General features: G+C 61.5%; 50 protein-coding genes and 2 tRNA genes (1 of these 52 only partly in view). 37 read left to right on the forward strand and 15 right to left on the reverse strand.

Annotated features, from left to right (window positions below):
* Positions 1-29 precede the first annotated feature (29 nt).
* Positions 30-698 carry an ABC transporter ATP-binding protein gene (locus tag ACQ4V8_RS13930; RefSeq protein ID WP_010397215.1) on the reverse strand — a complete coding sequence of 223 codons (669 nt, stop codon included), beginning with the start codon at positions 696-698 and terminating at the stop codon, positions 30-32.
* A gap of 330 nt (positions 699-1,028) precedes the next feature.
* Here ACQ4V8_RS13930 and egtD point away from each other — a divergent pair, with 330 nt between their 5' ends.
* Both egtD and egtB read left to right on the forward strand, forming a co-directional pair.
* Positions 1,029-2,021 (forward strand): L-histidine N(alpha)-methyltransferase, encoded by a 993-nt coding sequence (egtD, locus tag ACQ4V8_RS13935; protein ID WP_436571677.1) that lies wholly within the window; start codon positions 1,029-1,031, stop codon positions 2,019-2,021.
* Positions 2,022-2,032: 11 nt separating this feature from the next.
* The gene (gene egtB, locus ACQ4V8_RS13940; RefSeq protein WP_010397219.1) at positions 2,033-3,307 is read left to right on the forward strand and encodes an ergothioneine biosynthesis protein EgtB; all 1,275 of its coding nucleotides are present in this window, start codon (positions 2,033-2,035) and stop codon (positions 3,305-3,307) included.
* On the opposite strand, the gene ACQ4V8_RS13945 is transcribed toward egtB, so the two are convergent.
* Positions 3,295-4,914, reverse strand: coding sequence for a methyl-accepting chemotaxis protein (locus ACQ4V8_RS13945; RefSeq protein ID WP_436571678.1), 1,620 nt, complete (start codon positions 4,912-4,914; stop codon positions 3,295-3,297). The genes egtB and ACQ4V8_RS13945 overlap by 13 nt on opposite strands.
* Before the next feature lie 174 nt (positions 4,915-5,088).
* The gene (leuA, locus tag ACQ4V8_RS13950; protein WP_010397223.1) at positions 5,089-6,795 is read right to left on the reverse strand and encodes a 2-isopropylmalate synthase; all 1,707 of its coding nucleotides are present in this window, start codon (positions 6,793-6,795) and stop codon (positions 5,089-5,091) included.
* Between the two features lie 556 nt (positions 6,796-7,351).
* Here leuA and ACQ4V8_RS13955 point away from each other — a divergent pair.
* The 6 genes from ACQ4V8_RS13955 to ACQ4V8_RS13980 all read left to right on the forward strand — a co-directional run bounded on the left by ACQ4V8_RS13955 (position 7,352) and on the right by ACQ4V8_RS13980 (position 14,605).
* Positions 7,352-8,263: a patatin-like phospholipase family protein gene (locus ACQ4V8_RS13955; RefSeq protein ID WP_010397226.1), complete on the forward strand. Its 912-nt coding sequence runs from the start codon at positions 7,352-7,354 to the stop codon at positions 8,261-8,263.
* Positions 8,264-8,333: 70 nt separating this feature from the next.
* Positions 8,334-8,738 (forward strand): GlcG/HbpS family heme-binding protein, encoded by a 405-nt coding sequence (locus ACQ4V8_RS13960; RefSeq protein ID WP_010397228.1) that lies wholly within the window; start codon positions 8,334-8,336, stop codon positions 8,736-8,738.
* Between the two features lie 376 nt (positions 8,739-9,114).
* Positions 9,115-10,293 carry a glutamine-hydrolyzing carbamoyl-phosphate synthase small subunit gene (gene carA / locus ACQ4V8_RS13965; protein WP_050855896.1) on the forward strand — a complete coding sequence of 393 codons (1,179 nt, stop codon included), beginning with the start codon at positions 9,115-9,117 and terminating at the stop codon, positions 10,291-10,293.
* Positions 10,286-13,516, forward strand: a complete 3,231-nt coding sequence (gene carB / locus ACQ4V8_RS13970) for a carbamoyl-phosphate synthase large subunit (protein ID WP_010397231.1) — start codon at positions 10,286-10,288, stop codon at positions 13,514-13,516. Before carA ends, carB begins: the two co-directional genes overlap by 8 nt.
* A 163-nt stretch (positions 13,517-13,679) precedes the next feature.
* A complete protein-coding gene (gene greA, locus ACQ4V8_RS13975; RefSeq protein WP_010397233.1) occupies positions 13,680-14,156 on the forward strand; it encodes a transcription elongation factor GreA in 477 nt (158 codons plus the stop codon).
* Positions 14,156-14,605, forward strand: coding sequence for a DUF4149 domain-containing protein (locus tag ACQ4V8_RS13980; RefSeq protein ID WP_010397235.1), 450 nt, complete (start codon positions 14,156-14,158; stop codon positions 14,603-14,605). The genes greA and ACQ4V8_RS13980 overlap by 1 nt, the downstream gene beginning before the upstream one ends.
* A gap of 198 nt (positions 14,606-14,803) precedes the next feature.
* Here ACQ4V8_RS13980 and ACQ4V8_RS13985 read toward each other — a convergent pair whose 3' ends face one another.
* Complete coding sequence (locus tag ACQ4V8_RS13985; protein WP_010397237.1) at positions 14,804-15,274, reverse strand: YhbY family RNA-binding protein; 471 nt, start codon at positions 15,272-15,274, stop codon at positions 14,804-14,806.
* Positions 15,275-15,316: 42 nt separating this feature from the next.
* Between ACQ4V8_RS13985 and ACQ4V8_RS13990 the strand changes: the two genes are divergently transcribed.
* From ACQ4V8_RS13990 to ACQ4V8_RS14015, 6 genes are all read left to right on the forward strand, one after another.
* Complete coding sequence (locus ACQ4V8_RS13990; protein ID WP_010397239.1) at positions 15,317-16,000, forward strand: RlmE family RNA methyltransferase; 684 nt, start codon at positions 15,317-15,319, stop codon at positions 15,998-16,000.
* A 200-nt stretch (positions 16,001-16,200) separates the two neighbouring features.
* Positions 16,201-18,081 (forward strand): ATP-dependent zinc metalloprotease FtsH, encoded by a 1,881-nt coding sequence (ftsH, locus tag ACQ4V8_RS13995; RefSeq protein WP_070346944.1) that lies wholly within the window; start codon positions 16,201-16,203, stop codon positions 18,079-18,081.
* Positions 18,082-18,188: 107 nt separating this feature from the next.
* Positions 18,189-19,022, forward strand: coding sequence for a dihydropteroate synthase (folP, locus tag ACQ4V8_RS14000; RefSeq protein ID WP_436571679.1), 834 nt, complete (start codon positions 18,189-18,191; stop codon positions 19,020-19,022).
* A 40-nt stretch (positions 19,023-19,062) separates the two neighbouring features.
* Entirely contained in the window at positions 19,063-20,400 is a 1,338-nt protein-coding gene (gene glmM / locus ACQ4V8_RS14005; RefSeq protein ID WP_010397243.1) for a phosphoglucosamine mutase, read from the forward strand.
* Positions 20,401-20,508: 108 nt separating this feature from the next.
* Positions 20,509-20,585, forward strand: a tRNA-Pro gene (locus ACQ4V8_RS14010).
* Between the two features lie 92 nt (positions 20,586-20,677).
* Positions 20,678-20,752 (forward strand) — tRNA-Arg (locus tag ACQ4V8_RS14015).
* A gap of 80 nt (positions 20,753-20,832) precedes the next feature.
* Here ACQ4V8_RS14015 and ACQ4V8_RS14020 read toward each other — a convergent pair.
* Positions 20,833-21,012: a hypothetical protein gene (locus ACQ4V8_RS14020; protein WP_142303347.1), complete on the reverse strand. Its 180-nt coding sequence runs from the start codon at positions 21,010-21,012 to the stop codon at positions 20,833-20,835.
* A gap of 130 nt (positions 21,013-21,142) precedes the next feature.
* The gene (locus ACQ4V8_RS14025) at positions 21,143-21,721 is read right to left on the reverse strand and encodes a GbsR/MarR family transcriptional regulator (RefSeq protein ID WP_436571680.1); all 579 of its coding nucleotides are present in this window, start codon (positions 21,719-21,721) and stop codon (positions 21,143-21,145) included.
* Between the two features lie 117 nt (positions 21,722-21,838).
* Here ACQ4V8_RS14025 and cydD point away from each other — a divergent pair, with 117 nt between their 5' ends.
* The 5 genes from cydD (at position 21,839) to cydX (ending at position 28,271) form a co-directional block, all read left to right on the forward strand.
* The gene (gene cydD / locus ACQ4V8_RS14030; protein ID WP_050855897.1) at positions 21,839-23,575 is read left to right on the forward strand and encodes a thiol reductant ABC exporter subunit CydD; all 1,737 of its coding nucleotides are present in this window, start codon (positions 21,839-21,841) and stop codon (positions 23,573-23,575) included.
* Positions 23,572-25,257, forward strand: a complete 1,686-nt coding sequence (locus tag ACQ4V8_RS14035) for an amino acid ABC transporter ATP-binding/permease protein (protein WP_436571681.1) — start codon at positions 23,572-23,574, stop codon at positions 25,255-25,257. The genes cydD and ACQ4V8_RS14035 overlap by 4 nt, the downstream gene beginning before the upstream one ends.
* A gap of 120 nt (positions 25,258-25,377) precedes the next feature.
* Positions 25,378-26,955 carry a cytochrome ubiquinol oxidase subunit I gene (locus tag ACQ4V8_RS14040; RefSeq protein WP_010397251.1) on the forward strand — a complete coding sequence of 526 codons (1,578 nt, stop codon included), beginning with the start codon at positions 25,378-25,380 and terminating at the stop codon, positions 26,953-26,955.
* 13 nt (positions 26,956-26,968) lie between these two features.
* The gene (cydB, locus tag ACQ4V8_RS14045; protein WP_436571682.1) at positions 26,969-28,123 is read left to right on the forward strand and encodes a cytochrome d ubiquinol oxidase subunit II; all 1,155 of its coding nucleotides are present in this window, start codon (positions 26,969-26,971) and stop codon (positions 28,121-28,123) included.
* A gap of 22 nt (positions 28,124-28,145) precedes the next feature.
* Positions 28,146-28,271 (forward strand): cytochrome bd-I oxidase subunit CydX, encoded by a 126-nt coding sequence (gene cydX / locus ACQ4V8_RS14050; protein ID WP_010397256.1) that lies wholly within the window; start codon positions 28,146-28,148, stop codon positions 28,269-28,271.
* 64 nt (positions 28,272-28,335) lie between these two features.
* On the opposite strand, the gene ACQ4V8_RS14055 is transcribed toward cydX, so the two are convergent.
* Both ACQ4V8_RS14055 and ACQ4V8_RS14060 read right to left on the reverse strand, forming a co-directional pair.
* Entirely contained in the window at positions 28,336-28,548 is a 213-nt protein-coding gene (locus tag ACQ4V8_RS14055; protein WP_010397258.1) for a hypothetical protein, read from the reverse strand.
* Positions 28,549-28,676: 128 nt separating this feature from the next.
* Positions 28,677-28,856, reverse strand: a complete 180-nt coding sequence (locus ACQ4V8_RS14060) for a hypothetical protein (RefSeq protein WP_128089310.1) — start codon at positions 28,854-28,856, stop codon at positions 28,677-28,679.
* 185 nt (positions 28,857-29,041) lie between these two features.
* On the opposite strand from ACQ4V8_RS14060, the gene ACQ4V8_RS14065 reads away from it, so the two are divergent.
* Entirely contained in the window at positions 29,042-29,761 is a 720-nt protein-coding gene (locus ACQ4V8_RS14065; protein WP_010397264.1) for a hypothetical protein, read from the forward strand.
* 14 nt (positions 29,762-29,775) lie between these two features.
* Here ACQ4V8_RS14065 and ACQ4V8_RS14070 read toward each other — a convergent pair whose 3' ends face one another.
* On the reverse strand, positions 29,776-30,150 hold the full coding sequence (locus tag ACQ4V8_RS14070) for a DUF1294 domain-containing protein (protein ID WP_010397266.1): 375 nt from the start codon (positions 30,148-30,150) through the stop codon (positions 29,776-29,778).
* Positions 30,151-30,344: 194 nt separating this feature from the next.
* Here ACQ4V8_RS14070 and ACQ4V8_RS14075 point away from each other — a divergent pair, with 194 nt between their 5' ends.
* Positions 30,345-31,217 carry a hypothetical protein gene (locus tag ACQ4V8_RS14075; protein WP_436571683.1) on the forward strand — a complete coding sequence of 291 codons (873 nt, stop codon included), beginning with the start codon at positions 30,345-30,347 and terminating at the stop codon, positions 31,215-31,217.
* Positions 31,218-31,220: 3 nt separating this feature from the next.
* Here the strand turns inward: ACQ4V8_RS14075 and ACQ4V8_RS14080 are convergent, their stop codons facing one another.
* Both ACQ4V8_RS14080 and ACQ4V8_RS14085 read right to left on the reverse strand, forming a co-directional pair.
* Positions 31,221-31,619, reverse strand: coding sequence for a bacteriohemerythrin (locus tag ACQ4V8_RS14080; protein ID WP_070346937.1), 399 nt, complete (start codon positions 31,617-31,619; stop codon positions 31,221-31,223).
* Between the two features lie 646 nt (positions 31,620-32,265).
* Positions 32,266-34,809, reverse strand: coding sequence for a PepSY domain-containing protein (locus ACQ4V8_RS14085; RefSeq protein ID WP_436571684.1), 2,544 nt, complete (start codon positions 34,807-34,809; stop codon positions 32,266-32,268).
* Positions 34,810-35,034: 225 nt separating this feature from the next.
* Here ACQ4V8_RS14085 and ACQ4V8_RS14090 point away from each other — a divergent pair, with 225 nt between their 5' ends.
* The 3 genes from ACQ4V8_RS14090 to ACQ4V8_RS14100 all read left to right on the forward strand — a co-directional run bounded on the left by ACQ4V8_RS14090 (position 35,035) and on the right by ACQ4V8_RS14100 (position 38,346).
* A complete protein-coding gene (locus ACQ4V8_RS14090) occupies positions 35,035-36,135 on the forward strand; it encodes a branched-chain amino acid aminotransferase (RefSeq protein ID WP_029496333.1) in 1,101 nt (366 codons plus the stop codon).
* A 70-nt stretch (positions 36,136-36,205) separates the two neighbouring features.
* Positions 36,206-36,922: a ribonuclease T2 family protein gene (locus tag ACQ4V8_RS14095; protein WP_080570618.1), complete on the forward strand. Its 717-nt coding sequence runs from the start codon at positions 36,206-36,208 to the stop codon at positions 36,920-36,922.
* The gene (locus ACQ4V8_RS14100) at positions 36,919-38,346 is read left to right on the forward strand and encodes an MFS transporter (RefSeq protein WP_436571685.1); all 1,428 of its coding nucleotides are present in this window, start codon (positions 36,919-36,921) and stop codon (positions 38,344-38,346) included. Before ACQ4V8_RS14095 ends, ACQ4V8_RS14100 begins: the two co-directional genes overlap by 4 nt.
* A 69-nt stretch (positions 38,347-38,415) precedes the next feature.
* On the opposite strand, the gene ACQ4V8_RS14105 is transcribed toward ACQ4V8_RS14100, so the two are convergent.
* Entirely contained in the window at positions 38,416-40,050 is a 1,635-nt protein-coding gene (locus ACQ4V8_RS14105; RefSeq protein WP_436571686.1) for an acyl-CoA synthetase, read from the reverse strand.
* A gap of 112 nt (positions 40,051-40,162) precedes the next feature.
* Between ACQ4V8_RS14105 and ACQ4V8_RS14110 the strand changes: the two genes are divergently transcribed.
* The 12 genes from ACQ4V8_RS14110 to ACQ4V8_RS14165 all read left to right on the forward strand — a co-directional run bounded on the left by ACQ4V8_RS14110 (position 40,163) and on the right by ACQ4V8_RS14165 (position 51,794).
* Positions 40,163-40,864, forward strand: coding sequence for a Crp/Fnr family transcriptional regulator (locus tag ACQ4V8_RS14110; protein WP_436571687.1), 702 nt, complete (start codon positions 40,163-40,165; stop codon positions 40,862-40,864).
* A 62-nt stretch (positions 40,865-40,926) separates the two neighbouring features.
* Positions 40,927-41,550, forward strand: a complete 624-nt coding sequence (locus ACQ4V8_RS14115; protein WP_010397279.1) for a helix-turn-helix domain-containing protein — start codon at positions 40,927-40,929, stop codon at positions 41,548-41,550.
* A 56-nt stretch (positions 41,551-41,606) separates the two neighbouring features.
* Positions 41,607-41,957, forward strand: coding sequence for a DUF2946 domain-containing protein (locus ACQ4V8_RS14120; protein WP_436571688.1), 351 nt, complete (start codon positions 41,607-41,609; stop codon positions 41,955-41,957).
* Positions 41,958-42,040: 83 nt separating this feature from the next.
* Entirely contained in the window at positions 42,041-42,637 is a 597-nt protein-coding gene (locus ACQ4V8_RS14125; protein WP_029496336.1) for an SCO family protein, read from the forward strand.
* 29 nt (positions 42,638-42,666) lie between these two features.
* Complete coding sequence (locus ACQ4V8_RS14130) at positions 42,667-43,131, forward strand: copper chaperone PCu(A)C (RefSeq protein WP_196856992.1); 465 nt, start codon at positions 42,667-42,669, stop codon at positions 43,129-43,131.
* 53 nt (positions 43,132-43,184) lie between these two features.
* Positions 43,185-43,550: a hypothetical protein gene (locus tag ACQ4V8_RS14135; RefSeq protein ID WP_196856993.1), complete on the forward strand. Its 366-nt coding sequence runs from the start codon at positions 43,185-43,187 to the stop codon at positions 43,548-43,550.
* Positions 43,537-44,883 carry a DUF3422 family protein gene (locus ACQ4V8_RS14140; RefSeq protein WP_029496338.1) on the forward strand — a complete coding sequence of 449 codons (1,347 nt, stop codon included), beginning with the start codon at positions 43,537-43,539 and terminating at the stop codon, positions 44,881-44,883. Before ACQ4V8_RS14135 ends, ACQ4V8_RS14140 begins: the two co-directional genes overlap by 14 nt.
* Before the next feature lie 68 nt (positions 44,884-44,951).
* Entirely contained in the window at positions 44,952-45,344 is a 393-nt protein-coding gene (locus ACQ4V8_RS14145) for a BlaI/MecI/CopY family transcriptional regulator (protein ID WP_010397285.1), read from the forward strand.
* Positions 45,341-47,134 (forward strand): M56 family metallopeptidase, encoded by a 1,794-nt coding sequence (locus tag ACQ4V8_RS14150; protein ID WP_436571689.1) that lies wholly within the window; start codon positions 45,341-45,343, stop codon positions 47,132-47,134. The genes ACQ4V8_RS14145 and ACQ4V8_RS14150 overlap by 4 nt, the downstream gene beginning before the upstream one ends.
* A 115-nt stretch (positions 47,135-47,249) precedes the next feature.
* Positions 47,250-48,176, forward strand: coding sequence for a subclass B3 metallo-beta-lactamase (gene bla, locus ACQ4V8_RS14155; protein ID WP_436571690.1), 927 nt, complete (start codon positions 47,250-47,252; stop codon positions 48,174-48,176).
* 363 nt (positions 48,177-48,539) lie between these two features.
* Positions 48,540-50,627, forward strand: a complete 2,088-nt coding sequence (locus tag ACQ4V8_RS14160; RefSeq protein ID WP_029496339.1) for a TonB-dependent siderophore receptor — start codon at positions 48,540-48,542, stop codon at positions 50,625-50,627.
* Positions 50,628-50,630: 3 nt separating this feature from the next.
* Positions 50,631-51,794: an acetyltransferase domain-containing protein gene (locus ACQ4V8_RS14165; RefSeq protein WP_436571691.1), complete on the forward strand. Its 1,164-nt coding sequence runs from the start codon at positions 50,631-50,633 to the stop codon at positions 51,792-51,794.
* A 6-nt stretch (positions 51,795-51,800) separates the two neighbouring features.
* On the opposite strand, the gene ACQ4V8_RS14170 is transcribed toward ACQ4V8_RS14165, so the two are convergent.
* The 3 genes from ACQ4V8_RS14170 to ACQ4V8_RS14180 all read right to left on the reverse strand — a co-directional run bounded on the left by ACQ4V8_RS14170 (position 51,801) and on the right by ACQ4V8_RS14180 (position 55,271).
* Entirely contained in the window at positions 51,801-53,672 is a 1,872-nt protein-coding gene (locus tag ACQ4V8_RS14170) for a transthyretin-like family protein (RefSeq protein WP_436571692.1), read from the reverse strand.
* A gap of 106 nt (positions 53,673-53,778) precedes the next feature.
* Positions 53,779-54,309: an isochorismatase family protein gene (locus tag ACQ4V8_RS14175; protein WP_196856997.1), complete on the reverse strand. Its 531-nt coding sequence runs from the start codon at positions 54,307-54,309 to the stop codon at positions 53,779-53,781.
* A 44-nt stretch (positions 54,310-54,353) separates the two neighbouring features.
* On the reverse strand, positions 54,354-55,271 hold the full coding sequence (locus ACQ4V8_RS14180; RefSeq protein ID WP_010397301.1) for a LysR family transcriptional regulator: 918 nt from the start codon (positions 55,269-55,271) through the stop codon (positions 54,354-54,356).
* Between the two features lie 119 nt (positions 55,272-55,390).
* Here ACQ4V8_RS14180 and ACQ4V8_RS14185 point away from each other — a divergent pair, with 119 nt between their 5' ends.
* A protein-coding gene (locus ACQ4V8_RS14185) for an ABC transporter substrate-binding protein (protein WP_436571693.1) crosses the window boundary here: on the forward strand, positions 55,391-56,086 show its 5' portion. Its footprint extends 522 nt past the window's final position; the window shows 696 of its 1,218 coding nt (coding positions 1-696); the start codon lies at positions 55,391-55,393; its stop codon lies beyond the right edge, outside the window.

Genomic DNA, 56,086 nt, shown 5'->3' on the forward strand with positions numbered 1-56,086 from the left:
TTAAATTAACTGAGTGTTTGATCAATTTGCTAGGTGATCGTTGCATTCTGTAAGCCGTTTTTGGTCAGAATCATGGTTCTGTCCGCCATTTCGGCGGCGGCCAGCGAATGCGTGACCATGATCGCGCAACTGCCGTTGGCCTTGATTTCGGCGCGCAGCAATAGCAGTATGCTGTGTGCCGTATCCGGGTCGAGGTTGCCGGTGGGCTCATCGGCCAGCACCAGCGCCGGCTTGTGCACGAGCGCGCGGGCAATGGCCACGCGCTGCATTTCGCCGCCCGATAGTTGCTGCGGAAAGTCACCGCCGCGTCCGCCCAGACCGACCGCTTCGAGCATGCTGGCGGCGCGCTCCTGGGGCATGCCGTTGAGCAGCAGCGGCAGTGCCACGTTTTGCAGCAGAGTCAGGTGCGGCAAGACATGGAAGGCCTGGAAGATAAAGCCCATGCGGGCCCGACGCAGCCGGGTGGCGGCGGCGTCATCAAGGCCGGACATGGCTATGCCGTCCACCAGGATAGGCTGCGCTTCGGCACCCGCATCGGGCGTATCGAGGCCGGCGATCAGGTTCAGCAAGGTCGACTTGCCGACGCCCGAATCACCCATGATGGCAATGAATTCCCCAGCCTTGAAGCGGCAGGAAATGTTGGCCAGCACGGGACGGGCATGGGCATAGGACTTCGACAGATGGCGCAATTCAAGCATGGTGTAAATGGCGATCGTAAAGTGAGGCACGCGGGGGAGAGGGGGCCTGGGAGCTGCAAAGGGGCGCGGATTATTTGGCCGGCAACGTGTAGTATACGACAGGATTATCATTTTTGCTGGGCATTAGCAGTTTTGAGTGCGCACTGCCAGTTTGACCTTAAGTTACCTGTCGCACGTCTGTCATATACGCATTGCGCTATGATGAGAAAAATCATCGCAGATGGTGCCCGCCATGCCATGCCATGCTCTGCGCGGTAGCAGGCAGCACGGGCGCATGCCGGCTGCCAGCCCTGCAACCCTTTCGTGAACCTTGAGAAACGACGCCAGCCCATGATCCTGCCACTCGCGCAACAGCAGTCAGATTTGTATCTCGCCAGCAACGTCCAAGTGGCCAGCGCCACTCCTGCCACGATAGTCGAGATCAGCAGCGGTCTGCTGGCGCGCGATGCCTGGACCTCGCCCAAGTACCTGTACGACGCGTTGGGTTCGAAACTGTTCGAAGCCATCTGCGCCTTGCCCGAGTACTATCCGACGCGCACCGAAGCGGCCATCTTCGCCCGCTACGGCGCCGAGATCGCGCATGCCGTGGCGCCCGGCAGCACGCTGATCGACCTGGGTGCCGGCAATTGCGCCAAGGCCGCTGGCCTGTTCCCGCTACTGCAGCCGGTCCAGTATGTGGCCGTGGATATTTCCTATGATTTCCTCAGTGAATCGCTGAGCCGCTTGCAGCAGCGCTTCCCGCACATCGAGATGACGGGCCTGGGCCTGGATTTCTCCAGTCGCCTGGACTTGCCCGACAGCGTGCGCGCGGCGCGGCGCCTGTTCTTCTATCCAGGCTCGTCCATCGGCAACTTTGCTCCTGAGCAAGCGACCGCCTTCCTGCGTCGCCTGCGCGCCAATGCGGACAGCGATGGCGGCTTGCTGATCGGCGTGGACCTGATCAAGGACGACGCCATTCTCGATGCTGCCTATGACGATGCGCTGGGCGTCACGGCCGCCTTCAACCTGAACATGCTGCGCCATGTGAACGGCCTCATCGGCGCGGACTTCGACGTGCGCGCGTGGCAGCATCATGGCTTTTTCAATGCCGACGAGCGCCGTGTCGAGATGCACCTGGAGGCGCGCAGCGAGCAAGTTGTCCACTGGAAAGGTGGCCAGCGGCGCTTCGCGAAAGGTGAACGCATCCATACGGAAGACAGCTACAAATATACGCGCGCCAGCTTCGTCGGCTTGCTCGAGCAGGCCGGCTTTTCCACCGTACAAGTCTGGACCGACCCGCAGCAATGGTTTGCCGTGATTTACGCGCGCGTGATCCGGGATTGAGAAGGAAACAGATGCTGATTGATCATTACAACAAGGTGCGCCAGCACTCGCTGCGGTTGGCCGAACCTCTATCCGACGAGGATTGCGGCGCCCAATCGATGCCGGACGCCAGTCCCGTGAAATGGCATCTGGCGCACACCACCTGGTTCTTCGAAACGTTTATCTTGGAAAGCATGGAAGCGGCGTTCGCGCCGTTTCACCCGGCCTTTCGCGTACTATTCAATTCCTACTACAACGGCGTAGGTGAGAAGCATCCACGCGCGCAGCGGGGCTTGCTGACGCGCCCCGGCATGGCCCAAGTGCGCGCCTACCGGAGCGATGTCGATGCGCGCATCGCCCGCTTGCTGGGGAGCGAACTGGCGCGCGACGCGCGCGAACGGCTGACCATGCTGCTGGCGCTGGGCCTCGAACACGAGCAGCAGCACCAGGAATTGCTGTTGACGGACGTGAAACACCTGCTGGCGCAGAGCGCGCTATTTCCCGCTTACCTGGATTCCGCTTATCTGGATCGCGCCGATTTAAACAGTGCGCCGGACAAGGTCGTGGCGCCAGTGCAAGCACATGCCCAGCCCACGGCCTGGCTCGCCTTCGACGGCGGTTTGGCGCAGATCGGCCATGCGGGCGATGGTTTTTGCTTCGATAATGAATTGCCGCGCCATCGGCAATACGTGGCGCCGTTCGAGCTGGCCAGTGCCTTGGTGACGAATGGCGATTATCTGGCCTTCATCGAGGCCGGCGGCTACCGCACGGCGCATCTGTGGCTGGCCGAAGGCTGGGACTGGGTGCGTAGCGGGCAGCTGGAATGTCCGCTGTACTGGCAGCGCGACGAGGCGGGGCAATGGCAGGAATTTACTTTATCTGGCTTGCGCCGGCTCGACCTGCAGGCGCCAGCCACGCACTTGTCGCTGTTCGAGGCCGATGCCTACGCGCACTGGGCCGGCGCGCGTCTGCCGACGGAAGCGGAGTGGGAGGTGGCGGCGCAACGCATTGCCGTGGAGCTCGGCGAGCTGCAGCCGGCCGCCGCTGCACCGGGGGCAGGACTGCGGCAAATGTTTGGCCACTGCTGGCAGTGGACCAGCAGCAGCTACGCGCCTTATCCCGGCTACCGCACCGCACCGGGCGCGTTAGGCGAATACAACGGCAAGTTTATGCTGAACCAGTATGTGCTGCGCGGCTCGTCGTGCGCCACGCCGGCTGGCCATGCGCGCGCCAGCTACCGCAATTTCTTCCCGGCTGGTGCACGCTGGCAATTTTCCGGCATCCGCCTGGCGCGTCAAGTGGCATAGTTTGCCGACTGCAAGCGTGGAACGCAGCGCGCAGCGAGAGACGGTGCTTTGCTGCAGGTGTTTTGTTCCAGCTTGAACTGGCTGACGAGGGTTTCCAGTTCGCCCGCCTGTACATGCATGGCTGCCGCCGCTGCGGCCGCCTCCTCGACCAGGGCCGCGTTTTGCTGCGTCGTCTGATCCATCTGCATGATGGCGGCATTGATTTGCTCGATGCCTTCGCTCTGCTCGTGGTTGGCGACGCTGATTTCGCCGACGATGGCGCTGACCCGGCCTACGCTGGCTACCACTTCTTCCATCGTGACGCCCGCTTGGCTGACCAGTTGCGCGCCCTGTCCTACGCGGTTGACGGAGTCGGCAATCAGTTCCTTGATTTCCCTGGCCGCTGCTGCCGAGCGCTGCGCCAGGTTGCGCACTTCGGACGCGACGACCGCAAAGCCGCGTCCCTGTTCGCCGGCACGGGCCGCTTCCACGGCCGCGTTCAGGGCCAGGATATTGGTCTGGAAAGCGATGCCGTCGATGACGGCGATGATGTCGACGATCTTGCGCGAGGAGGCATTGATGGCATCCATGGTGCCGATGACGTCCGCCATGGCCGTGCCGCCGCGCTGAGCGATGTCGGATGCCGAGCGCGCCAAGCTGTCGGCCTGGCGCGCATTGTCGCTGTTGCTGCGCACGGTACTCGTCAGTTCGATCATCGACGAGGCGGTCTCTTCCAACGCGCTGGCCTGTGCTTCCGTGCGGGCCGACAGGTCGGCGTTGCCGCTGGCAATCTGGCTCGACGCCACGGCGATCGTACCCGTACCGCTGCGCACTTGGCCCACGAGGGTCGCCAGGTTGGTATTCATGGCGTGCAGCGCCTGCAGCAACTGGCCCGTTTCATCGTTGCCATCGGCCACGATTTTACTGCTCAGATCGCCTGCCGCCACGGCTTGCGCCACGCGCAAGGCATACGCAATCGGCGTGGTGATCGAGCGCGTGACCCACCAGGCGAAGAGCACGCCCAGCAGCAGGGCGGCCGTGCCCAGGCTGGCCATCAGCACATTCGCCGCTGAAATATTTTGCTCGATTTGCTGGCCGCCATGCATGACCACTGCGCGCTGCAGTTCGTTCATCTGGTTCACCGTTTTTTGCAAGCGGTTCAGGGCGGGCAGGGTGTCGTCGCGCACATGCACGGCCGCCTCCGCGCGCTGCCCTGCCAGCAGCAACTTATCGGTCTGGCTGAACGAGGCGACATAGGCTTTGCGCTGCTGCTTCAGGGTGGCCAGCAGTTCCTTGCCTTCAGGCAGTACGATCAGGCGATCGAGGATGGCCAGCGCATCGCTGATGATGGTTTTATTGGCATCGATTTCACCGTGGATGGCGTCGGCGCGGGCCGCATCGGCGTGGATGAACAGTTCCAGCACGAGCGCTGCGTTCGAACGCGTGGCGCTGCGAATGGTGGCGATGGCATCGGCCTTGGCCCAGTCATTTTCGATGATGGACTCGCTGAGCCCGCCGATCTTTTCCAGGCGCAGCATTCCCGTGCCTACCAGCACTGCCATCAGCAGCAGCACCACACCAAAACCGGCACCCAGGCGCGCGCCTATCTTCATATTCGTTAATTTCATACTCATTCCCTCGGTAGCTAATCTTTTAGATCTGTCTCCGCTGGTCTTTTTATGAAACGATTATATGGTCGGTAATACTTGTTTTGCACTACTAATTGCCCAAGAGAAATGAAAAAGCGGCACGGCGATCAAGCCTTGCCGCTTTTTTTCCTATGCTGAAGGTCCGAGTCGGACTCAGGCGGCGCTTGCGGCCACCTCAGCCGTTGTTATTTTTTCGGCTTCCGTCTGCGCGAGGCGCCGGTTCACGGCCGACAGCACGGCCTTGAACGAGGCGGTGACGATATTGCTGTCGATGGCGGCGCCGAACAGGGTCGGACCGTTATCGAGGCGCAATTCCACGTAGCAAGCCGCCTGCGCATTGGCACCCGAGCCTATCGAATGCTCATGGTAATCCATCAATTTGATGTCCAGGCCCAGTGCATTGACGAAGGCATCGATGGGGCCGTTACCGCCGCCTTGCAGGGCCAATGGCGTCTGCCGGTGCGACAGGCTGATATCGATCTGCACCGATTCATCGCTGCTGGTGTCTTCCACCATGCGGTGTGCAGCGTAGGCGTACGGCGTCGTCTGCAGCAGGTACTCGTTCTGGAAGATGGCATGGATATCGTGCGCGGCGATTTCGCGGCCCGTAGCGTCGGCTACGGCTTGCACGGCGCGCGAGAATTCGATCTGCAAGCGGCGCGGCAAGACCAGGCCGTATTCCTGTTCCAGCAAATACGCCATGCCGCCCTTGCCGGACTGGCTGTTGACGCGGATCACGGCGTCGTAGCTGCGACCGAGGTCGGCCGGGTCGATGGGCAAGTACGGCACTTCCCAGATGCTGTCTGCTTGTTGCTTGGCAAAACCCTTCTTGATTGCATCCTGGTGCGAACCGGAGAATGCCGTGAAGACCAAGTCGCCCGCATATGGGTGGCGCGGGTGGACGGGCAACTGGTTGCACTCTTCCACGCACTTGCGCACGCTGTCGATGTCGGAGAAATCGAGGCCCGGGTGCACGCCTTGCGTGTACAAGTTCATCGCCAGGGTCACCAGGTCGACGTTGCCGGTGCGTTCGCCATTGCCGAACAAGCAGCCTTCCACGCGGTCGGCGCCGGCCATGACTGCCAGTTCTGCCGACGCGACTGCCGTGCCGCGATCGTTATGCGGGTGCACGCTGATGATGATGGAATCGCGGCGCGCCAACTTGCGCGACATCCATTCGATCTGGTCCGCATACACATTGGGCGTGCTGCACTCTACGGTCGATGGCAGGTTGATGATCATCTTGTTGGCCGGCGTCGGCTTCCAGATGGCGCTGACGGCGTCGCAGATATGCTTGGAGAAATCGAGTTCCGTGGTGGAGAACGATTCCGGCGTGTATTCAAAGCCCCATTGCGTTTGCGGGTGCTGCGCCACCAGCTGTTTCACGAGGGTGGTGCCGGTGGTGGCGATTTGCGTGATTTCCTCGCGCGACATGCCGAACACTACCTTGCGGAACACGGGCGCCACGGAATTGTACAGGTGGACGATGGCGCGCTTGGCGCCGACGACCGATTCCACCGTGCGGCGTATCAATTCTTCACGCGACTGCGTCAGCACGATGATGGTGACGTCGTCCGGGATGCGGCCTTCATCGACGAGTTTGCGCACGAAGTCGAAATCGGTCTGCGATGCCGATGGAAAACCCACTTCGATTTCCTTCAGGCCGATGGCGATCAACATCTCGAAAAACCGCAGCTTCTTTTCTGCGCTCATCGGTTCGATCAAGGATTGGTTGCCGTCGCGCAAGTCTGTGCTCATCCAGATAGGCGGTTTGCTGATGATCTGGTTCGGCCATTGGCGGTCGGTCAATTTGACGGGTGGAAAGGCGCGGTATTTGGAAGCAGGGTTTTGCAACATCATGATCGGGTACTCCTGAAGATAGGGGGAAATCAATGGTTGTGGCGCAAGCTTGCCGGGCGGCCACGTCATACTAGGCCAGGCAAGCGATCGGTAGTGTTAGCAGGCAAAGCAGGGCAACGGCGCCAGCGGTGGCGCTCGCGGCAGAAGTTACGGGTGTAGCGGGGAGTGGTGCAAACATCATCAAACCTTCCAGGGTTTTTGAAACACGCCGGCGTGTGGCCAGGCGAAGCAATGCGGCAAACTTATGCGCGTGCTAGCAGTAGTCGCGATAGCGACAGCAGGGAAGGGGAGGATTGTTTGAAAGAGGACATGCGCTTAATGTACGGGAAGTCGAACGCGGCTGTCAAGCGTTTCCGCTTTACCTGTGATGCACCTGCGCCAGGCTGGCTGGCATTTGGCGCGCGATGTTGCTATGGCGCAAGCATATCGTCGCAAGGGGCAGTCGATTCATCGTCACCACAAACATTTAAGGCCCGCTTCAGTGCCAGCGGCCCCGCTTGCGCTACAATCGGCCCTCCTTTGTTGTCACTGCCGCGCGCGGTTTTCTTTTGCCACTATGCTCCCTAAACGCCTGACCCTGCTTGCCCTGGCCGCCTTTGTACTGGCCGGCTGTGATACCACCGTGCCGAAACCGATACAAGTATTGACGCCACCGGAACCGATCGTTGTGCCGCCGCGCAAGATCAAGATCGGTCTGGCGCTGGGCGGCGGTGCGGCGCGCGGCTTTGCGCATATCGGCGTGATCAAGGCGCTCGAATCGCAGGGCATCCACGCCGACATCGTCACCGGCACCAGCGCCGGCAGCGTGGTGGGCGCCCTGTACGCGGCGGGCAACTCCGGTTTCGCCTTGCAAAAGATGGCCTTCGACATGGACGAGGCGGCCATTTCCGACTGGGCCTTGCCCTTGTTCGGCAAGTCGTCCGGCGTGCTCAAGGGGGAGGCCCTGCAAAGCTATGTTAACAAGGCTGTCGGTGGCGTGCCGCTGGAAAAACTCAAGATTGCGTTTGGCGTGGTGGCGACTGATTTGAAAAATGGCCAACCGATCCTGTTTCAGCGTGGCAACACCGGCATGGCAGTGCGCGCCTCGTCGGCCGTGCCCGGCGTGTTCCAGCCCGTGACGATCGCCGGCCACACCTACGTCGATGGCGGCCTGGTCGCTCCCGTGCCCGTGCGCTTTGCGCGCGACATGGGCGCTGACTTCATCATCGCCGTGAATATCTCGTCGCAAACGGATGCGCAAAAAGCCATCAGTTCGATGGAAGTGATCATGCAGACGTTTGCCATCATGGGCCAGCGCATCAACCAGTTCGAGCTTAAGGATGCGGATGTGGTGATCCAGCCCAGCCTGGGCAGCATGAAGGGCAACGATTTCAACAGCCGCAATCAGGCGATCCTGGCAGGCGAGCAGGCGACTTTTGCCGTCATGGCGCAGCTTAAGCAAAAGCTGAAGGCCAGGCGCGAGCAGTAAGCGCGAGTGCCGCTGTGCATTTCGTATACAATTTTGCTTCAACTTTGCTACAACATAACAAGGACGCATCATGCAATCGAAACCGATTTTGACCCTGGACGACGTAAAGAAAATCGCTGCCGCCGCCGAAGCGGAAGCGGTCAAGAATAACTGGGCGGTCGCGATCGCCATCGTCGACGACGGCGGCCACTTGCTGTGGCTGCAGCGCATGGATGGTGTGGCGCCGATCTCGTCGCACATTGCTCCATCGAAAGCCAAGACGGCCGCGCTGGGGCGCCGCGAATCGCGCATCTATGAAGAGATGATCAATGGCGGCCGCGTGTCGTTCCTGAGCGCGCCGGAAATCGACGGTTTGCTCGAAGGCGGCGTGCCTATCGTCGTCGATGGACATTACGTGGGTGCCGTCGGCGTCTCGGGCGTCAAGTCGGCGGAAGATGCGCAAATCGCCAAAGCCGGTATCGCCGCATTGGTATAACAGCTGGCCAAACCTGCTGCGCGCCGCGCAGTAGGTTTGGCCATGTGTTGCGACGTCAACGGTGATTTAAGTAATAACCGTAATTGCATCTCCAGAAGAATGAAGCAGCCGCACCGCGCAAGCCGGGCGGCTTTTTCATGGGGTGCCGGTTTTGTGTTGCTGCACAAAAAATGCCGCCCATAGTCTATTTTCTTCCTTGTGGAAAAGCACCCTTTTGGTTATAATTCAAAGGTTTAGCCAATCACACATATACCGTAGCGACTACCCATCCCCTCATTCAAAATGACCGTTGAAACACCCTGAGTGCATCTGGCTCGGGTACTACGGCGGTCGGTCTGACGTGGCGCAGCTACGGTAACTTTATCAGGAGTTGCCCTTGCCGCCATTTTTTTCTGGCCCTGCCGTTCCAGCCATATTAGCGCTTGCTGATGGAACGATCTTTAAAGGTTTTTCGATCGGTGCCGCCGGTCATACCACGGGCGAGGTTGTTTTCAATACCTCCATGACCGGGTATCAGGAAATCCTTACCGACCCCAGCTATTGCCGCCAGATGGTCACCCTGACCTATCCGCATATCGGCAATACGGGCGTCAATCCGGAAGATGTCGAATCTTCCAAGGTACACGCCGCTGGCCTCATCATCCGCGATCTGCCGCTGCTGGCATCCAATTTCCGTTCCACGCTCTCCCTGTCCGATTACCTGAAAGCTGAAAATATCGTCGCCATCGCCGGCATCGATACACGCAAGCTGACGCGCATCCTGCGTGAAAAAGGTGCGCAGGGCGGCGCCATCCTGGTCGGTACGCAAGGCAATGAGCCATCCGCCGCGCAAGCGCTGGAACTGGCCCGTTCCTTCCCCGGCCTGGCCGGCATGGACCTGGCCAAGGTAGTATCGAGCAAGGCAGCCTACGAGTACCGCGAAACAGAGTGGACACTGGGTGCAGGCTACGGCCAACTGGCCGACGCCGACGCGACATACCACGTCGTGGCCTTCGACTACGGCGTCAAGCGCAACATCTTGCGCATGCTGACGGCGCGCGGCTGCAAAGTCACCGTGCTGCCGGCGCAAGCGACGGCGGCCGACGCCCTGGCGTTGAATCCGGACGGCATCTTCCTGTCGAACGGCCCCGGCGACCCTGAACCGTGCGACTACGCCATTGCTGCTACCCGCGAGTTGATCGAGAAGGGTATTCCGACCTTCGGCATCTGCCTCGGCCACCAGATCATGGCGCTCGCTTCCGGCGCGAAGACCCTGAAGATGAAGTTCGGCCACCACGGCGCCAACCACCCGGTACAAGACCTGGAAACCAAGCAAGTCTTGATTACCTCGCAAAACCACGGTTTCGCAGTCGACGCGGCAACCCTGCCCGCGAATTGCCGCGTGACCCATGAATCGCTGTTCGACGGCTCCCTGCAGGGCTTTGCCCGCACGGACAAGCCGGCCTTCTGCTTCCAGGGCCACCCTGAAGCGTCGCCGGGCCCGATGGATGTTGCTTACCTGTTTGACCGCTTCATCAACTTGATGGCTGCGGAGGAGAAAAAGAAAAATGCCTAAACGTTTAGATATTAAAAGTATTCTGATTATTGGCGCTGGCCCGATCGTGATCGGCCAGGCCTGCGAGTTCGATTATTCCGGCGCGCAAGCGTGCAAGGCCCTGCGCGAAGAGGGCTACAAAGTCATCCTGGTCAACAGCAATCCTGCGACCATCATGACGGACCCGGAAATGGCCGACGTCACCTATATCGAGCCGATTACCTGGTCGGTTGTGGAGCGCATCATCGCCAAGGAACGTCCTGACGCTATCTTGCCGACGATGGGCGGCCAGACGGCGCTCAATTGCGCGCTCGACTTGTTCAACAATGGCGTGCTGGCGAAATACAACGTCGAGCTGATCGGCGCGTCGCCGGAAGCCATCGACAAGGCGGAAGACCGTTCCAAGTTCAAGGACGCGATGACCAAGATCGGCCTCGGTTCGGCCCGTTCCGGCGTGGCGCACTCGATGGAAGAAGCGTGGGCCGTGCAGCGCACGCTGGGTTTCCCGACCATCATCCGTCCATCGTTTACCATGGGTGGCTCCGGCGGCGGCATCGCCTACAACGAAGAAGAATTCGAAACCATCTGCAAGCGCGGCCTGGAAGCGTCGCCGACGAAAGAGTTGCTGATCGAAGAGTCGTTGCTGGGCTGGAAAGAGTACGAGATGGAAGTGGTGCGCGACAAGGCGGACAACTGCATCATCATTTGCTCGATCGAAAACCTCGATCCGATGGGCGTGCACACGGGCGACTCCATCACGGTGGCGCCAGCGCAAACGCTGACGGACAAGGAATACCAGATCATGCGCAATGCCAGTCTGGCAGTGCTGCGCGAGATCGGCGTCGACACCGGTGGCTCGAACGTGCAATTTTCGATCAATCCCGTCGATGGCCGCATGATCGTCATCGAAATGAATCCACGCGTATCGCGTTCGTCGGCGCTGGCATCGAAAGCGACCGGTTTCCCGATTGCCAAAATTGCCGCCAAGCTGGCCGTGGGTTTCACCCTGGACGAGCTGCGCAATGAAATCACGGGCGGCGCCACGCCGGCATCGTTCGAGCCATCGATCGATTACGTCGTCACGAAAATCCCCCGTTTTACGTTCGAGAAATTCCCGACCGCCGACCACCACCTGACGACGCAGATGAAATCGGTCGGCGAAGTGATGGCGATAGGCCGTACGTTCCAGGAATCGTTCCAGAAAGCCTTGCGTGGCCTGGAAGTGGGCGTGGACGGCATGAATGAAAAGACCAAGGACCGCGAAAAGATCGAAGAAGAACTGGGCGAGCCTGGTCCTGAGCGTATCTGGTATGTGGGCGATGCGTTCGCCCAGGGCTTTACCCTGGAAGAAGTGCACAATCTGACCAAGATCGACCCATGGTTCCTGATACAGATCAAGGAAATCGTCGACCTGGAACTGTGGCTCGACACGCAGAAGCTGGACAAGCTGGACAAGAACACCCTGTACAAGTTGAAACAAAAAGGCTTCTCGGACCGCCGCCTCGGTTTCCTGTTGCAGACGACCGACACGGCCGTGCGCCAGCAGCGCCATGCGCTAGGCATCCGTCCCGTCTACAAGCGCGTCGACACCTGCGCAGCGGAATTTTCGACCGACACGGCGTATATGTATTCCACTTATGACGAAGAGTGCGAATCGAAGCCGAGCGACAAGAAAAAGATCATGGTGCTGGGCGGTGGCCCGAACCGTATCGGCCAGGGTATCGAGTTTGACTATTGCTGCGTCCATGCCGCTCTCGCCATGCGCGAAGATGGCTACGAGACCATCATGGTCAATTGCAACCCAGAAACGGTTTCGACCGACTACGATACCTCGGACCGTTTGTACTTTGAGTCCTTGACGCTGGAAGACGTGCTGGAAATCGTCGCCATCGAAAAACCGGTGGGCGTGATCGTGCAGTACGGCGGCCAGACGCCATTGAAACTGGCGCTGGACCTGGAAGCGAATGGCGTGCCCATCATTGGTACCTCGCCCGACATGATCGATGCGGCCGAAGACCGCGAGCGTTTCCAGCAACTGTTGCACAAGCTGGAACTGCGCCAGCCGCCTAACCGCACCGCGCGCACCGAAGCCGACGCCCTGGCGCTGGCGCAGGAAATCGGCTACCCGCTGGTCGTGCGTCCATCGTACGTGCTGGGCGGGCGCGCCATGGAAATCGTCCATGAGCAACGCGACCTCGAGCGCTACATGCGCGAAGCGGTCAAGGTGTCGCACGATTCGCCGGTGCTGCTGGACCGCTTCCTGAACGACGCCATCGAGTGCGACGTCGATTGCATCTCCGACGGCGAAACGACGTTCATCGGCGGCGTGATGGAACACATCGAACAGGCCGGCGTGCACTCGGGCGACTCGGCTTGCTCGCTGCCACCGTATTCGCTGTCGCAAGAAACGATTGATGAACTGAAACGCCAGACGGCGCTGATGGCCAAGGGCTTGAACGTGGTCGGCCTGATGAACGTGCAGTTCGCGATCCAGAAGCAGGAAATCGATGGCGCGATGAAAGATGTCGTGTTCGTGCTGGAAGTCAACCCACGCGCTTCGCGTACCGTGCCTTTCGTCTCGAAAGCCACCGGTTTGCAACTGGCGAAGATCGCCGCGCGCTGCATGGTCGGTCAATCCTTGGCCTCGCAAGGCATCACGCAGGAAGTCGTGCCGCCGTATTTCAGCGTCAAGGAAGCCGTGTTCCCGTTCGTCAAGTTCCCGGGCGTAGACACTATCCTCGGCCCTGAAATGAAATCGACGGGCGAAGTTATGGGCGTAGGCCTGACGTTCGGCGAAGCATTCGTGAAGTCGCAATTGGGCGCCGGCGTGAACTTGCCAAAATCGGGCAAGGTCTTCATCAGTGTGAAAGCGTCGGACAAGCCGCGCGCCGTGCAAGTGGCGCGTGACCTGGTCGAGTCTGGCTTCACCGTGGTCGCCACCAAGGGTACCGCCGCCGTGATCGCTGCTGCCGGCATCGCCGTCACGCCAGTCAACAAGGTGATCGAAGGCCGTCCGCATATCGTCGACATGATCAAGAACCATGAAATCGTGCTGGTGATCAACACCGTCGAAGAAAAACGCAGCGCCATCGTCGATTCGCGGGCCATCCGCACTTCGGCCCTGGCCTCGCGCGTGACGACCTACACCACCATCGCCGGCGCGGAAGCGGCGGTCGAAGGCATCCGCCATCTGGATGAGCTGCGTGTGTACGATTTGCAAGGCTTGCACAAGACCTTGAACTAAGTGCGTTTGCAGTGACCGCCGTTAGGCGGTACACTGCATGCTTATCAACCACAGAGTTCCGTGCAGAGCAGCGCGCGGCCTCTGTGGTTTTCACTTGGTGCAGCCGTTAAGCGTGATAAAACACGGGCAACGGCGCCGATAACTAGCAGATAGTAGAGATAACATGACCTCAGTCCCATTGACCAAATACGGCGCAGAACTCTTGAAAGAAGAGCTGCATCATTTGAAGACCAAGGAACGCCGCATCGTCATCGATGCGATCGCCGAAGCGCGCTCGCACGGAGATTTGTCGGAAAATGCCGAGTATGATGCTGCCAAGGAACGCCAGGCCTTCGTCGAAGGGCGTATCGCCGAACTCGAAGGCAAGCTCGGTGCAGCGCAAATCATCGACCCCACCGCGCTCGACGCGGAAGGCCGCGTGGTGTTTGCCTCGACCGTGAATCTGGAAGACCTGGAGTCGGGCCAGAAAGTCACCTACCAGATCGTCGGTCTCGATGAAGCCGACCTGAAAAAGAATAAAGTGTCCGTCACGTCGCCGATCGCCCGCGCGCTGATCGGCAAGTACGCCGGCGACGTGGTGGAAGTGCAGGCGCCGTCTGGCCCGCGCGAATACGAAATTCTGGAAGTACTGTATATCTGATGCTGAGCCGCCTGCGCCTCCTGGTTGCCACCCTGTGGGCTGGCAGTTTGTGGACCATCGGTTTCATCGTGGCGCCCACGCTGTTTGGCACCCTGAGCGACCGTGTGCTGGCGGGTAATATCGCCGGCAGCATGTTCCGCGCCGAAGCCTGGTTGTCCTTCGCCTGCGCCGTAGTGCTGCTGGCCTTGCTGCAATGGGGTGCGGGCGCGCTGGAGCTCAAGCGCCGCCGTCTGCTGGCCGCGCTGGTGCTGTCTATGCTGGTGTGTGCGCTGCTCAGCCATTTCGGCATCACGCCCCTGATGGCCGCGCTCAAGGCGCAAGCGCAGGGTTCATCGGGTATCATGGACGAAGCCATGCGTAGCCGTTTCGGCATGCTGCATGGCGTATCGACCCTGATCTTTGCCGTGCAGAGCTTGCTGGCGGGCGTATTGATCTGGAAACAGCAATAATCGCTGCCGTGCTTGTCGGATTACGCGCTCGGCGCTAATCCGACCTACATGACAATACGTAGGTCGGATTAGCGAGGCCGTAGGCCACGCGTAATCCGACAAATGCCGTAGCGGCAATAAAAAAGCGGAGCAGGGGAAATCCCGTGCTCCGCTTCTTGTTTCAAGCCCGGCAGCCTTGCGGTTGCCGGGTGAACAGGCTTACTTGCTGCCCAGTGCGCTTTTCTTGGCGCTTTTCTGACGTGGCTTGGCACGCTTGATGGAACCGCCTTCGGTAACGCGCTCATTGCCCTTGATCATGACTTTCGTCACGCTAGGGCGCTTGGTGCCGCTGGCGCTGGCCTTGACGATGGTCACTTCGCGCATGCCTTTGCCGGCGCTGACCTTCTCCTTAACCACTTCTTTTTTCGGACGGTAGATTACCAGCAGTTTGCCAATATGTTGTACCGGGGCGGCGCCGAGATTGCCGCAAATCGTATCGTACATTCCGACGCGGGCTTCGCGGTCATCGCCGAACACGCGGACTTTAATCAGACCGTGCGAATCCAGGCCAAGGTCGATCTCTTTGAGCACAGCAGGTGTCAAGCCCGCTTCGCCAATGATGACGATAGGCTTCAGCGCGTGTGCTTCGGCGCGCAGTGCGCTGCGCTCTACGGGTGTAAGTTTTAGCATAATAATATTTAGTAATTCCCTTAAAAGCAGTATTCTACGCGAATGGCAAAGAAGAAATTAAACAAAAACTGGTTGCACGACCACATAAATGATCCTTATGTGAAGTTAGCGCAAAAAGAGGGCTACCGCGCCCGGGCAGCATACAAGCTGAAAGAAATCGATGAAGACGAAAAACTGATCAAACCTGGCCAGGTCATTGTCGACCTTGGGTGTACTCCTGGCAGCTGGGCCCAGTACGCGCGGCGCAAACTGGCCGGCAAGGATGGCGGCGGTGTTAATGGTACCCTGATTGGCCTCGATATGCTGGAAATGGAGCCAATCGCCGATTTTCATTTTATCCAGGGCGACTTCCGCGAGGCGCGCGTATTGCGCCAGCTGGAAGTGGTGTTGCAAGGACGCAAGGTCGACCTGGTTCTGTCGGACATGGCGCCCAACCTGTCGGGTATCGCCACGGCCGATGCGGCGCGCATGGAACACTTGATTGACCTGGCTCTCGAATTTTCGCAATTGCACCTGAAACCATCGGGCGTGCTGTTGGTGAAATGCTTCAAGGACATGGGTTTCAGCCAGATCGTGGAGAAATTCCGCGCTGAATTCAAGGTCGTGGTGCAGAAAAAACCCAAGGCCAGCCGCGATAAATCGTCAGAAATCTTCCTGATGGGGCGAGGAATCAAGAATCCGCTGAAAAATGCTGTGCAAGAAGATGATTCGGCCCTTGATATTTAAGGGGCGATCCGCACATGGGAACGAGAAGTGCAGTAGCGTCTGATGGCTTAAAAGCCTAAATTGTTTATACTGCATTTTTCATGTGTGCGCGTTGTTTCGCGCGCACGAATCGGCGGGCTTTGGCACGGCCCGCTTATTGCGAGTAAAATCGTGTTTCTAGCTATTGGTAAAGAGATGCGCACTGCATCCAAGGAGTCTTCGTGAATAACATGTTTTCCAAATCTGCCATCTGGGTAGTCGTATTGCTGCTGTTGTTTATGCTGTTCAAGCAATTCGACAGTCATGGCGCCACAGGCGGCAGCAAGGCCATCGCTTATTCCGATTTACTGGATGAAGTCAAAGCCAAGCGCGTCAAGGATGTTGTGATCGAAGGTTCGTCGATCACCGCCAAGCTGATGGACGATACCAAGGTGCGTACCACCGCCACCAGCCTCGACAAGGGTTTGATTGGCGACTTGCGCGACAACGGCGTGCATTTCGATGTGCGCCCGCCAGAGGAAGCGTCGTTCCTGCAAACTATTTTTGTATCCTGGTTCCCCATGCTGCTGTTGATCGGCGTCTGGGTGTTTTTCATGCGTCAGATGCAAGGCGGCGGCAAGGGCGGGGCATTCTCGTTCGGCAAGTCGAAGGCACGCATGATGGATGAAGCCAGCAACACCGTGACCTTTGCCGATGTCGCCGGTTGCGACGAAGCGAAAGAAGAAGTCAACGAAGTGGTCGACTTCCTCAAGGACCCGAGCAAGTTCCAGAAACTCGGTGGCCGCATTCCCCGCGGCGTGCTGATGGTCGGTCCGCCGGGCACGGGTAAAACCCTGCTGGCGCGTGCCATCGCCGGCGAAGCCAAGGTGCCGTTCTTCTCGATTTCCGGTTCCGACTTCGTGGAAATGTTCGTCGGCGTGGGCGCCTCGCGCGTGCGTGACATGTTTGAGAACGCGAAAAAGCATTCGCCATGCATCATTTTCATCGATGAGATTGACGCTGTTGGTCGTCACCGCGGTGCCGGCATGGGCGGCGGCAATGATGAGCGCGAACAGACCTTGAACCAGTTGCTGGTCGAGATGGACGGTTTTGAAGCGAACTCCGGTGTGATCGTCGTGGCCGCCACCAACCGCGCCGATGTACTCGACAAAGCCTTGCTGCGTCCCGGCCGTTTCGACCGCCAAGTCTCTGTCGGCTTGCCCGATATCCGCGGCCGCGAGCAGATCTTGAACGTGCACATGCGCAAGGTACCTATCAGTACCGATGTGAAAGCCGATATCCTGGCCCGTGGTACCCCTGGTTTCTCGGGTGCGGACCTGGCCAACCTGGTCAACGAGGCAGCCCTGTTTGCCGCCCGCCGCAGCAAGCGACTGGTGGAAATGGCCGACTTCGAAGACGCGAAAGACAAGATCTATATGGGTCCTGAGCGTAAGTCGATGATCATCCGCGAGGAAGAGCGTCGCAATACGGCTTACCATGAATCCGGTCACGCCGTCGTTGCCAAGTTGTTGCCGAAAGCTGATCCCGTGCACAAAGTGACGATCATGCCGCGCGGCTGGGCTCTGGGTCTGACCTGGCAGTTGCCGGAACACGACAACTTGTCTGCCTACAAGGACAAGATGCTGGAAGAGATTTCCATCCTGTTCGGTGGGCGTATCGCCGAAGAGATTTTCGTGGGACAAATGTCCACCGGTGCCTCGAATGACTTCTCGCGCGCTACCAAGCTGGCCCGCTCCATGGTGACCCGCTTCGGCATGTCCGACAGCATGGGCGTGATGGTCTACGAAGACAGCGAAAACGAAGGTTTCTTCGGTGGTGCTACCAAGACGATCTCGGAAGCGACCCAGCAAAAGGTCGACGCCGAAATCCGCAATATTCTTGACAAGCAATATGCTTTGGCGCGTAACTTGCTGGAAAGTAATCGCGACAAGGTGGAAATGATGACCAAAGCCTTGCTGGAATGGGAAACCATCGATGCACAGCAAATTAATGACATCATGGCCGGCCTCGAGCCGCATCCGCCGAAAGTCATCCCGCCACGCCGTAATGCGGGCGATAGCGACACGGGTGGCATTTCGCCAAACGTGACGGCGCCAGCTTAATAGCGCCAGCCGCTTGAGCGGCGGCGTGTTGTATGAAAGGGTAAGGAGCGATCCTTGCCCTTTTTCGTTGCCGCTGCAAATTTTTCCTGACGACTAAAAAGAGTTACATGCGACACTATTTGCAATTCGGCCGTTTCGGCTTCAACCTGCAGGGCACGCAGGCGCTGGTGATGGGCATCCTGAATATCACACCCGATTCATTTTCCGATGCAGGCCAGTATCAGCACCTGGAATTTGCCCTCTCGCGCGCCGAGCAGATGATGCTCGATGGCGTTGATATCATCGATATCGGCGGCGAATCGAGTCGCCCCGGCGCGCCGCCCTTGCCGCTGCAGGACGAGTTGCAGCGCGTTATGCCGGTGCTGTACGCTTTGCGCGACTGTGGCAAGCCGCTGTCGGTCGATACTTATAAACCGCAAGTGATGCGCGAAGCGATTCTGGCGGGCGCCGACATGATCAATGACATCAATGGTTTCCGCGCGCCTGGCGCCATCGAGGCGGTGCAGGGCAGCGACTGCGCGCTGTGTATCATGCACATGCAAAGCGTGCCACAAACCATGCAGGACCAGCCCCAGTATGACGATGTGGTACGCGAAGTGATTGCCTTCCTGCACGAACGCGTCGAGACGATGACGGCAGCGGGCATCGATCGTGAACGCCTGTGCGTCGATCCCGGCTTCGGCTTTGGCAAGACGGTGGAGCAGAACTACGCCCTGCTGCGCGCCACGCGCCAGTTGCGCAGCGAACTGGGCTTGCCGGTGCTGGCGGGGCTGTCGCGCAAGTCGATGATAGGCGCCGTTACTGGGCGTGCCGTGGAGCAGCGCCTGGCCGGTAGTGTTGCCGGGGCGCTAGCTGCGGTAGCGCAAGGCGCAGAAATTATCCGTGTGCATGATGTGGCTGAAACCGTCGATGCATTGAAGGTCTGGCGCATGTCACATTAATCTTGTAAAATTTATCATAAACAACAAAAAGAGAAATACGATGACGCGTAAATATTTTGGCACCGATGGCATCCGCGGTCTGGTGGGCACGGCTCCGATCACCCCCGATTTCGTCATGCGCCTCGGCTATGCGGCCGGCAAGGTGCTGGCCAAGTCGCAAGGTGGCAAGGTGCGCCCGACAGTGTTGATTGGCAAGGACACACGCATTTCCGGCTACATGCTGGAAGCGGCGCTGGAAGCGGGCCTGTCGGCCGCTGGCGTTGACGTGATGCTGGCCGGCCCCATGCCGACGCCGGCGATCGCTTACCTGACGCGGGCGCTGCGCCTGTCGGCCGGGGTGGTCATTTCCGCCTCGCACAATCCCTACCATGACAATGGCATCAAGTTCTTTTCCGCCCAGGGTAGCAAGCTGCCCGACAGCGTGGAACTGGAAATCGAGGCGACACTCGACGAACCGATGGCCTGCGTGCCATCGGACAAGCTGGGCCGCGCCAAGCGCTTGGACGATGCCCAGGGCCGCTACATCGAATTTTGCAAGAGCACCTTCCCGAACGAGCTGGACTTGCGTGGCATGAAGATCGTCGTCGATTGCGCGCATGGTGCCGCTTATCATATCGCGCCGCACGTGTTTCATGAGTTGGGTGCGGAAGTTATTGCCATCGGCAACAAGCCCGATGGCTTCAATATCAATGCGGGCTTTGGCGCCACGGCAACCAAGGCCATGGCTGCCGCTGTTGTCGAGCATGGCGCTGATCTCGGTATCGCCCTCGATGGCGACGCTGACCGCCTGATCATGTGCGATGCCACGGGGCGTTTGTATAACGGCGACGAGTTATTGTACGTGATGGTCAAGGATCGCCTGGCGACGGGCCCCGTGGCTGGCGCCGTGGGCACCCTGATGACGAATATGGCGCTGGAAGTGCTGTTCAAGCAGCAGGGCATCGGCTTTGCACGCGCCAAGGTAGGTGACCGCTACGTGCTGGAAGTCATGCAGGAAAAGGGCTGGATACTGGGCGGCGAAGGCTCCGGCCATTTGCTGTGCCTGGACCGCCACACGACGGGCGATGGCATCGTCTCCGCGCTGCAAGTATTGTCCGCACTCAAGCGCAGCGGCCAGAACCTGCAGCAGTGCCTGGCTGAGCTGGTGCTGTTCCCGCAAACCCTGATCAACCTGCGCGTAGCGCCCGGTTTCGACTGGCAGAAAAATGCCGCCATGGTGGCCGAGAAAGAAATGGTCGAGGCCGAATTGGGCGACACGGGCCGCGTGCTGATCCGCGCTTCGGGCACCGAACCGTTGATACGCGTCATGGTGGAAGCCAAGCATAAGGACAAGGCCGAGTCGATGGCGCGCCGCATTGCCGATAAAGTCAGCGCTTAAGCAGGAAAGTGCTGGACAGGCCAGGGCAGGGCAGGCGCGATAGTTATTTCCATCTAATTCGTCTATGCCAATTGACGAAATTGCTTGGGGGCGTTATTATCTTGTCTTCGGAGTGTGGCGCAGCCCGGTAGCGCACCTGGTTTGGGACCAGGGGGTCCAAGGTTCGAATCCTTGTACTCCGACCAAAGTCATAAGCGGGCTGTCAGAAATGACAGCCCGTTTTCTATTCTGCGCAGGCATTTCATGGCTGGCGCATGAATTAAAATACTGCACCTTTCCGCCCATCGTTCAACGGATAGGACAACGGTCTTCTAAACCGTGAATGGGGGTTCGATTCCCTCTGGGCGGACCAGTTCATACTGGTCACACAGCATGCGCCATGAGCCGGCCGCACTGCATCTTCCCCTCGTGATTTGCGTTTCGCGTATCAGCTTACGGCTGCGCAAACAGCAGCACGCTCAATAAATACACCAGCGGCGCCGCGCATAGCAGGGCAGACAATACCGACAGCTTTTTCTTGCTCGCCCGACGCGCGAGGCGCAGCCGTTCTCGTGCCGGCAAATGCTCGCGTAGCACGCTACGTGCGCGAGACTGGAATGGGGATTCATGCATGGATGCTCCTTCGCAAGGTTGGCTGTCGTGCCAACGAGCATAGCCAGAGCGGTATAAAGATGGTGTAAATAGTCAGCTGCTGCGCGTATGCGGCGTGTATACGTGGTGGCGCTGCAGGCGCATGCGGGCCTTATTTTTCGTCGTCGTGGGAGCTCTTGCCGAACAGGCGGTCCTTGGCATTGAGCAGCTTTTGCATCTTGGCGCCCATTTTCATCAGTTGCGCCATCGATTCGGGCGACAGGCGCTGCAAGTCGTCGAACCAGGTGTTGGCCAGGTTAACCAGTTCATACATTTCGCGCATGCGCTCTTGCGCGTACTGGTCGCCGGCTTGCGTGGCCGGTGCCAGCAGCGATTCGCGCAGCACCGTCAGGGTCGGTGCCACTTCGCGGCGGCGCCGTTCGGCGGCCACGACGCGGAAGATTTGCCATACATCGCCCAGCGAGGAAAAATACTCGCGTCGGTCGCCCGGAATGCGCGACTGGCGTATCAAGCCCCAGCCCTGCAACTCCTTCAAGCCGATGCTGACGTTCGAGCGGGAAAAACTCAGGTGCTCCGCAATTTCGTCCGCGTGCAAAGGATGCTCTGCGACAAATAACAAGGCATACACTTGCCCCACCGTACGGTTAAAGCCCCAGCGGCTGCCCATCTCGCCGAAATGGCTGACAAAGGTCAGGATCAGCGGCGTCATTTGAATATGTTGAGTTTTCATAATTATCTGGATTTTTTCACGCCATTCGGGTGGGGTCAATTGATATATGTCATGTTTCGCAGTATTATACTAAGAATCGAATTTACAGAAAATTCTGAAAACTCAAGAAGTATAGATATGCCTAACCTGTCACCACTGCCGTCCCCGCCCCTATCCTTGCCCCGCTTTGTTCTTCCCCGTGTCGCCAGCCTGGCGCAAGGTGGCGCCGCCTTGCTGTGGCTGCCGCAAGCGGCCTTGCTGGCCTGGGCCGTACAAGCCATGCAGGGCGGTGCACTCTGGCGCGCGGCCCTGCTGCCGGCCGCTGGCGTGCTGCTGCTGGGCGTGCTGCGCGCCGGCTGCGAAGCGTGGGGTGCGCGGCGCATGTATGCGGCGGCGCGCGAGCACCTGTCTACCTTGCGCGTCCAGGTGGCGCAAGCGCTGGCGCGCCGTTCGCCGCTCGATCGCCAGCGCGCGCAGTCGGGCCAGGCGGCCAGCGTCATCGCCGAGCAGGCCGAAGCCATCGTGCCCTACCTGGTGCGCTACAAGCCGGCGCGCTGGAAAGTGTTGCTCGTGCCGCTAGTGATCCTTGCCGTGGTGACACCGCTGTCGTGGATTGCCGCCTTGATCTTGCTCGTTGCCGCCCCCCTGATTCCCGTCTTCATGGCGCTGGTGGGCATGGGCGCGCAAGCGGCCAGCCGCGCGCAGATGGTGGAAATGGGCAGCATGAACGCCTTCCTGCTGGATCGGCTGCGCGGCCTGGCCACTCTGCGCGCCTTGGGCGCCGTCGACGCCACGGCCGAGCGGCTCGATGCCTCGTCGCAATCGGTGCGTCGGCGCACGATGCTCGTGCTGCGCATCGCCTTCCTGTCGTCCGCCGTGCTGGAACTGTTTTCCGCGCTGGGCGTGGCCATGGCGGCGGCGTTTATTGGCTTCTCCTTGCTCGGCAGCATCAATTTCGGCACCTGGGGCCGGGAACTCAGCCTGGGGCAGGGCTTGTTCATCTTGCTGCTGGCGCCCGCATTCTTCGAGCCGCTGCGCGAGCTGGCCGCCGTCTGGCACGACAAGGCGGCCGGCGAAGCGGGGCTGGCCGGTTTGCATGACCTGGTGGCCGATGGCGTGCCCCTGCCTGGCGCCGGCATGCCAGCAGCTGCCGTCTCCGCCGCCGCCATGGCGCTGGCGCCGCCGCCCGCCGTCGACGTCCGTGAGCTGCGCTTTGCTCACCCTGGCGAAGCGCGCGTATTCGACGGCTTCGATTTGACCGTGCATGCCGGCGAACACGTGGCCTTGCTCGGTGCCAGCGGCGCCGGCAAGACCACCTTGCTCTCGTTGTTGGCTGGCTTGCTGCCCGCCAGCGGCGGCGAGATCCGCATCGGCGGCGTGCGCCTGAACGACAGCACGGTCAATACTTTGCGCCAGCGCATGGCCTGGATGGGCCAGCGTGCGCACGTGTTTGCCGCCTCCGTCAGCCAGAACGTGACGCTGGGCCGCGCTGGCGCGAACGCCGCGCAAGTGACGCAGGCTTTGCATCTGGCCGACCTGGCCACCGTGGCTCAGGCGCAACCGGCCGTCATGCTCAGCGATGGGGGCCAGGGCCTGTCCGGCGGCGAAGCGGTGCGCCTGGCGTTGGCCCGCGTGGCCCTGCACCCGCATGCCGACCTGTTGCTGGTCGATGAACCGACGGCCCACCTCGATAGTGAGACGGCGGCGCGCGTCACGGACGCCTTGCTGGCGTTGGCAAGGGGCAAAACCATGATCGTCGCCACGCATGACCCCGTGCTGGCTGGCCGCTTGCAGCGCACGGTGCAGGTCGATGTGCCGGCGCACATGCAGGCGCAGCCGCAGCCGCAGGCACAGAAGGAAGAAGGACGCGCATGAAAACTTCCTTCATGCGCCATCGCGTCCTGCGGCAATTGCTGCTGGCCCAGCCCGGCAAATTGATCGCTGGCGCCATGCTGGCGGCCCTGACGGCGGTAGCCGGCATGGCCTTGCTGGGTTTGTCTGGCTGGTTCATCACTGCCACCTCGCTTGCTGGCCTGCATGCGTCCACCGCCGTCCTGTTCGACGTGTTCGGCCCGTCGGCCGGCATCCGCCTGCTCGCCATCGGCCGCACGGGCTCGCGCTATGCGGAGCGTCTCGTCACGCACGACGCCACCTTCGCCGCCCTGGCCAGCATCCGCGTGCAACTGTTCCGTGCCTGGTCGCGCCCGGAAGCGGCCAGTCGCTTGCTGCGCCAGCCTGCCAAGCTGCTGTTCCGCTTGACGGCCGATATCGATGCGCTCGAAGCGCTGTATTTGCGCCTGCTGGTGCCGGCCTTTACGGCGCTGTGCGTGGCCTTGCTGGCCGGCATCGCGCTGGGCGTGCTGCAGTGGCAGCTGGGCTTGGGCCTGGCCGCGTGGCTGCTGGCGGCCGGCGGCGGCATCAGCTCGGTTGTGGCGCAGCGTGCCCGCCGTCCCGCCATCGTGCGCTCGCGCGCCATCGAAAAATTACGTTCCGGCAGCATCGACCTGGTGGCCGGCCAGACGGACCTGGTGATGGCGGGCCGCATCGAGGCCCAATGCGCGGCGCTGGGACAGATCGACCGCTCGCTGGCGCAAGCCGATTTCGCCTTGCTGCGCCTCGATACGGCGGCCAGTGCCGCGTATGGCGTGGCCGCCAGCGTGACCTTGGCCGGCGTGCTGCTGGCCGTGGCCGCGCTGGTGCAGCAGCAGGCGCTGAACCTGCCGCTGGCGGCGCTGGCCTTGCTGATTGCCCTGACGGCCGTGGAACCGTTTGCGGGACTGCGCCGTGGCGCGCTGGAAGCGGGTCGCATGCTGCTGGCCATGCGCCGTCTGGCGCCGTGCCTGGCAAGCCTGGAACAGTCACCGCTGTCGCCCGCCGCAGCCGCAAACGGCTTGCGCCTGGAACGCGTCAGTGCCGCGCATGCGGGCAGCGATGTCGCCATTTTGCATGACGTCTCGCTGCACATCGCGCACGGTGAGCGCGTGGCCTTGATCGGTCCCAGTGGCGCGGGCAAGTCGACATTGCTGGCCATCGCCGCGCGCGAGCTGGCACCGCTGTCGGGGATCGTCAGCGCCTCGCGCGCCTGTCTGTTCACGCAGAAGACGGAACTATTCCAGGACAGCCTGCGCGACAATCTGCGCCTGGCCGACCCGTCCGCCAGCGATGCGCAGCTGTGGGCGGCGCTGCAGGCGGCCGGCCTGGAGGGGGACGTGCGGGCCTTGGCGGGCGGCCTCGATACGCTGCTGGGCGAGGGCGGCCTGGGCTTGTCGGGTGGCCAGGCGCGGCGCTTGGCGTTGGCGCGCCTGTGCCTGCACGAATCGACCTTGTGGCTGCTGGACGAAGCCACCGAGGCACTCGATGCAGCGGTGGCAATCGATGTCTTGCAGCGCCTGCGCGCGCGCAGCGACGGGCGCACTCTGCTGATCGCCACCCACTTGCGGCGCGAGGCGGCGCTGGCGGACCGGCTGCTCAGCCTGCGCGATGGCCGCATCGTCGCTGACGTGCGCCGTGGCACGCCGGATTTCGAGGCAGCGCTGGCGCGCTTGCGCGGCGATTGAAGAACGATAGGGGAGACACAGGCGGCGCTGCTCGGCAGTTTTGCCACATCGACGTCTATCGACTAGCAACAGAAAAATGTCAATTTTGCAATTAAAGTAGGGAAACACCAAGGAAATTATATGGACTTCGATATTGTCGCTTTATCCAGACTGCAGTTCGCGCTGACAGCTTTGTACCATTTTATATTTGTTCCGCTGACCTTAGGCCTGTCCGTGATCCTCGCCATCATGGAGACGGTCTACGTGATGACAAACCGTACCATTTGGCGCGACATGACCAAGTTCTGGGGTGTCTTGTTCGGTATTAACTTCGCCATGGGCGTGGCGACGGGCATCGTCATGGAATTCCAGTTCGGCATGAACTGGAGCTATTACAGCCACTATGTGGGCGATATTTTCGGCGCGCCGCTGGCCATCGAGGGCTTGATGGCCTTCTTCCTGGAAGCGACCTTCGTCGGCCTGTTCTTCTTCGGCTGGGACAAGCTGTCCAAGCGCGGCCACCTGGTCACGACCTGGCTGGTGGCCATCGGCTCGAACTTCTCGGCCCTGTGGATATTGATTGCCAACGGCTGGATGCAAAATCCCGTCGGTGCGGCCTTCAATCCACAGACCATGCGTATGGAAGTGACCGATTTCGGTGCCGTGCTGACGAATCCTGTCGCCCAAGCGAAATTCGTCCATACCGTTTCGGCCGGTTACACGGCAGCGGCGATTTTCGTGCTGGGTATTTCCGCCTGGTATCTGTTGAAGGGCCGTCACGTACAACTGGCCAAGCGCTCGATGACGGTGGCTGCCTCGTTCGGCCTGGCCGCCACGCTGTCGGTACTGGTGCTGGGCGATGAAAGCGGCTACCTGTCGTCCGAACATCAAAAGATGAAACTGGCCGCCATCGAAGCGATGTGGACCACGGAGCCGGCGCCCGCCGCCTTCACCGCCTTCGGTTTTCCTGACGCGACAGCGCGCGAGACGCATTACGCGGTGCACATCCCGATGGTGATGGGCTTGATCGGCACGCGTTCGCTGACGACGGAGATTCCCGGCATCGAGCAGTTGGTCGAGCGCGGCCAATTGCTGATCCAGGATGGCATCAAGGCGTATGACGCGCTGCAAACCATCCGCAGCGTGGCGCCGGGCGCGCCCGTGCCGCAGGAGGCGAGCGATATGTTCGAGTCGAAAGGCCATTCCCTGGGCTATGCCTTGCTGCTGAAACGCTATGTCGATGACCCGCGCCTGGCCACGCCAGAGCAGATCCACAAGGCCGCGCTCGATACCGTGCCGCCCGTAGCACCGCTGTTCTGGTCCTTCCGCGTGATGGTGGGTCTGGGCATGTTCTTTATCTTGCTCACCGGCACGTTCTTCATCCTGTCGACGCGCCGTACGCTGGACAAGCACCGCTGGCTGCTGAAAGTGGCCGTGTTTTCCATCCCGCTGCCGTGGGTGGCGATTGAAGCGGGCTGGATCGTGGCCGAACTGGGCCGTCAGCCGTGGGTGATCGAAGGCGTGCTGCCAACGGCCGTGGCGGTCTCTAACTTGGGCGCGACCACCTTGCTGATCACGATTGCCGGCTTTGCCGCCATCTACACCGTGCTGTTGCTCATTGAAATGAAGCTCATGCTCAAGGCCATCCGCAAGGGGCCGGAAGAGACGGCGCCGTCTCCCGTGCCAGCAGGCGCAGCCATTCATACTCAACGCGCCTAAGGAGGGCCAGACCATGATTTTGCATGACATGATTTCTTACGAAACACTGCGCCTGATCTGGTGGCTGCTGATCGGCATCTTGCTGGTGGGCTTTGCCATCACCGACGGCTTCGATCTGGGTACGGGAATGTTACTGCCGTTTGCCGGCAAGACCGACCTCGAGCGCCGCGTCATCATCAACAGTATCGGTCCCGTGTGGGAAGGCAACCAGGTGTGGCTGATCCTCGGTGGCGGTGCCATCTTTGCCGCCTGGCCGCAGCTGTACGCGGTCTCGTTTTCGGGCTTTTACCTGGCCATGTTCGCCATCCTGGTGGCGCTGATCGTGCGCCCCGTGGCGTTCAAATTTCGCAGCAAGCGCGAAGACCCGCGCTGGCGCGCCCGCTGGGATGCGGCCCTGTTCGTGGGTGGCTTCGTACCGGCCCTGATCTGCGGCGTGGCGATCGGCAATGTGCTGCAGGGCGTGCCGTTCCGTTTCTCGTCGGATATGCACATTTTCTATGACGGCAGCTTCTTTGCGCTGCTCAACCCGTTTGCCGTGCTGTGCGGCCTGGTCTCGGTCGCCATGCTGGTGATGCACGGCGCCACCTGGCTGCAAGTGAAAACGGACGGCGCCGTGGCCGACCGTTCGCGCCGCTACGGCAGCGTCGCCGCGCTTGCGACAGTCGTGCTGTATGCACTGGCCGGCGTGGCCCTGTGGCTGTGGGTGGATGGCTACCGTGTCACCAGCGCCGTCGTCGTCGATGGCCCGTCGAACCCGATGCTGAAAACGGCGCAAGTGCACGTGGGCGCCTGGTTGCTCAATTTTGCCGCCCATCCGTGGACCGCGATTGCCCCCGTAGTGGGCTTGCTCGGCCCCTTGCTGGCGTTCGCCCTGCTGCGTGCGCGCCGCGAAGTGCCCGCCTTGCTGGCCAGCGCGGCCGGCATCGCCGGCATCATCCTCAGTGTGGGCGCGGCCATGTTCCCGTTCATCCTGCCATCGTCGATCGATCCGCGCGCCAGCCTGACGGTGTGGGATGCCTCGTCGAGCCACATGACCCTGTTCATCATGCTGGTCGCCACGGCCGTCTTCATTCCCCTCATCGTCGCGTACACGACCTGGGTCTATAAAGTGCTGTGGGGCAAGGTTGATGCCAAAGCCATCACGGACGACAGCGCTCACGCTTACTAAGAATTAAGGAAAGGTTATAACTATGTGGTATTTCGCCTGGATACTCGGTCTTCCGCTGGCGGCGACCTTCGCCGTACTCAATGCGATGTGGTATGAAATTGCCGATGGCGACACGTCGCCCGCGCAGCAACGCGACACACCAAAATAGGCGTATGTCGGCTTGACTTGCCCCGCCCGGTGCTTGAGCGCCCGGCGGGGATTTTACTTTTCTGTCACAGCAAAATGAAGCCGCCGCGGATGCGCAGCATCATGTCGCGCGGTGCGTCGGCGCCCGCCGCCACGGCCCAGGCCGTGATCCATTGCGCGCAGCGTTGCCGTTCGACCTTATCGTGCACGTGCTGCATGCGTGCGTCTGCCTGGTCGATGCGCTGCGCCAGGTACAGGCGTTGGTCCGTGGGATTCGTCTTTTTGCTGTAATGCTGCATGTCGATTCCTTTGCGCGTAGTAACTTAAGTTGCTCATGGTATATTCATCTACGCGCGGGCGGGGCAGATGGATTCAGCTTTTACAAAATAAAGAAGCCACCCAAAAAGGTGGCTGATGCGGTGTGCTCTCAGGCGCGCGCACTGCCCGACGGTTTGGCGGTGGCAATGGCAATCGGATCGCTGGCCGGAAAGCTTTCCTTGAGCGCCTCATCAAGCGCTTGCTCGGCATGGCTTTCGCTGGCCGGCGTGGGTGAATCGCGTTCAGGTGGTGGGGCGGGCGCGGTAGCGGCATTGGTGCTCGGATGCATGATCATGTCCTTGCTGTGGTGCGCCAGGGGGCCGCAATGGCCATCGCGCTTGTTGATGCTCTGAAGCTGCCAGCCTAGCACATGACGCAAAAAGAGCGCGCCCGCTGCGCTTGCCCAAGCCGGCAATGATGGCAGCGGCGGTCGTGTCTGCTACACTGCGTCCCACTTTTATCAACGGAACTGCCATGACTTCCCTATCCCTGCCGTACCGCGCCACCGCCGTTGAAGCCTGTGCCTGGCTAGCGCAACAGACAGGCACGCCATGGAGCCTGGCACGCCTGCTGGAGCAGGGGGGCTTGCCGTACGTCTGGCTCGATTACAGCGACACGTGGGCCGAGCTGTTCCATGACGGCGTGACGCGCTATGCGGCGCCCGTCGTGTTCATCGGCGACAAGCAGCACCTGGTCTCCGGCGCTGCGGATGTCTGGCTGCGTTTTACGCGCGACTCCGGCAATATCGCCATCGAACTGAAGGCGCCGGGCTTGCGCGTGCCGCTCGATGGCTTGCACTTCCAGGAACGCGATCTGTTGCGTTTGCTCAAGGAGTTGCAGCAGCCGCAGCCGCCAGAGGCAGAGCTTGACAAGGCGCCGGTGGTCTTGCCGAGTGCCCTCAAAGGCCTGGGGCGCGAACAGATCTTGATTGCCTTTGCCGGCGTGGGCAAGGTCAACCTGGACCAGGGGCTGGCCAGTGGCGTGGGCATCTTTGGCGACGACGGGGCGCGCGTGCGCAAGAATTCGCGTGGCGGCAAGAACAGCCACCTGTGGCATCCCGTTACCCTCGCTTTCGGCTTGCACGATGTGCATCGCGTACCGATGGCGCACCTGAAGAAGGCGTTTGCCACGCAGCCTTTGTTGCGCGAATGGAAGGCGGATTGGCTGGAATCGCTGCGCCTGCTGGGCGAGTGAGGCGACCGGCAGTCCTACAACTCGATGGGCGCCACCTCGGTGCCGATATCGGGCGCAGCGTAATGCATGCTGAAATACACGAAAGCGGCAATATTGAGGGCGACGGTGAGCCAGAACAGCACGCGGAACGAGCGCTTGCTGGACTTGTGGCGCAGCCATTGCTGCGCCAGTACCGCGCCCGGCCAGCCGCACAGCAGTCCTAGCAGTAACAGGGTGCGTTCCGAAGTGCGCCAGCGCCCCTGTCGGGCGGCCGACTTGTCGATCGCGTAGGCGACGAAACAGCTGAGGCTGAGCACGCCATATGCGAGAGCGACCAGGGCGGGAATGTGGAAAAAGAATGTGGCCAGCAAATACAACAGGCTAAATAACAGGATGGACAGGTAGGGCATGGTGTGTGATGTCGAGACAGTCGTCTTGCAGTTTCTTGCTTGATCAGATAGCGCCAGTGTAGCAGGATGGCGCCAGTGCGCCTATGGCATGGCTAGGCCGGCAGTTCCAGCGCAAGGCCAGGCGCGGCGTAGCGGCCTCCCTTCTGCGATAATGCGGGGCCGACAAAAAATATTCTCTTCAGTGAAAGAAATGCATGCGTATATGGATCGCTTGTGCCGGATGGTGGTGTCTCATGTCGCTGGGCCAGGCTCAGGCCCAGGATCACGCGGCAGCGCCGGCTGTTTCGGCGCCGCTGCGCAGTGCCAGCGTGCCACCGGTCAGCGATGCCATGCCGCCGCCCGCTGTGCCCACAGCTACTGCCACAGTTGCCACGGCAGCCACACCAGCCACACCAGCGGAACAGGCCTTGCCCTCGCAAACGGTGACGATCACCGCTAGCAGCGACGCCAAGGCGCCGCGCATACGTTTCACGGCTTACCGCGAGAGTTATCTGACAGCCAGGAAAGTGTGGCAAGTGTCGAGCGGCAGCGTGGTCATGGCCCTGCGCCTGATTCCGGCCAAGCTGAACGCCAGCATCGACGATGTGCGCGTGGCCTTGATCGGCACTGGCGCACCCGTGCCGATCAAGGTCTCGGACGGCGGCGTGTTTGTGGTGCCGCTCAACGAGGACATCGCCGCACAGGATGGCATGTTTTTGGTGAACAAGGGCAGCGGTGAGCTGACGGCCAATATCGTGCTCCAGCCGTCCGTGGCGCGCGATGCGTGGAGTGTCACGCGCGTGGGACAAGTGCTGCGCGACGCGCGGCGCGCCGTGCGGGCCATCACGCCGTGGTACAAGCGGCCGTTCGCCAACGACGTGCAATCGCTGGCCTTTTGCGCGATCGAGCGCGGTTACGCCTTGCAGTTGATGGATGGCGAGCAACTGATCGCCACCTTGCCCATGAAGGAGCCTGCCGTCAATGACATCAATCAGCCCGTGTTTTGCAAGATTTTTGACGGTGAAGACAAATATCCGGGACACTACCGCGTCGTCTTGCCCGAGCAAGCCACGGTGCTGCTGCTGTAGAGACTATTTCGGCTGGGGCTGCACCAGTTCGAGTGCCGCCGCCAGTGCCAGGTCCATGGTGGCCTGGTGGAAAATCAGCCATTGCGGCAAGAGCGACAGTGCATGGCGACCCTGTTCCATGTCGCCCTGATCGACGGCGGCCCAGGCATGGTGCAAGCCGCTGAGCAAGCGCGCATGCTGTTCGCGGTGCTTGGCTAGCGAGGGAAAGTCGATTTGTTCCATCAAATCCTCTTCCTCGCGAAAATCGCGTTCGACGGCCGCAATCAGCTCGCGAAACGCGACGCTAAAATGCTGGTCACTCAACTGCCCCAGCCGCGCCAGCTCCTGAAACAGCGCCTCATGTGCCTCGTCGATGGCGGGAACGCCCAGCGCCATCTCATCCTTCCAAGCAGATATACCCATGCCGATGCCCCCCAGTTAAGTCCGTCTCGATGCGAAGCGGACCGTGCCAGTGTGGCCGCAGTGCAGGTGAAAATCCATGATCTGGATCAAAAGGATGGTGAAGAGCGCAGATGTGGGTGGTGGATCTATTCAACGCAAAACGGGCAACAAATTGTCACCCGCAAGTAGTAATGCCGTTCAGTTAAAGGTTTTGGCGTGATTGATGAGCGCCAGTAAATTCGCTAACCCCAGAGGCACAAAGAGCAGGGGTCGGTCACTTCGTGATCGGAATGTGCTCCATTGAAGCACATTCCCCCTCAGGGTCCGACCCCTGTCCTAGTTCTTGGGCTAAAAATAGCATCACTAACACACTAACTGAACGGCATTACCCCGCAAGTAGTCGCTTTTGTTCCGGCGGCAGCGCAGGGATGCGCCGGCTGCCGGTCACTGCCTCGCTTCTTTCATTGCGCACTAGCATAATCGCAGGGTGGTTGATCTGCTTGACACTACAACTAATTGCTGTGTTGCGCTGCATCAGTTAGCAGTTATCAGCTGTATCAGCTGTATCAGCCCTTGCCGTGGCGTCTGCCCACATGGCCCGATCGTGCCGGCGGCGCTCTGCTGTCGCTCAACGATCTCGTTCACCGCTGTCGTTCACTGATCTCGCTCAATACACGTCGCGGCGATAACGTCCGGCCGCCAGCAGGACATCGTAGCCCTCCTGCCCCAGTGTTTCTTGCAGTACTGCATCGATTCCTGTTGCCATGCCTTGCAAACTGCCGCACACGTAGACGATGGCGCCTTGCGCCAGCCAGTTGCGCAAGATGTTGGCGTTGGCGCGCAGGCGGTCCTGCACATACTCGCGTGTTTCAGCATCGCGCGAAAAGACGCGGTCCAGGCGTGCCAGGTGGCCATCGGCGACCCAGGCGTCGAGTTCAGCAGCGCAGATGCTGTCCACGGCTTGCTGGCGCTCGCCGAACAGCAGCCAGTTGCGTGCCAGTCCTGCCCGCTTGCGTGCGCGCAGGTGCGCCCGCAAGCCAGCCAGGCCGGAACCGTTGCCGATATAAATGCAGGGCAGATCGACCAGGGTGGGGGCGAAGGCGCGATTGGCTTGCAGGCGCAGGCGGATGCTGGCGCCTGGCGGCGCGAAGCGCGTGAGCCAGCCCGAACAAATGCCATAGCCCTGGTTATTCTTGCCCGCGTGGCGTTCCTGGCGCACCAGCAACTGCAGTTCTCCATCGGAAGGCAGCGACGCGAGCGAGTAGCTGCGCGGCGCATGCTGCGCCGTATGCGTACCATGCGTACCATGCGCGTCGGCATCGCTGCCGTCCGCGTTGCAGCCCATGATTTCGGCCAGCGCACCGGCTTCCCAAGTGGCGCCGGCCGGCCCAGTTAAGGTGATCTCATACAGTTCGCCGCCCAGGCTGCCGGGATTGAGCAGCACGCGGCGCAGCAAACGCCAGTCTTCGTATGAGGTCTGCTCCTGCACGCCGATGGCCTCGATGGCGCTGCCGCTGCAGCGCGCCAGCGCTTGCGACCAGTCGGCCAGGGCGGCGCTGTCGTGCTGGTCGACTTCGATCAGCGGGAACAATGGCGTCGCGCCCAGCGCGCGCAATTGCCGCTCCAGCACATGGCCAAAGGCGCAGAAGTGGCTGTAATGACGGTCGCCCAGGGCCAGCAAGCCCAATTCAAGGCCTGCCAGCGGCGTTCCCGATGTTTGTTGCAACAGGCGCGCGAAGCGGCGCGTGCCGTCCGGCGCCTCGCCTTCGCCAAAGGTGCTGGCAACGATCAGGACCCGTTCGTACTGGCGCAATTGCGCAGGATCGAAGTGGTTCAGCGATTGCACGTCGACGGCCACCCCTGCCTGCTGCAGGGCGCGCGCACTTTCCAGGGCCAGGCGCTCGGCCTGGCCCGACTGGCTGGCGTAGGCCACCAGGGTGGGCAAGCCGGTATCTTGCTTGCCCGCAATGCCAGCCAGCAGAGCCCGCTGCGCCTGCACAGCGCGCCTGGCCTTGCGGCGGCCCAGGTACAGCATCGAGCCCGTGATGGCGAACAGGGGCAGGCCCAGGCTGGCTACGGTGACGATGATGCGGCCCGTCAAGCCGAAATAGGTGCCCATGTGCAGCGGATAAATGATGTTGACGAGGCGCGCGCCCAGCGCCTGCTGGCTGTAGGGCGCGTTTTCCGTGACGCTGCCATCGGCCGGTGCAATGCTCAAGCGGCTGCGTGCGCGCTCATGCGGCGCATCGCTGGCCAGCCAGGTAAATTGCACGGCTTCGCCCGCACGTGTGGGCAGGCGCACGCTGGCCAGGGTCCAGCCGGCGGCGTGTTGCTGGAAAACGCTCCACGCCAGGCCGATGTCGACGGCGGGCGATTGCTCCTTGGGCGCGTCTTTCTTGCCCGGTGCTTGCGATACCCGTGGCGGCTTGCCGGCCCAAGCATCGATATTGTCGCGCACCACGTCATAGCTCCAGTAAATGCCCGTCAGGGTCAGTGCCACGTAGACGAGCAGGCACCAGGTGCCGGCTACGGCGTGCAAATTCCACAGCAAGGAGCGACCCTTCAGGGCCGGGTCAAAGGTCAGCCAGGTGCGCCAGTCCAGCGCACGGCGGGGCCAGCGCAGATACAGGCCGGAAAGCGCCAGGCCCAGCAGGCACAAGGCCAGTGCGCCTGCCACTTGGCGGCCCGGATCGCGGGGCAGCAGCAGCCAGCGGTGCAGCGATTCCATCCACTCGAAAAATTGCGCCCCCGTCAACGCCGGCTGGGTGACGCCCGTGTACGGATGCAGATAGATGGACGCGCCGCGCCGCTGGCCGTCTTTCGGTGCGAACAGCAGCCGTGGGGCAGCGCCCGCCTGTGCATACATGGTGATGGATGCGATGCGCTGGCCGTGTTCGGTGGCAGCGATGCTGGTCAACTGGGCCGGCGTCAGCGGCGTACGTGTTTCCACAGGCACATGACGCACGCCAGGGTTCATGACATCGAGCAATTCATCGTTGAAGGCCAGGATGGCGCCGCTGATACCGATGATCACCAGCACCGTGCCGGCCGTGATGCCGATGAACCAGTGTAATTGAAACCATAGCTGCCTCCAGCTCCAGTGCCAGCGCTTTTGTCGCGGCGCGGTGGCAAGTGGGCGCTGCTGGCGGGTCTCAGGCGCAGCGTTGGCGCTGGCGCGCAGCTGGGCTTGTGCAAGGGAGGATGTCGTCATGGCAGCTTTCGATAGCGCTGCCATGCGGGGTGCCTGGCATGGCAGGGAAGAAGGAAGGCTGATATATTAACGCAAACTAATGCAAACAAGAATCATTCGCAAAATCGGGCGCGAGTTTTTGCGCAGCGGGGCCGCTGTCTTGCCCATTCTGGTTTGCCTGATGGGGCACTATAGGCGCTATAGGCGCTACAATAGGGATACTGTTCACTCGTTACTATTGCCGCCATGACCACTTCCACACCGAATCTCATCGTCACGCCATCCGCCCACCCCTTGTCCGATGCCGAGCGCGCCGCGCGCATGGTCAATCCCGCCTTCGGGCGCATCTTCACGGACCACATGGTGGTGATTCCTTACCGTGACGGCAAGTGGCAGCAGGGCGAACTGAAGGCTTACGGCCCGTTGATGCTGGACCCGTCCGCTTCGTCGCTGCACTACGGCCAGGCCATTTTCGAAGGTTACAAAGCGTTTGCGCAGCCCGATGGCAGTATCAAGACTTTCCGTCCGGAACAAAATGCCGAGCGCTTCAATCGCAGCGCCGCGCGCCTGGCCATGCCGGCCATCCCTGCCGCGCTGTTCCTGGAAGCGGGCGACGCGCTCATCGCGCAAGACCGCAACTGGGTGCCGAAGAACACGGGCGAGAGCCTGTACATGCGTCCGCTGATGATCGCCACCGATCCTTACCTGGGCGTGCGTCCGTCGGAAGAATATCTGTTCGTGCTGTTCGCCTCGCCGGCTGGTGCCTATTTCCCGAAAGGCGTGAAACCGGTCACCGTGTGGATCAGCGAAGACTTCGTGCGCGCCGCGCCGGGCGGCACCGGTGAAGCCAAATGCGCGGGCAACTATGCGGCCAGCCTGATGGCCCAGTCGCAAGCACAGGAAAAGGGCTGCGACCAGGTCGTGTGGCTGGACGCCGTACAACGTGAATTCATCGAAGAGATGGGCGGCATGAATCTGTTCTTCGTCTACCAGGATGGCGAAAAGGTCACCGTCGTGACGCCGGAACTGACGGGCACCTTGCTGCCAGGCATTACCCGCCGCAGTCTGCTGGAAATGGCAAAAGACCTCGGCTATGCCACGGAAGAGCGTAAATTGTCGGTCCAGCAATGGCGCGACGATATCGCTTCGGGCCGCATGACCGAAGTGTTTGCCTGCGGCACAGCGGCCGTCATCACGCCGGTGGGCGTGGCCAAGGCCAAGGGCTTTGAAATGACCATCAATAACAACGAAAACGGCGCCGTCACCCTGGCCCTGCGCGAAGCGTTGCTGGGCTTGCAGCATGGCACCGCACCGGACACGCACGGCTGGATGCATAAGGTTTGCTGATCAACTTGTTTGATTGAGACATCGCCGGCACGCAGTTGCCGGCGTTTTTATATCTTGAACGGGAAACCCGATGCCATTACGAACTGTCTTGCCGGCGCTGGCCGCCGTTTTCTTCAGCCTGTCAGCCGGCGCCGTCCACGCGGCCGAGGCCACGTGCGCCATCCCGCGCAACGTCAGTTACAACGATTATGACGTCAAGCCGTCGGACGAGAAAAACACTTGCTACAAGCAAAGCACGAACGTGCCCACCGATTACTTCATGCTGGCACTATCGTGGTCGCCCGGTTTTTGCGACAGCCAGCGCCGCCGTGGCGCAGTGTCAAAGAAAGCTGCCTTCCAGTGCGCCGAGAGTAATCACTTCGGCTGGATCGTGCATGGCTTATGGGCGCAGTCCAATCGCCCGGCTACTTGTGTAGACATTTCCGTGACGCCGCCGCGCAAGACGGAACTGCATCCGCGCTATTGCAAGGGCAACTTGCCGAAACTGGCACCGTCGGACATCTTGCCGTATATGTGCATGCAGCCCGGTGAAGCCTTGCTGCAGGGCGAATGGGAAAAGCATGGCGCCTGCGATTTCGCGACGGCCAGGGAGTATTTCGAGAAAGAGCGCGAACTGTTCCAAGCCTTGAAATTGCCGGACAGCAGCATGCCTAAAAACGCGCTGTTCCAGTGGATGAAGCAGCACAACCCGCAACTGAAGGGCCGCTGGCTCAATTATGAACAGCATACGGGCGAATTGCGCATCTGCTATTCGAAGGACTACAAGGTCATCGACTGCCAGAAATGATGATGCGGCGGCAAGACAGGGGAGACGCCAGGGAGCAAGGCGTCGCGGTGGGCGAGGATGGCTTGCCGCCCGGTGCCCGCTTATGGGCCATGCTGGCGCTGGCCATCGGCGTGGGCATGGCCTCGCTCGATACGGCGATTGCCAACACAGCCTTGCCGGGCATCGCCAGCGAGCTGCGCACGACGCCGGCCGCCTCCGTCTGGATCGTGAATGTGTATCAGCTGGCCATGGTGGCGACGCTGCTGCCATTGTCTGCCCTCGGCGAGATCGCCGGTTACCGCCGTGTGTTTATCGCGGGCATGCTGCTATTTACCCTCGCTTCGCTCGCTTGCGCGCTGGCCTGGTCCTTGCCCTCGCTGGTGGTAGCACGGCTTTTTCAAGGTGTCGGCGCCAGCGCCATGATGAGCGTGAATACGGCGCTGCTGCGCGCCCTGTACCCCAAGCATTTGCTGGGACGCGCGTTCGGCAATAATGCGCTGGTGGTAGCCGTGGCGTTCGCCATCGGTCCCACGGCGGCCTCGCTGATATTGGCGACGGCTTCATGGCCATGGTTGTTCGCTATCAACGTGCCGCTGGGCGTGATTGGTTTTTTCCTCGCCAGGCGCATGTTGCCGGCGACAAAACTCTCGGGGCACACGCTGGACGGGCGCACGGCGCTGTACAACGTGGGTGCTTTTGGCTTGCTCATTTTATTTTTTGGCGACGCCGCCCATCATGCGTCCAGCACCGTGCTGCTGCCGGAACTGCTGGCTGCAGCTGTATTCTTTTGCTTGCTGCTGCGCCGCCAGGCCGGGCATGCGGCGCCCATGCTGCCCATCGACCTGTTTCGCCGCCCGCTGTTTTTGTTGTCGTCGCTGACGGCCATCTGTACCTTTGCGGCGCAGGGGCTGGCGTTCGTCTCGCTACCATTCTATTTTGAAGTGACACTGGGCCGCTCTCCCATCGAGACGGGCTTTTTGATGACGCCGTGGGCCGTGCTGGTAGCGGTGATGGCGCCCGTGGCCGGGCGTTTGAGCGAGCGTTATTCACCGGGCATGCTGGGCGGCATCGGCCTGGCCGCGCTGGCCGGCGGCTTGCTGACATTGGTGTGGATGCCGGCCCATCCGGGCGCTGTTGACATCGGCTGGCGCATGGCCTTGTGCGGCATCGGTTTCGGCTTTTTCCAGGCGCCCAATTTGCAAGCCATCATGGGTAGCGCGCCGCCCGAGCGCGCTGGCGGTGCCAGCGGCGTGGTGGCCACCTCGCGCCTGCTCGGGCAAGCCATGGGCGCGGCACTGGTCGCCTATTGCTTTACCGTTTCTGCCGTCCAAGGCACGACGTATGCGCTGTGCCTGGCGGCAGGATTTGCCGCCGTGGCCAGCCTCGCCAGCTTTGCGCGACTGACGGTGGCGCAGCCGGCGTGGCCGACAGACAAGAGGGACTGATCAAGGGCGACTGAACCAGGACGACTGAATCAGGACGACTGAATCAGGACGACTGAACCAGGACGAGGATCAGACGTCGATGGCCTTGTCCGACTGCATGCGCTTGCGCAATTCGAACTTCTGGATCTTGCCCGTCGAGGTGCGCGGTAGCGGACCAAAATAGATGGCTTTCGGCACCTTGAAGCCAGCCAGGTTGTTCTTGCAGAAGGCCATCAGTTCTTCTGCCGTCACGCTGGCGCCTTCACGCAGCTCGACGAAGGCGCACGGGGTCTCGCCCCATTTCTCGTCCGGCTGGGCGATGACGGCGGCGGCCAGCACTTGCGGGTGGTGGTACAGCGCATCTTCGACTTCCACGCTGGAAATATTCTCGCCACCGGAAATGATGATGTCCTTGCTGCGGTCCTTCAGTTTGATATAGCCGTCCGCGTACAGGACGCCCAGGTCGCCCGTATGGAACCAGCCACCGGCGAATGCTTCCTGCGTCGCCTTTTCATTCTTCAGGTAACCCTTCATGCAGATGTTGCCTCGAAACATGATTTCACCGATCTGCTCGCCGTCAGCCGCGACCGGCTGCATGGTTTCCGGGTCCAGCACGGCGACAGCGCTTTGCAAGTGGTAGCGCACGCCCTGGCGCGACTTGAAGACGGCGCGCTCTTCCTGGCTCAGCGCTGCCCACGCATCTTGCTCGGCGCAGATGGCGGCCGGGCCATACACTTCGGTCAAACCATACGAGTGAATCAAGTCAAAGCCCATGGCATCGATCTTGGCCAGCATCGCTGCTGGCGGCGGCGCGCCAGCGACCATGCCGCGCACGGTCCAGTCGATTCCTGCGCGCCAGTTGGCGGGCGCGTTGGCCAGCGCCGCGTGCACGATGGGCGCCGCGCAATAGTGGGTGACGCGTAATTCGCGCATCAGGTCGAATACCAGTTTCGGTTCGAACTTGCGCAGGCACACGTTGACGCCGGCGCGCGCGGCGATGGTCCACGGGAAGCACCAGCCATTGCAGTGGAACATCGGCAAGGTCCATAAATACACGGCATGCTTGGGCATGTCCCATTCCAGGATGTTAGACAGGGCGTTCAGGGCCGCTCCCCGGTGGTGGTAGACCACGCCTTTCGGGTCGCCCGTGGTGCCGGACGTGTAGTTGAGGGCGATGGCATCCCATTCATCGGCCGGCCGCGGCCAGTCGTAATCAGGGTCGCCGCTGGCCAGCAGGCTTTCATAGTCGAGGTCGGAAAAGGCTGCCACTTCCGGTCCCAGCACGTCATTGACCTGGATCACGCGCAAGCCGGGAATTTGCGCCGCCATCTGGCGCGCCAGTTCGGCAAACTCTGTGTCGGCCAGCAGCACCTTCGCCTGGCCGTGGCGCAGCATGAAGATCAAGGAGGCCAGATCGAGACGAATATTGAGGGCATTGAGGACGGCGCCGGCCATGGGCACGCCAAAGCTCGCTTCCACCATGGCGGGCGTGTTCGGCAGCATCACGGCCACCGTGTCGCCCGTGCCCACGCCCAGCGTGGCGAGAGCCGATGCCAGGCGGCGCGTGCGCGCGTAGGTGACGCTCCATGTCTGGCGCACGGCGCCATGTGCAATTGCCAGGCGATTGCCATATACTGCCGCTGCCCTGGCGATATAGTCGAGCGGGGTGAGGGCGGCGTAGTTGGCGCTGTTTTTGCCGAGTCCGGTGTTGAAGTCAGGTGTCATGCTTGTCTCCTGGTAAAAAATCGCTAGCTCCCTGTTGCGGGATTGATGCCGGTCAGCATAGCACCGACGCTTGAAAATCACTGTCATCTTAGTGACAGGTTTGAAAGATAGAATGGATAGCAACGATAGTGTAGACCGTGTGGTGAGCGAACTCGATAGCCACGACTGGTTCGCGGCCCTCGATGCCAGGCATCAGAACTTGTTGCGTGCCGGCAGCGTGGTCCGGCATTACGCGGCCGGTGGCTTCATCGCGCGGCGCGGCGAACCGTCGGCGCACTGGATCGGCGTGCACACGGGCTTGATCAAGCTGGCCGTGTATAGCGCCGATGGCCGCGCTGCCACCTTTTCCGGCGTGCCGGCAGGTGGCTGGTGTGGCGAGGGCAGCGTACTCAAGCGCGAACTGCGCCGCTACGACGTGGTGGCCGTGCGCGCCGCGAACATCATCCTGGTGCCGCTGGACTTGTTTCATCTGCTGCTGGCCGAGAGTCTTTCCTTCAATGCCTACGTCATCCGCCAGTTAAATGAACGCATGGGCCAATTCATCGCCACCATCCAGAACCAACGCCTGCTGGCCGTCGACGCGCAAGTGGCGCAAGCGATTGCGCAGCTATTCCATCCCATGTTGTATCCGCGCACCTCCAGCGTGCTTGCGCTGTCGCAGGAAGAAATAGGTTTGCTGACCGGTATTTCGCGTCAGAGGGTGAACCTGGCCCTGGGCCGTCTGGCTGAATTGCAACTGATCAGCATTGCTTACCAAGCCATCCGCGTGGTGGATCTCGATGGCTTGCACCGCTATGGCGTGGCGTCGCTGTGATGACAGACTGCTTGCGCGATGTGTGGCATGCTGGGAGTTTATTGTCCACATTGACCTGACGCATGGCCCTCGTTTCCGATCATCCTTTGCACTTGTTGGGTTTGCGCTTTCCACTCAGGCTGCGCGTCACCGTGCGCCAGGGTTTTGTGACTTTGCATAATGAAATCACCACCAAGAAACTGGGTAGCGGCGAGAGTTTTGTCGTGCCAGCCTTTCTGCGCTTTGCCTGCGACGTGATGCCGGGGCGGGGCAAGCCGGCCGTATTTAGCCTGGCGCTGGAAGGCGATGCAAGCGATGTCGGCCACGGCAGCGGCAAGCGCTGGAGCCAGGCGCTGGCGCTGCATATCTTCGCTACGCCGCAAGGAAAATGGACGGCGGCGCGCCTGGCGAGCCTGTGGCAAGTGACGCCGCACAAAGCCAGGGCGCGCCTGTTTGCCGAGGGCGAGGCATTGCTCAGTCTGGTACGCGAACAGCGCCTCGCGCATGCGCTGCACACGGCGGCGCAAGCGGGCGCCGATGGCGAAGGCGGCGAGCGCGACCTGGCGCAAGTAGCGGCCGGCTCCGGCTTTGCCTCTATCCCCGCATTTTGCGACGCTTGCGTGGACGTGGCCGGCGTGCGCCCCAGTGTGTTCCTGCGCGGCCAGGCGGGCGCGCCCGCGCAACGCGAAAGCCATACTCCGCTATAATCGGACGCATGGGATCTTCGTTCAAGCGCAAGCGGTGGCATCTGTGGTTGGCCTGTATGGCGATACTGCTTAATGCACTGTCGCCGTCGTTGTCGTATGCGTTTGCCTCGCTGCATGCAAACGCGAACAGTACCGCCGTCGAAATGTGCTCGGCCAGCGGCACCGTCTACACGCAAGCGTACCTGGCGCCAGCCGCCAAATCGACCACCGATTCCGTATTGCTGCACATCGAGCATTGTGCTTTCTGTATCAGTCACGCTGGCAGCGTGGGCTTGCCGCCATCGTCATCGTCGCCGCTGGCCGTCATCCCGGGCCACGAGCATTATCCGCCATTGTTCTTTCAGGCACCGCGAGCGCCGTTCGCGTGGCTCGGCGCCAGCCCGCGCGGCCCGCCGGAGCTTGCCTGAATAGCGCTGTTCTGCCTGCCGCATTGCGGCATGGCATTTGCATCCCAACTTGTATCAACTACGCCCATTGGGCCGGAATTACCATGAAACGTCGTCTTTTTCTTCTCGCCGGCACGGCAGGATTGCTCACGCTTGCCGCTTGCGAACAAGCACCGAAGCCCCATTACAACGGTCTCGATTTGACGGGAGGCGATTACAAGCCCGACTTCACATTGAGTGGCCCCGACGGCAAGGTCTATACCCTGGCTGACTTCAAGGGCAAATATGTGATGGTCTTCTTTGGCTTCACGCAATGCCCGGACGTGTGCCCGACGGCCCTGTCGCGGGCGCTGGAAATCCGCCAGAAACTGGGCGCCGATGCGGAGAAGCTGCAAGTGATCTTCATCAGCATCGATCCCGAGCGCGACACGCCGCAGTTGCTGGGCGAGTATATGCGCGCCTTCGACCCGAGTTTCCTGGGCTTGCGCACGGACCCCAAGGCGACGGCGCAGACGGCCTTCAACTACAAGGTCTTCTACCGCCGTGTGCCGAGCGGCAGTTCTTACACCATGGATCATACGGCCATCAGCTATGTGCTCGATGCGCAGGGGCGCATGCGCCTGGGCTTGAAACACCAGTTGACGGGCGACGAGTGCGTGCAAGACATCAAGACCCTGATGCAATCGAAATACACCTTATAAGCAATCATAACCAGACCGAGGAAACAAGCATGACCCACCTGAAAACCCTGCTGGCCACGGCCCTGACCGTGCTGTCCTTCTCCGCCATCGCACAAAGCAGCGTGCAGATTTCCGACCCGTGGGTGCGCGCCACCGTGCCGCAGCAAAAAGCCACGGGCGCCTTCATGCAGATTACGGCGCCGAAAGCCATGCGCCTGCTGGAAGTACGCTCGTCCGTGGCCGGCGTGGCGGAAATCCATGAAATGAGCATGACGGACAATATGATGCGCATGCGCCAGGTTAAGGAAATTGCCTTGCCAGCGGGCAAAGCCGTCGAATTGAAACCTGGCGGCTACCACGTGATGCTGCTCGAACTCAAAGGTCAGGTCAAGGCGGGCGACAAGATCCCGCTGACCCTGGTGCTTGAGGGCGAGGACAAGCACCGCGAAACGATAGAAATCAATGCCGTAGCGCGTCCGCTGGGAGCGACGAGCACGCCGGCAATGAAGCATTAAATTTGCCGCAAGGTCCTTGAAAAGCCCGGTTCGCCGGGTTTTTTTGCGTCTGTTTGAGCGTAAAACGGCTGTTTGATGCAAGGCTGAACAAGGGTGCACGGCGGCATACATCGTGGGCGTGGCATGAAGCAAGAGCGGGCAAGCGACAAGGCTGGCGCAGCGGGGGCGGGCGCATCGGGCTGGTGTTTGCGCTGGTGTCCGCTTTTGTCGCAGCCTGGCTGTGCGATCGTATTTGTAAAATGGCGCTGGGACAGGCTTCGGTCGAATTGATCAAAAAACATGACTTTCCTGTGAAAAAGTCGGCATGCTTTCTGCTTTGTTACACTGTGACAATCAGACCCGTGCTGCGCGCGCCACTGCACGCGCGCCGGTCTAAGCAGTTTTACAACTTTACCTTTGGCTATCATGCACTTGATTAACTCCAGTTTGAACCACGCCTTGCGCGTGCCGCTGGCTGCGGAAATCCACTCGCGGCCCTTCCTGCAGCTCGACGCCCCCGAGCTGATCACCCATCTGGCCGTGTATAAAGACGACAGCGCGGCGCCGGGCGCGTCGAATATGGCGGCCCAGCACGCCACGTTGGCGGCCCTGTGCACGCATTTCGGCGTCACGCCCCCAACTGCCGAAGCCAAGTATTTTTATTACGATTTTGGTCGCTTCCGCCTGAAATGGGAGTGCCACACGGAATTTGCCACGTTCACCTTCGCCGAGCATCCAGGTGCCGCCTTGCCGCTGGAGCAGGCGTTCGAGCGCATGCCTTTGGCGCAATTGCCACAGCAATGGCTTGCGGGCTTGAAGGGCAAGCTGATGGTGGCCGCGCACGTGGTGCTGGAGCAGGCGAACGATCCGGCCGAGATCTTCATGCAGGGCTTGTCGCGCGTGTTCGAAGGCAATACCCTGGCCGGCAGCAAGGTGCTGCAGGGCGGCGAATTGTGGACCGATTTCACCATCCAGTCTGACGGCTTCAGCCGTTTCGTCATCCGCGACGCGGGCATGCGCTCGCAGCAGTCCGGCCGTCTGGTACAGCGCGTGCTGGAAATCGAAACCTACCGCATGATGGCCTTGCTGGGCTTGCCCTACGCCATGCAGGCGGCACCATCGTTGAACGCCATCGAAAACGAACTGGCGACCCTGGCTGCCGCCATGGTCGATACGGATGATGCACCGGGCCTGGCCAAGGCCGACGAGGGCCTTGCCGAGCAAGCCTTGCTCGACCGCATCACGCGCCTGGCAGCCCGCATAGAAAAGCTGTCACTTGACAATAGCTACCGTTTTTCCGCCTCGAAAGCCTATATGGGTCTGGTCAAGGCGCGCATCGAGGAGTTGCGCGAAGTGCGCATCGAAGGCATCCCCACGGTCGAGGAATTCATGGACCGCCGCCTGACGCCAGCCATGAATACCTGCGAAGCGATGGCCAGCCGCCAGGAAGCGATGGCGCAGCGCATCGCCAACACCAACGATTTGCTGCGCACGCGCGTGGGCATCGTGCAGGAATTACAAAACCGTCAAATCCTGCAATCGATGAACGCCCGCGCGGCGCAGCAGCTGCGCTTGCAGCAGGCGGTGGAAGGCCTGTCCGTGGCGGCCATTTCGTATTATGTGATCGGCCTGTTCAGCTACACGGGCAAGGCGGCCAAGGTGCTCGGTTTACCCGTGAACCCGGAAATCCTCGTCGGCGCGCTGGTGCCGTTCGTGGCGGGGGCCGTCTGGCTGGGGCTGCGGCGCATGCATCACAAGCTGCATAGCGATTGAGCCGTACTCATTATGCTACTAGAAAAAAAGTTCTAGATATTTAGTTCTAGAACTGTTAATCTGGTCGCATGTTAAAAAATACCAGCACCCCCCATCCCACCGCCGCCGAACTCGACTTGTTGCGCATCCTGTGGCGGTGCGGTCCCTCGGATGCCCGGGCCGTGTACGACGCCCTGGCCGAAGAGCGTGCCGACGCCAGTTATGCCACCGTACTGCGTCAGCTGCAATTGATGCATGGCAAGGGCCTCTTGAGCCGCGATGAAAGCCAGCGGCCACAGCTGTATGCTGCCGTCGAGGCGCAGGAAAAGCTGCAAACGAGTTTGCTCAAGGACTTGATCGGCAAGGTTTTTTCCGGTTCTGGCAAGGCGCTGGTGCTCACGGCGCTGCGCGAGCATGTGAGCGAGGCGGAACGCCTGGAAATTGAAAAGATATTGCGTAGCAAGGATGGCAAGGCGCCATGAACTTGGAGACAAGCTTGGTCAACGATGTGGGCCACTTGGTCCCGGCGCTGGGCTGGGTTTTGCTGTATTTTGTCTGGCAGGGCGTGATCGTCGGTGCCGTCGGCGCTGTCCTGCTTTGGCTGCTGCGCCACGCCAGCGCGCGCAGTCGCTATGGCGTCTGCGCGCTGGCGTTGCTGCTGTGCCTGTGTATTCCCATACTGCATCTGCTCGCACTCCTGTCGGACGCGGGCGCCGCGTCGGCCCCGCTGGCGCTGGCGCTGGCTGCACCGCCCGCCTGGCACCCTGCGCTGCAAGCGTGGATGCCGGCCCTGGTGCTGGCCTGGGGCGCCGGTGTCTGCTTGATGAGCTTACGCCTGTGCCTGGGCCTGGCCTGGGTCGGCAAGCTGCGCCGCCAGGCAGTCGAGGCGCCGGCCATCTGGCAGGCACGCCTCGATGCGCTGGCGCTGCGCATGGGCTTGCGCTTGCGCGGCAGTCAGCAAGTGCCGCTGAAGCTGCATGCGCGACTGTCCAGCCCCGTGACCGTGGGCTTCTGGCGCCCCGTCATCGTGCTGCCGGCCGCCTTGTTGAGCGGCATGCCCGTCGCCTTGCTCGAAGCGCTGCTGGCGCATGAATTGGCGCACGTGCGGCGCTGGGATTACCTGCTCAATTTGCTACAAAGCGTGGCCGAGGCGCTGCTGTTCTTCCATCCCGTCGTCTGGTGGCTGTCGGCGCGCATGCGCACCGAACGGGAACAGGTAGCCGATGCCCTGGCGGCACAGTCACTGCAAGACCCGCGGCAACTGGCCACGGCCCTGCATGCGCTATCGCTGCACGCGGCTGGCCCCAGCCAGCCCGGCTTGCTGATGTCGGCCCGTGGCGGAGCGCTGCTGACGCGCATCGAACGCCTGATGCTGCGCGGTGTCGGCCCCGGCACCGACACTGGCAGTTGGAAGCTGGCCGTGCCCGCTTTGTTGCTGGCCTGTGCCATCTTGCTGCTGCAGGCGCAGGGCAAGCCTGCTGTCAACGGGGCGGCCTTGGCCGATGCCGCCAGCGCGATGCTGGCATTGCCCGTCAGCGCCAAGCATATGCTGGTATTTGACGATAGCACAGGCCAGGTATTGATGGCCAAGGATGCCGATGCCGTGGTGCCGATCGCCTCGATCACCAAGCTGATGACGGCCATGGTGGTGCTGGACGCGGGGCTAGACGCGGATGAAAAGTTGCGCATTGTGCGCGCCGATGGCGATGCTGCGCCGCAGCGCCACAGCTTGTTGGCCGATGGCGTGGCGGTGTCGCGCGGGGCGCTATTGCAACTGGCGCTGCTGCCGTCCGATAACCGCGCCGCCGCCGCACTGGCGCGCACTTATCCCGGTGGCAGTGCGGCTTTTCAGCAGGCATTGCAAGCGAAGATACATAGCCTGGGCCTCGTGCGCACCAGCTTGACGGACCCGGTCGGCAGTTCGCCCGCGAATACTTCCACGGCAAACGAGGTGGCGAAAATCGTCGCAGCGGCAGCGCGCTATCCGGACATTACCCGCATCACTAGCCACCCGCAGGCTAGCGTGGCCGTGAATGGCAAGACGCGCACCTTGCACAACAGCAACGCGCTGGTGGGTGGCAAGGGCTGGGATATTTTGCTATCGAAGACGGGCAGCAGCAACGCGGCCGGCAGTTGCCTGAGCATGCACATGCGCAGTGGCGACAAGCAAGTTACCGTGGTGCTGCTGGACGCCGACGGCGCGCAGCGGCGCTCGCTCGATGCCGGACATATCCGCGACGCCCTGGCCGGCAGTACAGATCACATGCATTGATACCCCCCCCGGGCGCGCCGCCGAGCACGCCCTTTTTTACACTCTGGAGATGAAGATGACACTATTGGCGAAGTTGATGCTGGCGACGGTTGCGACTGTTGCGACCGTTGCGACTATGGCGGCAGGCACAGTGCAGGCAAAGACGCTGGCACCGATGCAGGATAAACCTGTTATTTGCGATAATTGCAAGCAGTGGAATGCGCCCGTCCAGCCATTCAATCTGTATGGCAATAGCTGGTATGTGGGCACGGCGGGGCTGTCCGCCGTGCTGGTGACGAGTCCGCAGGGCCATATCTTGCTCGACGGCGCGCTGCCGCAATCGGCGCCGCTGATCGTGGCAAGCATCAAGGCGCTGGGTTTTCGCATCGAAGATGTGAAGTTCATTTTGAATTCCCACGCGCATTGGGACCATGCAGGCGGTATTGCTGCACTACAACGCGCCAGCGGCGCCACGGTAGTGGCCAGTGCATCGGGCGCGCTGGCGCTGCAAAGCGGCACCAATGGCAAGGATGACCCGCAATACCAGGCCGACCCCGTCGTGCATGTCGCGAAAGTGGCCAAGGTCAAGGTGGTGGGCGAGGGCGATAGCGTCCAACTGGGGCCTGTGGTGCTAAGCGCCCACATGACGCCTGGCCACACGCCCGGCGGCACGACGTGGACCTGGACCTCGTGCGAAGGCGCGCGCTGCCTGAGCATGGTGTACGCCGATAGCCTGAACCCGTATGCCAGCGGCGATTTCACGTATACGGGAAAAGGCGCTGGCAAGGGCAAGGCTAATGCTGCCGACATTTCGGCCGCGTTCGAAGCGAGCATCGCCAAGGTGGCCGCCTTGCCATGCGACATCATCATCCCCGTGCATCCGGGCACGACAGATTTGCTGGGCAAGGCCGCCAAGCGCAGCGGCACGGACCACCCCCTGGTCGACGCCAACGCCTGCCGCGCCTATGCGGCGCAAGCGGGCGGCTTGCTGGCCAAGCGCCTGGCGACAGAGCGGGGCGAGGCGACGCCTGTGCAGGCCAAGGGCGCCGCGCACGCGCATTAGGGCGCCTTGGCCGGCCGCCTGGCGCTGTTTTTTCCCGCGTATCAGCAATACCCGGGCCACAGCGTAGCGGGGCGCTGTCACGTCCCTGCGCCAGCAGTTTTTCCAGTTTTTCACGCACCCCGGCTCCAGATTAATATGCAAGTTATTTCTTGCACATTAATGCCTGGGGCGTTTGTCCGCAAAGCTATCGTTGGCCTGCGGTACTCAGCCTATGCGCTGAGTTTTTTCCATGTGCGGTGCTGCGGCGCAGGCAGGCTGGTTCGCTAGCCGGGCGGCAATTGAGGCAGGCAAGTCTTTTAATGAGAGTTGATTATCATTTATAATGCAATTCATTTGCATTATAAATCTCTTTTGGGAATCTCCATGCTCCACTCTTTACCGCGTCCGATGGCGCTGCTGCTGGCCGCCGCCAGTCCGCTGGCCCTGGCGGACGGACTCGCTGCGCAAGATGTCGTCACCGTCAGCTCAGAGCGCCAGCATTACCGCAGCCTGTCCGCCACGGGCGCCACCAAGACGGATGCCTCGCTGATGGACTTGCCGCAAAGCGTGCGCGTGCTCACCAGCGACCTGCTGCGCGACGCGGGCGTGACGACACTGGCCGGTGCGCTGGACCTGGCCAGCGGCATTGCGAAGCAAAGCTCGCTGGGCGGCCTGTGGGACAGCTACGCCATGCGTGGCTTCACGGGCGACCCGAATTTTGGGTCCGACTACATGGTCAATGGCTTCAGTAGCAGCCGTGGCTACAACGGCATGCGCGATGCCGGCAATACGCAGACGGTCGAAGTGCTGAAAGGCCCCGCTTCGGCCCTGTACGGCCGGGGCGAGCCGGGCGGCACGGTGAACATCACTACCAAGAAGCCGAAGTTCGCGCCCGAATACAGCGCCGATCTGTCCTTAGGCAGTTTCCAGACGCGCCGCGCCGCGTTGGACTTGACGGGACCGTTGAGCCAGACCGTTGCCTATCGCCTCAACGCGGCGCATGAAGAAGGACACAGCTTTCGCGACACGCTGCACGTCGAGCGCAGCCTGTTTTCTCCGTCCTTCCTGTGGCTGATTGGCGAGCATACGACCGTGTCGTATGAAATCGAAGCGGTACAGCAGCGCGCACCGTTCGACCGGGGCGTGGTGGCCGTGCATGGCAAGCTCGGTCTTGTTCCCGTCGCGCGCTTCCTGGGCGAACCGGGCGATGGTCGCATGACGGTCAAGTCGCTGGGGCAGCAGTTATTTATCCATCACGGGCTGTCCGACGACTGGACGTTGCAGGCGGGCGCCTCTTATCGCGACAGCGAATTGAACGGCTATTCGACCGAGGCGAACAAATTGCTGGCCGATGGCCGCACCTTGAACCGCCAGCGCCGCCACCGCGATTTTACGGCCACCGACGTGTCGGCCCGCGTCGAGCTGCTGGGCAAGTTCAAAACCGGTGCGCTGGCGCACGAGGTGCTGGCCGGTGTCGACGCCTATCACTTCGACGACCACAGGGTACAGCTGCGCCGCAATCCCGGCGCCGCGAATGCCTATGCCGTCGACATTTTCAATCCCGTGTATGGCGGCCAGGCCGCGCCACTGGCCCTGTCCATCGATACGCAGGAAGGGCAACAGGCACGCGGCCTGTATGTGCAAGATCAACTGGACCTGGGGGCCCAGTGGAAGGCGCTGGTCGGCGTGCGCCGCGACACGTACACGCAGGATGTCGTGAACAATCGCCTCAACGTGAGCAACCGCCAGTCGCTGTCAGCCACCAGCCCCCGCGCGGGCCTCGTCTACCAGCCGTCAAAAAACTGGTCGCTGTATGCGAGTGCGGCCAAGGGCTTCCGGCCCAACAGTGGCATCAGCATCGACAACCAGGCCTTCCCTGCAGAGCGCAGCCGCTCGTATGAACTGGGCGCGAAGCTGGAAACGGGTAGGCTGACGGGCACCGTGGCCGTGTATGACATCCGCAAGAGCAATGTGCTGACGACGAATCGTGCCAACACGGATTTCGCGATTGCGGCGGGCGAGGTGGGCAGCCGGGGCCTGGAACTGGACGTGGCGGGCGAAGTGGCGCGCCGTTTGCGCGTCTCTGGCGCCTATGCGTACACGGATGCCACCGTCACGCGCGGCGACAACACCATCGTCACGGGCAGCCGCTTTGCCAACGTGCCGCGCCACAGCGCCAAGCTGCTGGCCACGCAGCAGTTCACCATGGGCACGGGCACGGCCAGCGTGGGCGGTGGCGTGCATTATGTGGGTGAGCGCCAGGGCGACGTGGCCGTCAGCAGCAGCTTTACCCTGCCTGCCTACACGACAGCCCAATTGCTGGCATCGTACTCGCCCAATGCTCAATTGCGCCTGGCGTTGAGCGTGGAAAATCTGTTCAACCGCAGCTACTATGCCAGTTCCTACAGCCCCCTGTGGGTGGCACCGGGGGCTGAGCGCACGCTCACTGTGCATGCACATTACCGTTTTTAAGCGATGGCCATGACCTTGACTCTCCCCGCCACCTTGCGCACCCGCATCGCCGTCATCGACGTAATGCGCGGCCTCGTCATGCTGATCATGCTGTTCGACCATGTGCGCGAAACGGTCTTCCTGCACCACCAGGTCAGTGACCCCATGGATGCGGCTCATGTCGATCCGGCCCTGTTCTTTACGCGCCTGGCCGCGCACTTTTGCGCGCCCATGTTCGTCTTCTTGACGGGCTTGTCGGCCTGGCTGTATGCGCATCCGGCTGCCGGAAACCGCAGCGCTGCCGGCTTTTTGTTCAAGCGGGGCTTGCTGCTGGTGCTGCTGGAGTTGGTATTTGTCAACTTCGCCTGGAGTGGCGCGTTTCCGCCCGCCGTGCTGTACTTGCAGGTGATCTGGGTCATTGGCCTGGCCATGATGGCGTTGGCCGTGCTGCACCAGTTGCCGTTGAGGTTGCTGGTGCTGCTCGGCTTGGCGATTATTGCGGGTCAGCATCTGCTCACGGGCCTACACGCGAAACAGGGTAGTCTGGCCTATGATGTATTGACTGTGTTGCTGCAACGCGGTTATCTGGTGGCGGACGGCGCCATGAAAATCAAGGTCAGCTATCCGCTGTTGCCGTGGATAGGCGTCATTGTGCTCGGCTATGCGGCCGGCCCCTTGTATGCGCGCGGGCTGTCTGTCGAAAGGCGTCGCCGCCTGCTGCTGGCGCTAGGCACGGGAAGCTTGCTGCTGCTGGCAGTGCTGCGCGGCTTCAACATCTACGGCGAAACCTTGCCATGGGTGGAGGGTGACACGGCCTTGCGCACGGCCATGAGCGTGCTGAACTTTACCAAGTATCCGCCGTCGCTGGACTTTTTGCTGTTCACCCTGGGCTTCGGCTTGTTGGGCCTGGCCTGGCTAGAGTCACTGGACAACTGGTTCACACGCGCTTGCGCCACCTTTGGCGGCGCGCCCATGTTTTATTATCTGCTGCACTTGTATCTGTTGCTGGCCATCGGCATCACCTTGACGGCGGTGCTGGGCGCCAATCACGGTGCCCGCTACGGCGTCGCGCACATCTGGCAAGTCTGGCTGATCGCGTTGACCCTGATGCCCATGCTGTACTTTCCCTGCCGCGCGTTTGCCAATTACAAGCGCGCCTCAAAGCAGGCATGGGTGCGCTACTTCTGAGCTCGCCTATTTGCAGTAGAGGCGGTCAATGCTGTGCGATGACGCCAGGTAATGCCGCGTCTGCCAAGCAATCGCCACACGGTAGGCGCACGGTGGGTCGAGTGCCACGTTGACGGGAAAACCGCCATTGTTGCCTGACAGATGAGGCCCGCCCGCGCCGCCGCGCAACAGATAGTTGCTCGTTGGTGGTGGCGGCGTGAAGCTGGCGGCCGGCAACGGTGGAGGCGGGTGCGCGATGCCGTTGTTGTTCGATATCGTGATATTGAAAAAGCGCAGATGCGGGTGGTCGATCGTGTATAGGATATGCACGAGGCCGCCCGCGATGGGCTTGCAGGCATTGCTGCGCAACTCTTCCAGGTCCAGCGCCACGATGACGGGCGAGTTGTCGAAGACGATGGAATCGAGCCCATCCGTGGCTACGGTGGCCAGGGTGTTGCCGTCGCGCACCTCGAAGCCCAGGCGGTAGCGGCGTATCGGTTCGCTCTCGTCCGCGCTCAGGCTGCGGCCCGCTACGACGATGGGCAAGCCGCCCGGCAGCTTGGTCGGATGCAGGCTGGTGATGGCGGGCGTATTTATGGTCAGCAAGTCAAAGGTGCGCAGGAAGGTGTTGGGCGCCACGTTGACGATGGCCGTCGTGCCATCGCGCATGTCCACGGTGACGTTTTTGCCGTCCACGCGTATCCAGCCGCCCGGTTGTAAGTCGCCCGCATCGACGATCACCTGTGCCGAGTCGGCGAGGCCCAGTCCATTCGTATAAAACACATAGCCGACGAGGGTGCCGAGCACTTGCGTCAGCGGTGCCATGCTGGTCGGCGCCATCGTGGGGATGGCTGTCGGGTCGTCGCTGCCGCCGGGCCAGGACCATAGGCCGATCAGGAAACGGTATTCGAGCGGGTTGGCGGGGTTGGCGCTGTTGCGCAGCGGACAATTGCCTTTCAGTGTGACGCCGCCGCCGAACACGTAGGACGCGCCGGCGCCGCCCGCATAGCCTTGCGCAGAAAAGCCGGCCAGCGAGGGGAACGGGTGGATATCGAACACTTCGACCTGTTGCCAGTGGGGTACGCCTTCCACATCGGGCGGCAAGACGTTTTTTGAACACAATTCCACGCAGAAACAGTGGCCCACGTTTTCGCGCCCCGGCTGGTGCCCGTTGGCCTGCGTTTCCGACAGGATGGTCACGCTGCCCAGCTGCGCCGTGAAATACACGTCGGGGCCGCTAGCAAACTCGACGTTGATGAACGGTGAAAACGGCGTCAGCGTGAAGTCCGACGTCAGGTAATCGATGCGGAAGCGCCCGCTGACATCTGTCACGGCCACGCCCAGCGCATCGTCCTGCAGCCAGTCCGCATCGAAGGCCCGCACGGTGGCGCCGGCGATCGGCGTGTGGGGCGCATCGCAGGTGCGCAGCCGGCCGCAGATGGTCCAGGCGCCGAAGTGCGCGCGCACCAGGCACCAGAAGCGTTGCGGCAGGCAATAGTCCCAGACGGCGAGGAAAGCGTTGTCGGCCTGGCGCCAGCGCGGCTGGATGGTGGTGATGGAAAATTGCAGTGGCACGGGGTCTTTCGGCCCCGGCTTCAGCTGCGGCACGGTGGGGCACAGGATGTCGACCTCGACGGCCTCGCCCTGATAATCGCCTTCCAGCCTAAAACTATAGTTGCCATCGTCATCGGTGCGCGCTTCGGCCAGCAAAAACGGCGCTTTCGCCGGCACTTCGTCGTCCGTGAGGATGGCAAAGGTTTCCTTGGCGCTGGCCACGGCCAGGGCCGTGACGTTTTGCGCCGCGCGCGGGCGGTACAGGCGCACGATGACGTGCGACAAGGCTTCAGGACACTCGGCACAGATCAAGCCGCATAGTTTTCCCCGCAGGATATAGGCCATGATGGTTCTCCAGCTCAGTTCGACAGTTGTACCGCTCACCATGGCGGCGCTGTTGCCAAGTTAGCCAATGCATAGTCGTCGGGCTTGATCTTGCGTAAAGGAGTGGCTATTTGATCAGCGCCAATACCTCGCGAAAGCGCGGGTGCTTGCAGTCGCGCAGCCATTCAAAGGCCAGCATTTCTACCGTCACCAGGTGCGCGCCCAGCTTGTCCAGGCGCGCCAGCGCGGCGTCGCGGCTGGCAGCCTGGCGCGAACCGACGGCGTCGATGGCGATGATTACTTCATAGCCCAGCTCCAGCAAGCCGATGGCCGTCTGCAGCATGCACACATGGGCTTCGCAGCCCGTGACGACGATCTGCTTTCGTCCGGGCGGCAGGATGGCTTGCAAGCCATCGGCACAGGCGCCGAAATGCGTCTTGTGCAAGGTTTGCTGGCACAGGGCCGCGATTTCCTCGACGTTCGGCCCCAACCCCTGGCGGTTTTGCTCCGTGCCCAGCACGGGCACGTCGAGCAGCCGCGCGATGTGTGCCAGGCGCAGGTTTTGCGCCAGCACCAGGCCGGCATCGTGGATGGCTGGCATCAACCGGCCTTGCAGGTCGACGATGAGCAGTACGGCCTGGCTTGCATTCATCAGCATGGCATTGTCCTTGAGTGAGTCGATGGCGACAGTGTAGCGTGCAGTCAGCTTGGCCAGCTGGGCGAGCTCGTTTCGCCCATCAGATAGGCGTGATTGAGTTCGATGGCGCCACGCAGATAGTTCCACAGGGCGCTGACGCGCGCGATGTTGCGCCGCTCGCTAGGTGAAATCATCCAGAAGGCGCGCAACAAATCGATCTCGCCGTCGAGCACGGCCACCAGTTCATTGGACTGCTGGGCCACGAAGCAGGGCAGAATCGCCAGTGCCTGGCCCGCGCGCGCCGCGTGGTACTGGGCGATCACGCTGGTGCTGCGAAACGCGCGCAGGGAATCGGGTGCCACATTGTCCATGTAGCGCAGCTCGGCGCTGAAGACCAGGTCATCGACGTAGCCGATGATGGCGTGCTGCGCCAGTTGCGCCACGCTGGTAATGGGGGCGTGGCGCGCCAGGTAGCTTGGGGTGGCGTACAGTTTCAAGCGGTAGTCGGACAGCTTCGTCACGACATACGGGCCAGAGAGCGGGCGCTCGATGGAAATGGCCACATCGGCCTCGCGTTTGGACAGGCTGACGAAACGCGGCACGGCGATCAAGTCCACGCTGATGTGCGGGTAGTGCCCACAAAACTGCGCCAGGTGGGGCGCCAGCACGATGGCGCCGAAGCCTTCCGTGGCGCCCAGGCGCACTTGCCCCGAGAGCAATCGGTTGTGTTCTCCCAGCTCCTCGGTGGCGGCAAACACCGTGCTTTCCATGCTTTCCGCATATTCCATCAGGCGGTGGCCTTCCGGCGTCAGCTGGTAGCCCACGTAATTGCGATCGAACAGCTGCGTACCCACCTGCTCTTCGAACTTGCGCATGCGCCGCGACACGGTGGAATGGTCGATGCCGAGTTTTTTCGCCGCATCGACGAGGCCGGCGCTGCGCGTCAGTTCCAGGAAGACTCTTACATTGTCCCAATCGAGCATGGCAGCAATCCTTTGTGCATTTTTGCAAAGGAATTATGCATTAATTTCACTTGAGTGCATATTTTTACACATGCAGAATGCGTCGATACCTATAAATATCCATCCACCTGGAGACAAGTATGAAAAAACCCGTTCTGGCCATGGGCGCGCTGGCGCTTTGCCTCGCATTTGGCGGCGCGCAAGCGCAGATTTCCGATGGCGTCGTCAAGGTCGGCATCCTGACCGACATGTCCGGCCCGTATTCGGCCATGGGCGGGCGCGGCTCCGTCGTTGCCAGCCAGATGGCCGTCGAGGATTGCCTGAAGGCCGAATGCAAGGGCATGAAGATCGAAATCGTCTCGGCCGACCATTTGAACAAGGCCGATATCGCCGCCTCCAAGGCGCGCGAGTGGATAGACCGCGACAAGGTCGACGCCATCGCCGATCTGACCAATTCCTCGGTGGCGCTGTCGGTGCAAAAGCTGATGAAAGAGAAGGGTGGCATCGCCATGTTCAGCGGCCCCGCCACCACGCGATTGACGAATGAAGACTGCTCGCCAAACGGTTTTCACTGGATGTTCGACACCTATTCGCAGGCCGCTGGCACGGCGGCGGCGCTGACCAAATTGGGGCAAAAATCCTGGTACTTCGTCACCGTCGATTACGCCTTCGGCCATTCGCTGGAAAAGGATGCGAGCGAAGTCGTCAAGCGCAATGGCGGCACGCTGCTGGGCGCGGTGCGCCATCCGCTCAACGCCTCTGACTTCTCGTCCTTCCTGGTGCAGGCGCAAGGCTCGAAAGCGCAGGTGATCGGCCTGGCCAATGGTGGCGCCGAC

The organism is Janthinobacterium paucivorans, assembly GCF_051380805.1.
GTDB classification, from domain to species: domain Bacteria; phylum Pseudomonadota; class Gammaproteobacteria; order Burkholderiales; family Burkholderiaceae_D; genus Janthinobacterium; species Janthinobacterium lividum_D.

What these genes read in the sequence shown, in the direction of transcription:
- ACQ4V8_RS13930 (WP_010397215.1), bottom strand. Translation starts at nt 698, where the DNA reads ATGCTTGAATTGCGCCATCTGTCGAAGTCCTATGCCCATGCCCGTCCC.
- egtD (WP_436571677.1), top strand. Translation starts at nt 1,029, where the DNA reads ATGATCCTGCCACTCGCGCAACAGCAGTCAGATTTGTATCTCGCCAGC.
- egtB (WP_010397219.1), top strand. Translation starts at nt 2,033, where the DNA reads ATGCTGATTGATCATTACAACAAGGTGCGCCAGCACTCGCTGCGGTTG.
- ACQ4V8_RS13945 (WP_436571678.1), bottom strand. Translation starts at nt 4,914, where the DNA reads ATGAAATTAACGAATATGAAGATAGGCGCGCGCCTGGGTGCCGGTTTT.
- leuA (WP_010397223.1), bottom strand. Translation starts at nt 6,795, where the DNA reads ATGATGTTGCAAAACCCTGCTTCCAAATACCGCGCCTTTCCACCCGTC.
- ACQ4V8_RS13955 (WP_010397226.1), top strand. Translation starts at nt 7,352, where the DNA reads ATGCTCCCTAAACGCCTGACCCTGCTTGCCCTGGCCGCCTTTGTACTG.
- ACQ4V8_RS13960 (WP_010397228.1), top strand. Translation starts at nt 8,334, where the DNA reads ATGCAATCGAAACCGATTTTGACCCTGGACGACGTAAAGAAAATCGCT.
- carB (WP_010397231.1), top strand. Translation starts at nt 10,286, where the DNA reads ATGCCTAAACGTTTAGATATTAAAAGTATTCTGATTATTGGCGCTGGC.
- greA (WP_010397233.1), top strand. Translation starts at nt 13,680, where the DNA reads ATGACCTCAGTCCCATTGACCAAATACGGCGCAGAACTCTTGAAAGAA.
- ACQ4V8_RS13980 (WP_010397235.1), top strand. Translation starts at nt 14,156, where the DNA reads ATGCTGAGCCGCCTGCGCCTCCTGGTTGCCACCCTGTGGGCTGGCAGT.
- ACQ4V8_RS13985 (WP_010397237.1), bottom strand. Translation starts at nt 15,274, where the DNA reads ATGCTAAAACTTACACCCGTAGAGCGCAGCGCACTGCGCGCCGAAGCA.
- ACQ4V8_RS13990 (WP_010397239.1), top strand. Translation starts at nt 15,317, where the DNA reads ATGGCAAAGAAGAAATTAAACAAAAACTGGTTGCACGACCACATAAAT.
- folP (WP_436571679.1), top strand. Translation starts at nt 18,189, where the DNA reads ATGCGACACTATTTGCAATTCGGCCGTTTCGGCTTCAACCTGCAGGGC.
- glmM (WP_010397243.1), top strand. Translation starts at nt 19,063, where the DNA reads ATGACGCGTAAATATTTTGGCACCGATGGCATCCGCGGTCTGGTGGGC.
- ACQ4V8_RS14020 (WP_142303347.1), bottom strand. Translation starts at nt 21,012, where the DNA reads ATGCATGAATCCCCATTCCAGTCTCGCGCACGTAGCGTGCTACGCGAG.
- ACQ4V8_RS14025 (WP_436571680.1), bottom strand. Translation starts at nt 21,721, where the DNA reads ATGAAAACTCAACATATTCAAATGACGCCGCTGATCCTGACCTTTGTC.
- cydD (WP_050855897.1), top strand. Translation starts at nt 21,839, where the DNA reads ATGCCTAACCTGTCACCACTGCCGTCCCCGCCCCTATCCTTGCCCCGC.
- ACQ4V8_RS14035 (WP_436571681.1), top strand. Translation starts at nt 23,572, where the DNA reads ATGAAAACTTCCTTCATGCGCCATCGCGTCCTGCGGCAATTGCTGCTG.
- ACQ4V8_RS14040 (WP_010397251.1), top strand. Translation starts at nt 25,378, where the DNA reads ATGGACTTCGATATTGTCGCTTTATCCAGACTGCAGTTCGCGCTGACA.
- cydB (WP_436571682.1), top strand. Translation starts at nt 26,969, where the DNA reads ATGATTTTGCATGACATGATTTCTTACGAAACACTGCGCCTGATCTGG.
- cydX (WP_010397256.1), top strand. Translation starts at nt 28,146, where the DNA reads ATGTGGTATTTCGCCTGGATACTCGGTCTTCCGCTGGCGGCGACCTTC.
- ACQ4V8_RS14055 (WP_010397258.1), bottom strand. Translation starts at nt 28,548, where the DNA reads ATGCAGCATTACAGCAAAAAGACGAATCCCACGGACCAACGCCTGTAC.
- ACQ4V8_RS14060 (WP_128089310.1), bottom strand. Translation starts at nt 28,856, where the DNA reads ATGCATCCGAGCACCAATGCCGCTACCGCGCCCGCCCCACCACCTGAA.
- ACQ4V8_RS14065 (WP_010397264.1), top strand. Translation starts at nt 29,042, where the DNA reads ATGACTTCCCTATCCCTGCCGTACCGCGCCACCGCCGTTGAAGCCTGT.
- ACQ4V8_RS14070 (WP_010397266.1), bottom strand. Translation starts at nt 30,150, where the DNA reads ATGCCCTACCTGTCCATCCTGTTATTTAGCCTGTTGTATTTGCTGGCC.
- ACQ4V8_RS14075 (WP_436571683.1), top strand. Translation starts at nt 30,345, where the DNA reads ATGCGTATATGGATCGCTTGTGCCGGATGGTGGTGTCTCATGTCGCTG.
- ACQ4V8_RS14080 (WP_070346937.1), bottom strand. Translation starts at nt 31,619, where the DNA reads ATGGGTATATCTGCTTGGAAGGATGAGATGGCGCTGGGCGTTCCCGCC.
- ACQ4V8_RS14085 (WP_436571684.1), bottom strand. Translation starts at nt 34,809, where the DNA reads ATGACGACATCCTCCCTTGCACAAGCCCAGCTGCGCGCCAGCGCCAAC.
- ACQ4V8_RS14090 (WP_029496333.1), top strand. Translation starts at nt 35,035, where the DNA reads ATGACCACTTCCACACCGAATCTCATCGTCACGCCATCCGCCCACCCC.
- ACQ4V8_RS14095 (WP_080570618.1), top strand. Translation starts at nt 36,206, where the DNA reads ATGCCATTACGAACTGTCTTGCCGGCGCTGGCCGCCGTTTTCTTCAGC.
- ACQ4V8_RS14100 (WP_436571685.1), top strand. Translation starts at nt 36,919, where the DNA reads ATGATGATGCGGCGGCAAGACAGGGGAGACGCCAGGGAGCAAGGCGTC.
- ACQ4V8_RS14105 (WP_436571686.1), bottom strand. Translation starts at nt 40,050, where the DNA reads ATGACACCTGACTTCAACACCGGACTCGGCAAAAACAGCGCCAACTAC.
- ACQ4V8_RS14110 (WP_436571687.1), top strand. Translation starts at nt 40,163, where the DNA reads ATGGATAGCAACGATAGTGTAGACCGTGTGGTGAGCGAACTCGATAGC.
- ACQ4V8_RS14115 (WP_010397279.1), top strand. Translation starts at nt 40,927, where the DNA reads ATGGCCCTCGTTTCCGATCATCCTTTGCACTTGTTGGGTTTGCGCTTT.
- ACQ4V8_RS14120 (WP_436571688.1), top strand. Translation starts at nt 41,607, where the DNA reads ATGGCGATACTGCTTAATGCACTGTCGCCGTCGTTGTCGTATGCGTTT.
- ACQ4V8_RS14125 (WP_029496336.1), top strand. Translation starts at nt 42,041, where the DNA reads ATGAAACGTCGTCTTTTTCTTCTCGCCGGCACGGCAGGATTGCTCACG.
- ACQ4V8_RS14130 (WP_196856992.1), top strand. Translation starts at nt 42,667, where the DNA reads ATGACCCACCTGAAAACCCTGCTGGCCACGGCCCTGACCGTGCTGTCC.
- ACQ4V8_RS14140 (WP_029496338.1), top strand. Translation starts at nt 43,537, where the DNA reads ATGCACTTGATTAACTCCAGTTTGAACCACGCCTTGCGCGTGCCGCTG.
- ACQ4V8_RS14145 (WP_010397285.1), top strand. Translation starts at nt 44,952, where the DNA reads ATGTTAAAAAATACCAGCACCCCCCATCCCACCGCCGCCGAACTCGAC.
- ACQ4V8_RS14150 (WP_436571689.1), top strand. Translation starts at nt 45,341, where the DNA reads ATGAACTTGGAGACAAGCTTGGTCAACGATGTGGGCCACTTGGTCCCG.
- bla (WP_436571690.1), top strand. Translation starts at nt 47,250, where the DNA reads ATGGCGGCAGGCACAGTGCAGGCAAAGACGCTGGCACCGATGCAGGAT.
- ACQ4V8_RS14160 (WP_029496339.1), top strand. Translation starts at nt 48,540, where the DNA reads ATGCTCCACTCTTTACCGCGTCCGATGGCGCTGCTGCTGGCCGCCGCC.
- ACQ4V8_RS14165 (WP_436571691.1), top strand. Translation starts at nt 50,631, where the DNA reads ATGGCCATGACCTTGACTCTCCCCGCCACCTTGCGCACCCGCATCGCC.
- ACQ4V8_RS14170 (WP_436571692.1), bottom strand. Translation starts at nt 53,672, where the DNA reads ATGGCCTATATCCTGCGGGGAAAACTATGCGGCTTGATCTGTGCCGAG.
- ACQ4V8_RS14175 (WP_196856997.1), bottom strand. Translation starts at nt 54,309, where the DNA reads ATGCTGATGAATGCAAGCCAGGCCGTACTGCTCATCGTCGACCTGCAA.
- ACQ4V8_RS14180 (WP_010397301.1), bottom strand. Translation starts at nt 55,271, where the DNA reads ATGCTCGATTGGGACAATGTAAGAGTCTTCCTGGAACTGACGCGCAGC.